Below are 52,689 nucleotides of genomic sequence, written 5' to 3' on the forward strand. Positions count from 1 at the left end.
GAGCCAATTCAACAACGTTACGCTGCTTTGCGGGATGACCGCACAGAGCTGGATCGAATCATGCGCATTGGCGCTGAAAAAGCCCGTGAAAAGGCAGCAACAACCTTGGCAAAAGTATATGAAGCAGTGGGGTTTGTTGCCCGTCCTTACTAAATACTCTTAATGTAATGGCTGCCGCCCAAGTAAGAACTCATCTTTTTTGCTTGGGGGGGTATTAAAAGCTTTCATTGACATGCACTAGGGCCACTTAGCAATGCTACTGTTAATCGATAACTATGATTCGTTTACGCATAACCTAGCCCGTTACTTTGTTGAGTTAGGGCAACATGTGACGGTTGTACGAAACGACGAAATAAGCTGTTCAGATATCGCGAAATTAAATCCCAACTATTTAGTTATTTCTCCCGGGCCGTGCACCCCTGATGAAGCCGGAATTAGCCTAACAGCAATTGAGCAATTTGCCGGCAAAATACCTCTGTTGGGGGTGTGTTTAGGGCATCAAGCCATTGGTCAAGTATTTGGCTGCCATGTCACTCGCGCGCAAAATATTAAACACGGTAAAACTTCGCTGGTTCAGCATGGTAACAGTCCCATGTTTAAGGGGATTCCTACCACGTTTACGGCCACACGCTACCATTCACTGATCCTAGATCAGGCCAGCATTAGCCAAGAATTTGCGGTAAGTGCGTGGTGCGAAGAACAGGCTAATCTGCAAGAAGTGATGGCGATTGAACACCGGTCTATGCCCCTAGCGGGTGTGCAATTTCACCCAGAATCCTTGCTGACTGAATTTGGTCATGAAATTTTAGCGAATTTTCTGGCATTCAGTGCCACTAAAAGCTTTTAGTTGGTGCTTTTTTCTAGCACAATGCCTAGTAACAAAAAATTTACAGACATAAACCCTAACATTTACCAGTAAAAAAATAACAATAAAATGACTGACTCCACCAGCATACAAGCGCTAGTAAACCAACGATACCACATGCTTTTTTTAGATGTTAAGGCAGCGCAAGCAAGTTTACTCAATATAGACAAACCGACTTTAAGTGTTATCGAAATTGAGCAAAGTAAGACAGCGCGAAGTTTATTAAGAGTTGAAAAGCAAGCTATCCGAGAAAAAGATCTCAATCAAAAACAAACACTCAATTTTTTAAAAGAAAATTTAGATCGTCTGAACCTTAAAATTGAACAGCGGCTGGTAGAAGAATTAAAGAACACTGAAAATCTGTATCAAAAAATAGTGGGCGTTGATGCGTCAATACCCGAGCTCTTAGACTTTCTCAGTGCAAAAGCCGCTACGATTTCTCGGGTAGAAACCTTGGCCGGTCAAATTCCCTGGTTTTATCAAGAATTACTGAAAGTAGCTAATCAACCTAAATACCGCCGCACAGATAGCAAAGGTAAAACGATTTTAATCGATAGCTTGCGTGTGGCATTAAATATGTTCGGTATCGAAAACTTAAATCCTGTGGTGTTGTCCTTAGCCATACGTCGCTGGTTACCACAGATCACGGATCCCTATCCAAAAATCAAAAATAGAATTTGGGAGGAGGCCTTAGCAACAGCACTAAGTGCTAAAAGGCTCGCCCCACTGTATGACGTCAATGAAGACAATGCCTTCAGTTTAGGAATGTTACACGTTATCGGTACTATTGTTGTGGTAAGACTCTACTTTAGACTATTCGATACGGTACAAAGAGAAGCTCTTGTGGATGCACAAAACCAGCAGCTACATGAGCAACACAATGCCATCTCTCGTCTAGAACCATCTGGCGAATTTTTAAATCAGTTAATTGATAAGTATGCTTTAGCAGTTAGTGCTGATCTAATTAAGATGATGGATTTAAAACGGATTTTCATTGCTGACGCCATGCAAGAAGTCGCGAATAACGCGCCTTTAGCGGAAATCACGCCATTGGCACTCATACTCACACAAGCGATGGGCTACAGTCGTTATCGCTTACTTAAAATGAACAGTTTAATTAACGTTGATGAAGCTAAGACCTACGTAGCCAGCCTCGGCTTACCCAAAGGCGCGCTGGCATTATTAAAAACAACCGACATCAGAACCTTGAATTTAGTCGTATTAAATAAATAATTTTTTTCAGCATAATCATTCATCCCCTTCAATTTTATTACCAAAGCGCTGATTCACTTAACGAATCGGGCTTAGCTAATGGCAAATGTCAGACATTCTATGCAGCTTATTAAATAGTTATTCACTATTAGTGCAAAATTACATGAAAGCCTTTAAATATAAGGATTTGGTCTTTGCTGAGGTGCAGACAAGCGTTGTTTTTCCTGTAATACTACAGCACTTTTTTTAGCCAATTGGCCGCAATTTTAAAGGTAGCACTATGAATGTCACACGCGATTTATTTAATGAAGTGATGGTACCCAACTACAATCCAGCAGCAATGATCCCAGTCAAAGGGCTTGGCTCTCGAGTGTGGGATCAAGAAGGCAAAGAGTATATTGATTTTGCTGGCGGTATTGCAGTAAATGCCTTGGGTCATTGTCATCCAGAATTAGTTGCCGCGCTGACTGAACAAGGCAATAAGTTGTGGCACCTAAGCAACGTATTGACTAACGAGCCAGCCTTACGGTTAGCCAAAAAACTCACTGATGCCACCTTTGCCGAGCGAGTATACTTCGCCAACTCAGGCGCAGAAGCCAACGAAGCCGCGTTAAAGTTAGCTCGTCGGTATGCCCTTGATGTTTATGGTGAACACAAACAACAAATCATCGCGTTTAAACAAGGTTTTCACGGCCGTACATTTTTTACTGTTACAGTGGGCGGCCAAGCGGCCTATTCAGATGGTTTTGGACCAAAACCCGGTGGCATTGATCATGTCGATTACAATGATTTAGCGGCGCTTGAAGCCTTAATGTCAGACAATACCTGTGCAGTCATGATGGAGCCCTTACAAGGCGAAGGCGGTATTATCAGCCCATCTGACGAGTTTGCTAAAGGTGTCAAAGCCTTATGTGAAAAGTATCACGCCTTGTTGATATATGACGAAGTGCAATCTGGTGTAGGTCGTACTGGCGAACTTTATGCGTATATGGGCTTGGGTATCGAACCGGATATTCTAACCACAGCTAAAGCCTTGGGTGGTGGTTTTCCCATTGGTGCGATGCTCACCACTGCTCGTATTGCCGAGCATCTCAAAGTAGGTACGCATGGCAGCACCTATGGTGGAAACCCCTTGGCCTGTGCAGTAGCTGAACGGGTGCTTGACGTGGTTAATACGCCGGAAGTACTTAACGGTGTAAAACACAAAGAACAAATATTCCGTCAAGGCCTTGAAATTATCAACCAAAAATACGCTTGTTTCACTGAAGTTCGTGGCCAAGGTTTACTGCTTGGTTGCGCATTAAATGAAAAATATGCAGGTCGTTCACGAGACTTTCTTGTTGCCGCTGCTGATGAACAGCTAATGTGCTTAATTGCAGGTGCTAATGTTATTCGTTTTGCACCTTCTTTAATTATCCCAGATGAAGACATCAAAGAAGGCTTAGCTCGATTCGAACGTGCTGTCGCGAAAGTTGTTAATGCTTAAGTAACAATGAAGTGAGTAAGCGAACATGAAAGTTATTCGTCCAATCAAAAGCAGTGACTATGATGCATTGTTTGATATTGCCAATGAGTCTGGAATAGGGTTTACCTCATTACCAGTCAATGAAGCGCTGTTAAAGCGTAAAATTGAACAGTCGCAACTCTCATTTGCCAAAGACATCAATGAGCCTTGCGACGAAAGTTACTTGTTTGTAATGGAAGAAACAGACACTGAAGAAGTGGTTGGAACAAGTGCAATTGCGTCAACCGTAGGTTTAGATGATGCCTTTTATCACTATCATTTGAGCAAAGTGGTTCATGCGTCTCGCGAGCTGAACATTTACAACACGGTCGATATTTTGACCTTGTGTAATGACTACACCGGTGTATCTGAAATATGCACCCTGTTTTTACGTCAGTCAGCCCGCGAAGGAAGTAACGGCAGACTACTGTCTAAATTTCGCTTTTTATTCATGATGGAACACGCACAGCGTTTCTCTGATACCGTGATCGCTGAAATGCGTGGCATCAGTGATGAAAATGGCCAGTCGCCTTTTTGGCAGTGGCTTGAAGAGCACTTTTTCTCAATGGACTTTCCTACCGCTGACTACCTTACCGGAATTGGTCAAAAGCAATTTATCGCTGAATTAATGCCCAAGTATCCCATCTACGTAAGCTTACTGAGTAAACAGGCGCAAGCCGTTATCGGTAAAGTGCATGAAAAAACCAAACCTGCCCTGCAGATGCTTGAAAAAGAAGGGTTTATCTGTCGAGGTTACGTGGATATTTTTGATGCAGGCCCGACTGTTGAAGCTAATTTAAAGCACATACGCACAGCACAAACTAGTTGCAAGATGGCCATTAAAATTAATGACAAATTAGCCACTCAAGGCCGGGAGTATTTCGCGATTAATACCAAAGTTGCCGATTTTAGAGGTGTATGCACACGACTCAGTATTGATGAAGAGCATGACATTGTGTTCATCAATCAAGCGGCAGCTGATGCGCTTGGTTTAGAAAATGGCCAACAAATCCGCTTCGCCCCAACCACATTCAGGACATAATAATGAATAACCATACCCATTTTATCGATGGACAGTGGCTTGCAGGCCAAGGTCATCCAATCCAATCTGTCGATCCTGCAAAAAAAACCGTTATTTGGCAGGCCGTCAGTGCAGATAAACAACAAGTTGAGTTGGCAGTAACATCAGCTCGAGCCGCGTTTATTGGCTGGAGCCAACTCAGTTTTGAGGCTCGTTTGACCATTGTCAAAAAGTTTGGCGAGTTACTGGGTACCAACAAAGATGCCTTAGCCCTGGCGATAGCGCAAGAAACTGGTAAACCCTTGTGGGAAACCGCAACAGAGGTTGCTTCTATGATAGGCAAAATTGCCCTATCTGAAAAAGCTTATCAACAACGCACCGGTGTTACTGAAAACCCAATGCCACTGGGCAAGGCCTTTATACGCCATAAGCCTCATGGCGTTGTTGCAGTGTTTGGCCCCTATAATTTTCCCGGCCATCTGCCTAACGGTCATATCGTGCCCGCGTTGTTAGCAGGCAATACCGTGGTATTTAAACCCAGTGATCTGACGCCCTTAGTGGCAGAACTAACGGTTGAACTATGGCAACAAGCCGGTTTACCTAATGGGGTATTAAATCTTGTGCAAGGTGAAGTTGAAACAGGTAAAGCCTTAGCGGCCCATCCGGGTCTTGACGGCTTATTTTTTACCGGTAGTTCACGCACAGGAAAAATATTGCATGAACAATTTGCCGGTCACCCGGGTAAAATTTTGGCGTTAGAAATGGGCGGTAATAATCCGCTTGTGGTGAAAGACGTAGCTGACATTGACGCGGCCGTGCATGATATTATTCAATCAGCGTTTATTACCTCTGGACAACGCTGCACTTGCGCTCGACGTCTATTTTTGGCTGATAACGCCCAAGGTGATGCCATACTTGCCAAGCTTATTACGGTAACTAAAACCCTAACAGTTGGCCAATACGACGCACAACCTCAGCCATTTATGGGGGCGATGATTTCAAGTCATGCAGCTGCCTCTATGCATAAGGCACAACAACAATTGTTGTCGTTGGGTGCCGTCAGCCTAGTTGAACTCACACACTCAGATACCGAATCAGGTTTTGTTACCCCGGGCATTATTGATGTAACTGAAATACTTGATAGCCTGCCCGACGAAGAACACTTTGGCCCCTTACTTAAAGTCATTCGATATAATGACTTTGATGCTGCCATTAGCGAAGCAAACAACACGAATTTTGGTTTATCTGCCGGTTTATTGGCTGATGATAAAGCCGATTACGAGTATTTTTATCAACGTATTCGTGCCGGTATCGTTAATTGGAATCGGCCTATCACCGGTGCAAGTGGGGCCGCGCCATTTGGTGGTATAGGCGAAAGCGGTAATCACCGCGCTAGCGCATTTTATGCAGCAGATTATTGCGCGTACCCCGTGGCATCCGTTGAGTTGGACAAGGTTGCTTTACCCAGTAGTTTAAGCCCTGGTTTACATATTTAATTTTCAGTTGGGATTTCATTATTATGCATAGCAAGGTTAAAGATTTATTCGCTAATTTGTGGGAAAACTATGTGGCTATTACGCCCTCGGCTGAAAAAATTCATGCTTTGTTAAACACCTTTGAAAAAAGCCATAGCAGTAGTGAAGCGCCGATCATTAATGATCACATTGCGCTTCGAACGTTTAACATTGACAAAATTAGTCTAGATAAACTGGCTCAGCACTTTTTAGCGCTAGGTTATACCGAGCAGGGCCAATATGAGTTTAAACAGAAAAAACTCGTCGCTAAACACTTTGAGCACCCAGATGATACCCTACCTAAAGTATTCATCAGCGAATTGTTAGTTGAAGAAATGCCCGAACATATTCAGCATATCATTTATTCGTTAGTGGACTCAGTAGCGAATAATGCCGCTGACAAACCAGAATTTTTATACTCAGGTGCGCATTGGCAAATATCAGCGGCTGACTACGCTAGTTTGGTAGCTGAATCAGAATATGCTGCCTGGATGTCAGTTTGGGGATTTAGAGCTAACCACTTCACGGTAAGTGTTAACCATCTTTCTCATTTCACGGAGCTAGCAGCGTTGAACGCTAAACTTATCGAAGCGGGGTTCGTATTGAATCAATCAGGAGGCGAGATTAAAGGGGGTCCAGAAGTTTTACTGGCACAATCTTCCACCATGGCAGATAAAATAACCGTTAAGCTCAGTGATGCAGAATTGAGTGTACCAAGCTGTTTTTATGAATTTGCCCAACGCTACCCCATGGATAACGGCAAGCTGTATCAAGGATTTGTTGCTGCGTCAGCTGATAAAATATTTGAAAGCACAAACGCTACCACTACCATGTAGTGATACGTTAGTGATAAAAAAACCCGCTTTAAATGAGCGGGTTTTTGCTTTTAGGGATTATAAAGGAATTAAACCGTAAAAGAAGAGCCACAGCCACAGGTCGTAGTGGCATTGGGGTTATTCACTAAAAAGCGGGAACCTTCTAGACCTTCTGTGTAATCGACTTTACCCCCTACAAGATATTGTAGGCTCATAGGGTCAACCACCAAAGTCACCTCATCATTGTCGATAGTAGTGTCACCTTCATTGACTTTCTCATCGAAAGTAAAACCATATTGAAAGCCTGAACATCCACCACCAGTAACGTACACCCGTAGCTTTAGATTCGGATTTTCTTCTTCTTCAACTAAGGCCTTTACTTTTTTGGCAGCAGCGTCGGAAAATTCAATTGGAAAAGCGGTTTGCGCCGACATAACTAGCCTCAACTTTCATTAACAAAAAACTGGGGAGTATTATCCAGTACTTGAGTAATATGGTCAACTATTCACTGATATTAGACACCACCCAATTAAAGGTAGAGTGCAACTCACCTTTTTTACTGTTGAATTGATATATTTCAGACAAAATCGTGACTCTTTCTACCTGAAAATTTTCAGGTAATTGCAACTCGCCATCTACCACCTGAAAATATTTAAAACTAAATACTAGCTGCTGTTCCGGATTAACCAACACCTCTTTTAAGGCATATTGTTTAGACTGCCCTGCTTCACTCCCCACTAAAGTAACTTCTAGATTACCTTTGATAGTGCTTTTAATCTTTTCTCGCTGCAGCATCACAATTTCAAAACGATAAGAGCGTTCACTTAAAGACTTTTCAACATTAAAAGCTTCGATCGCGAATCCCTCTTGGGTCAATTCTGGCGCCATAATTTGCTGATAAAAGGCAAGGTCTTTCTGCAAAACGCTTTCTCGCTCTATGCCCTGCTTAATTTCAGTAAAGTTTTTTTGCTGGGCTAAATTGAGTACATCGAGCTCAACCCGAAGGATATTAAGCTGCTTCACCACTTTTTCATTTTCTGTTTTTAGGTTTTGCAGACTTTGATGCAAGCTCGAAATTTCGTTTTGCTGCTCGTTATACGCATAATTTCCTAGGTAAAACCCTAAATAGAGTAAGCCGCTACAGCCTAGTACTAAAAAAACATAGGTTCGAAAGGCTCCCCATTTTTGTTTCAAACGTGACAATCTCAAAAATTCATTTCCTTTTTACCTTGTTAACTACCGACAGTGTTAGATGATGTTTAAAAGTACTATCGACTATCAGACAAAATTTACATAAGCTCAAGTATTACAATAAGTTGTGATAAAATCACTGCTTCATACTCGCCAAATGGTAACAGCATGATAACGCTAGCTGCGTTTAGACAAGAATTAGCGTACCCCCGCACCTCAATTCAGTTATGTATACTGGGTATTGTTGGTGGGGTCAGTGCCGCTACATTAATCATTTTGTTTCGCCTGTGCATAGAATGGTTACAATTACAGTACTTGTCTGAAGTTGATCACTTTGCAGAGTTGTCCCCTATTTATCGCTTAGCCATGCCTATCATTGCCGCTGTGGCCATTATCTTTATTGCTTACCTCACCGGCTTTAAACATTACCGAATGGGTATCCCCTTTGTTATCCATCGTATTAAATATTATTTTGGCCAAATACCAAGCCGCACCACCATAAACCAATTTTTGGGCGGCACAATCGCCTTAGCCTCTGGATTTTCAGTTGGCCGTGAAGGGCCTTCCGTGCATCTAGGCGCCGCAGGAAGTAGCTTTTTTGGTCAGTGGTTAAAGCTGCCCTACAACAGTATTCGCATTCTCTCAGGTTGTGGTATTGCAGCTGGGATATCAGCATCGTTTAATACACCTTTTGCCGCCGTTATCTTTGTCATGGAAGTCGTACTGCGCGAATACAAAATTCATATTTTTATTCCAATTATGTTAGCAGCAGCCTGTGGCAGTGTTATGACCCGCTTGGTTTTTGGCAGTACCCATGAACTCTCTTTTATTCAGTTTACTGAATTTAGTCATTGGATTTACCTATATCTAATCCTGTGTGGCATCATTTTGGGAGGTTTAGCGAGCGTATTTAATAACCTTTTGATGCAGGTTATCCGTGGATTTAATCGATTTAACATGATTAGACGTTTATTAATTGCTGGGGTCATCACCGGTATTGTAGGTTTTTATCTACCTGAAGCTTTAGGTGCTCATTTTAACTCTGCGGACACGCTCATCTCTAATCAACAGTACTCGGTATTAATCGCCGTGTTAGTTGCCAAATTTATTCTTACTATTGTTGCCATCGGCCTCGGTATACCAGGCGGTATTATGGGCCCCGTGTTTGTCATTGGCATGTTAAGCGGTGCGTTGCTCTCCAGCCCTTTGGGCTTATTTATGGCTGACAGTAGCGAGTTAACCGGCAGTTTTTCACTGTTGGGCATGGCCGGTCTTATGGCTGCAGTGGTACATGCGCCTTTGGCAGCATTATCGGCTGTGATGGAGCTTTCTTTTAGTCCTGAACTTATCTTGCCTGCTATCTTAGTTATTGTGCCCGCTTATGTTACTTCGACCCAATACTTAGGTAATAGCTCTATTTTTATTCGCCAGCTCGACTATCAAAAATTACCTTATACAAGCTCGTCAGTCATTGAATCCTTGCAAAAAACCGGCGTTCTGGCGGTCATGGACAAAGAATTTAAATTATTCAAAGACGCTGAAAAAATGCACATTATGACGTTTTTAGAACAGGCTCCTACCCACCCTGTTATTTATTGCACAGACTCCAGCATTGATGTGCAATACTCACTTGTCCACTTTAACGTTAGCCTAGAAAAAAACTCTGAGGCCTTAATTTATAGCAAAATAAGTGGTGTGGGTGCGCAAGCCACCTTAGCGGAAGTCTATGAGTTATTGCAATCAGCCAGAGATGGCGCAGTGTACGTATATGGCAGAACGCATTCCGACATAATCGGGGTGATAACCTGGCACAAATTACGTAATTATTTGCACCAAGCAAGTTACTAAGAAGGAGTAAAACCACGCTATGTCGATTCTTTGGATAAAAGCGCTGCATGTGTTTTTCATGGTCGCTTGGATGGCCGGAATTTTCTACTTACCGCGTTTGTTTGTTTATCATGCGCAAACTGACAATCAAAATGTCAAAGATCAATTTAAGATCATGGAGCGGCGTTTATGGATGTTTGTCACCCCCTTTGCCGCTTTGACCTTATTCTTTGGAATCTGGCTAATTTATAGCTACGGTTTGGCATGGTTTAAAGTCTCTACGTGGTTACACATAAAATTGATATTTGTATTCGCTTTATATATTTACCACTTTTATCTCTTAAAACTACTGAAGCAATTTGCGCAAGACAATAACCAACACTCAAGTCGTTTTTATCGTTTTTTGAACGAAGCACCGGTATTGGCTCTATTAGCGATTATTTGTCTTGCAGTAGTCAAACCAATTTAGAAATTTTTGGTATAACACAATGATTTACTTATTGTTGTATTAATAATTCCTTGTGCTAAGTTTGCTGTAAGACAACACGTTAAGTTGAGAATAGATATGGATATCTCCCAGCACCACTTAAGATTATTGTTAAAAAACACTGATACCGCCTTCGAGTTACTCAAAGAGCATCCTCAATCTCAAGAGTGTGCGCTTAACTATGAACAAGCTAAATTTGAATTAGATAATTATTTAGTGGATATGCGCCTATCTTTAGGCAATAAAATCAAACACCGTTAAGCCTAATTAATCTGCTAAACAAACATGATACTAGGGCGTGTTGACGTTTGCGGTTTGAAGTTTGGCCGTAATGGATGTAAAGCGTTTGTGCTGCATTGCTACAGCTTCATTACTCTCTCATGCTTTATCCTACGAATTCCGCCAAATTCGCTGTAAAAACAAATACTAAATCTTAGCATGCTCTTATATCTCAGCTTCCGCTACGCCAGATAACGATGGCATTTGTGAGAATTGGCGACGCCATTCTCTAGACGCTGAAAAGTTGGCATGTATTTATCATACTCACATTAATCTTAGGTATTTCGCCATAAAAACTGACCAAATAGTCAAGGTTTTGTACAAATACATGCACTAAGTCAGCCCAATGCCCTAAAACAGAGCAATTTAATCGCCATGATGAGATGAAAAAACGATGAACGTACCGCTAATAAAAATCCTAGCTCCCTTTGTATTGTTGATAGTCACTTTGAGCGCGCCAGGCCATGCTGAAAACTATGCGCAATACGGACCTAAAACCTTCACTACCACCAACAAGTGGACGGCTATTGTTGCTGCTTATGAGCCTGAAATTCAGGCGATAGATGAGGCCTTCGCCCAACTTACCGATGCTAAAATCGAACAAACCCTAACTATCAAGGGCGTCAAATATCAGGTAGGACAGTATAAGGGTGAACCAATCGTCATTTTCACTACTGGGATCAGTGTACCCAATGCGGCAATGACCATTCAAATGGCGCTTGATTATTTTCCTATTGAAAGGGTGGTGATGATGGGGATTGCTGGCGCGGTTAACCCTGAATTTCATCCTGGCGATATCGCTATTCCCGAGAGATGGTACTTTCATGATGAGTCGGTGTACGTTAATCCTGATCCAAAAAAACAGGGCGAGTTTGTTTTACCGGATTATTATGAAGCCGCTTTAAACCGCTATAAAGCGCGAAGAAAACAAGATCCTCACTCTCCCGCTTATGAAAATTTTGGTTACATTCACCCTGAAGAAATGGCAGTTATTAAAGAAGGTTGGGACGAACCAAAGCAAATGCCCTACTTCAGTGCCACCCCCAAATTAATTGAATTAACCAAACAAGCGATTGCTAAAATTGAGCCGATCAAAATGCCCTCTGGTCATCCAATTAACATTAAAGTAGGTGGTAATGGCGTGACAGGTTCAGTATTTTTAGATAACGCGGAATACCGCCAATGGTTACAACGCGTATATAACGCGCAAGTTACAGAAATGGAGTCAGCGGCAGTGGGGCAAGTCTGTTTTGTGAATGACGTAGACTGGGTCATCATTCGTTCAATCAGTGATTTAGCAGGTGGTCAACAAGGTAAAAATGTTGAAAACGTATTTGATGGCATCGCCTCAGGAACGGGCACAAAATTACTCTTAGGTTTACTCGACCAAATTATTCTGGCTTATCCTAACTAAGTTGCCACAGTGTAGGCTAAGTAATATTAAGACGAAAAAAAACCGAGCTCAAAATGACTCGGTCTTTTTTTAAGGTCTAAGCTACTAAGTGCTTATTATTCTGGACGCTCTACGGTGGCGTTATGATAAACATCTTGAACGTCATCACAGTCTTGTAACATGTCCATGAACTTATCAAATACCGGCACATCGTCGCCACTAACGATAGTTTCTGTTTGAGGTAAAAAGGTGATCTCTTCTACATCAAACTCAATGTCAGGATTATTGTTGGTCAATGCCGTTCTGGTATTGTTATATTCAGTGTGCGGTGCATAAACCGTGATAACACCGTCTTCACATTCCACTTCAGTGACATCCACATCCGCTTCCATTAAAATTTCAAGCACGGCGTCTTCATCATCACCCTTAAAGGCAAAAATGGCTTGGTGATCAAACATGTGGCCAACTGTACCGGCAACACCTAGTTTTGAATTAGTTTTAGTAAAGCAGTTACGCACGTCAGTGATGGTGCGGTTATTATTGTCAGTCAAACAATCAACAATTACCATGCATCCACCGGGTCCAAACCCTTCATAGCGAGCTGGCACATAATCTTCACCAGCGCCGCCAGCGGCTTTGTCTATGGCTTTTTCAATAACGTGACTGGGTACTTGATCTTTTTTTGCTTTATCCATCAACCGTCGCAGAGCAAGGTTTGCTTGTGGGTCGGTACCACCATTTTTAGCACATACGTAAATTTCTTTACCGTATTTGGAATAGACTTTGGTTTTAGCACCCGCCGTTTTGGCCATGGCCACTTTACGAACTTCGAATTTTCTTCCCATAAGATTCTCTTCTAATTAACTATTAGATTTCAATTGGCGCGGATTTTACCCACTTTCAGTCAAGAGTACAAAAGCTAAACCGCATAGTTTGCAATTAAGGAATATGCTGAGTCGCTAAATATTCATGAGACTGCATTTCTTTTAAACGACTCAAACACCGCCTAAATTCAAAGTTCAATCTGCCTTCTGAGTACAACGAGGTCAACTCAACAGCACCTGACATAATGAGTTTTACATTTCGCTCGTAAAACTCATCCACCATTGCAATAAAACGTCGAGCTACATCATCACTCGCTTGGCCCATTTGCTCTACATTAGCAACCAGTACGGTGTGATAACAGCGGCTGATTTCAATGTAATCCGATTGGCTTCTGGGGCCATCGCAAATCGCTCTAAACTCAAACATCACCACACCATCAGCAAATTGAATTGTAGGGATAAGACGCCCTTCGATTTCAATGCTTTGTCTTTCGACACCTTGCTCTGGTGCCAATTGTCTGAAATATAAATGCAAATTTTCCATGGCTTGAGCATCAGCCGGGAAATGATAAATTTCTGCCTGTTTCAATGTTCGTAAGCGGTAATCTATACCGCTGTCAACATTCACAATGCGAGTATTTTGATTGATAAGCTCAATAGCAGGCAGAAAACGAGCCCGTTGCAAACCATTGCGGTACAGTTCATCAGGAACGATATTTGACGTAGCCACTAATACAATACCATGACTAAACAGCTCTTCCATTAAGGTACCAAGTATCATTGCATCGGTAATATCCGATACAAAAAACTCATCAAAACAAATAACACGGGTTTCTAATGCCAGTTTTTTAGCGATGATTTTTAAGGGGTCTGACTGACCGTGCAAACCTTTTAATTCTTGATGTACACGATGCATAAAACGGTGAAAGTGAATGCGCAGTTTACGACCAAAGGGCAAACATTCATAAAACGTATCAACTAAATACGTTTTGCCGCGGCCCACTCCTCCCCAAAAATATAGCCCTTGGATACTTGGCCGTTTTAAGCTTTTGCCAAACGCAGTTTGTAACTTAACCCGCCACGTGAGTTTTTTTTCAGGTTGAGTAAGCTCTTCATATAATCGTTGTAACTCTTTAACCGCATACTCCTGCGCGGGATCGTAATGAAACCCTTCGTCTTTTAGATCGTTTTGATATTTTTGCCAGGGACTCATACTTAACATAGAGCGATTTACTTCCTTTGAACTTTTATTAATAGCGAACAGTGCATACTTGATAACAAATAAAATGACCGCATTAAAACGGCAGAGCGTATAATATACCTAAACCACTAGGTTAGTTAAAAAACTAAGTGATTTGTGCCCTTGGAAATAATACCCAGAGTTAAGCTCTGGTATTGCACTAAGTTGTGCCGAATCTTTTTATTATTAAGGAGTTAAGATGGATTGGTTGATTGGTATTTTGTTGCTTTTGGTAGGTGGGATCATAGGCTATTTTGTTGCAAAGTTTGTCAATGAGAGAAAATTATTAACCAAAGCTGACGCAGCTTCTGAGCAAACGGCCAAAGAATTAATGGTTCAACAGGCCAATAACCATATTCAAGAGTCGAAACAAATAGCGCAGCAATTGGTGCAACAAGCCCAAACTATGAATGAACAAATTAATGCTTATGAACAGCTCATTATTAACATGAACACCGCAGAAGACGGGACTTCACTCAGTTATTTTGGTGAACATGCTGCGGCCTACTTACGTCACAATTCAACTAAACAAAGCAGAGATAAAGCCGTGACCGAATTTCAACCTTTGGATTTTGCCTCTCAGGGCTCTGGCCTGTTTTCGGGCACAGAAGAGAAAAAAGCCAAATAATTAGGTTATGAACTTTTTTATCTGTCGGATAGTCACTGTAGTGTTTATAAATTAAGGCTAAATTGGAGATTCAAATCGATGAATAAAGTAGTTAATCGTTTTTTTGCTGCCTGCTTGGTTGTAACGTCAACGGTTTCAATTCAAACGTCAGCCAATGCTGCATTACCGTTCTTTTCAGATGATAAAACAGAGGTGCCTAGTTTAGCGCCTATGATAGAAAAGGCGACGCCAGCAATCGTGACAATATCTGTAGAAGGCACGCAAGTTTCTCGCCAGCGAGTACCAGAGGTATTTAAACACTTTTTTGGTGCACCTGATGAGCAAGTGCAAGAACGTCCGTTCAAAGGCTTGGGGTCTGGAGTGATTATTGACGCTGACAAAGGCTATATTGTTACCAATAACCACGTCGTAGATAACGCCAGTGAAATTACTGTTACTCTTACCGATGGCCGTGAATTTAAAGCCAAAAAGATGGGCGCTGATGCTCAAAGCGATATTGCCCTCCTCAAAATAGAACCTGAAAAACTCATTGCCCTGCCTTTAGCAGATTCAGACAAAGTGCGAGTAGGAGACTTTGTTGTGGCGATTGGTAATCCGTTCGGCCTCAGTCAAACGGTAACGTCGGGCATTGTAAGTGCTTTAGGTCGTTCGGGCCTGAACATCGGCGGTTTAGAAAATTTTATTCAAACCGATGCGGCGATTAATAGAGGTAACTCAGGTGGCGCACTAGTCAGCCTTCGTGGTGAGCTTGTGGGTATTAATACCGCGATCTTTGGACCTAACGGTGGAAACGTCGGTATAGGTTTCGCCATTCCTTCTAACATGATGAAAAGCTTAGTTGACCAGATTATTGAATTTGGTGAAGTACGCCGCGGATTATTAGGGATCTTAGGTCAGGATGTTGACTCTGGTTTAGCTGAAGCAATGAACCTGAATGTGAGCAAAGGAGCCTTTGTTAGCGAAGTATCTCCAGATTCTCCCGCTGAAAAAGGTGGCATTCAAGCTGGCGATATCATCACTGATTTAAACGGTATTGCAGTAACTAGTTTTCAGGAGTTACGCGCCAAAGTAGGCAGCAAAGGAGCCGGCAGCAAAATAAGACTGGGTTTATTACGTAAAGGTAAAAAAGTAAACGTTGACGTAGTGCTAGGTGATGCAACTCAAACGGTGGTTGCAGCTAAAGAAATTCACCCTGCCCTCGAAGGCGCAACCTTAACGAATGGCAAAACCAAACAAGGCGATGAAGGCGTGATTATCTCTGAAGTAGTCGCTCGCTCTCCCGCCGCTATGATTGGTTTACAAGACGATGACGTTATCATTGGGGTAAATCGTCAAAAGATTGATAATGTAGTGGCTTTACGCGGGGCACTAGACAGTGCCAAGGGTGTTATTGCTCTGAGTGTGATACGCGGCAATTCGTCTCTGTATTTAGTCATTAGGTAAATTAAAATTGAGTTGATAGTAATCAGTTGATTGCTATCAACTCACTGATTTCAGTGCTATTCTTGCCAGTATCTCTGTGAAGAAAAAAATTATCAGTCCGTGCTTAAAACAATCTCCTTTATTTTTAAATCAATTCTCATCGGTGTAGTTGTCTCAAGCATCATTCTATTGTTAGTCCCTGATCTGCGTAAAGGCAGTGACATTTCTTGGGCTTTATTTAGTAAACAAAAAGTCACCCAAGAAAAACTCTCATTTAATCATGCGGTTAATGCGGCTGGACCTGCAGTAGTTAATATCTACAGTATCGACAGTACTGTAAGCTTTAACCGCCGTCAGCCGGTAGAACGTATCAGCATTGGTTCTGGTGTGATCATGACCGAATCAGGTTATATCTTGACCTGCCAACATGTTATCGAAAATGCCAACAGTATTTTGGTTGGCCTGCAGGATGGTAGACGAGTAGAAGCACAAATTATCGGTAAAGATCCTATTACAGATTTAGCCGTGTTAAGAATTAATGCCGACAACCTGCACGTTATTCCACAGCAAGACAACCCTGACATGCGAGTGGGCGATGTGGTGCTTGCAATAGGTAACCCTTACGATTTAGGACAAACCATCACTCAAGGTATTGTCAGCCGCTTTAGTCAGAGCTTATTAGCCAATTATTTTGACTATATTCAAACTGACGCGGTATTGAACGAAGGCAATTCTGGCGGCGCATTGGTTGACAGCAATGGCTATCTAGTGGGGATCAATAACGCGAATTATAAAACCCTAGACAGTCGGCGCAGAGTAAAAGAGGTAGAGGGCGTATCCTTTGCGATTCCTTACGATCTCGCTAAAAAAGTCATGGATGAAATGATCACTAATGGCAAAGTTACCCGTGGCGTATTAGGGTTTGGTGGACAAGAAAATCCACTTGGTGATGGCATTTTAGTCACATCGGTGACACCTAGCTCGCCTGCAGAAGTCTCTGGTTTGCACGTTGGCGACATCGTGGTTTCTGTCGACACTTTAGCGGCCAATGATCTGAGAAAAACGCTAGATTTTATTAGCAATACTCTGCCAGGTAAAACTATGGAGCTGAAGGTTAATCGCAATAAAACGCTACTGACAATACCCATTGTGGTGGCAGAACTTAAATAAACACGAACCTGCACAAGAAATAGCCATTAAACTAATATTCTCTTTTTATAACAGAATATTACCTCACATTTTATATTCAAATTTAGGTCACTGATGCTCAATAAAGATGTTTTAACAGAGCAATGCGCGTATCTAATTGCAGAGCAATACCAGCGCATCTCATTACACTAATAGGCTCATCGAAAGGTTTAGCTACTCTATAGTTGAAGTTAAACAGTAGCCACTGGGCTCAGTGACCACTATTTAGTTGAACGTCTTAATAATTGACGCGTTTGATATTCGCCCCTAAGCCATTTAGCTTGGATTCAATATGTTCGTAACCTCTGTCTAAATGGTAGATACGATCAACAATCGTTTGGCCTTGGGCAACTAAGCCGGCAATTACTAAGCTCGCTGAAGCACGCAAATCTGTTGCCATTACCTGTGCACCTTTTAATTTAGATGCCCCTTCACATACGGCGCTATTTCCTTCTAAGGTAATGTGCGCCCCCATGCGCTGTAGTTCAGGTACATGCATAAAACGATTTTCAAAGATATTTTCAGTGATAACCCCTACGCCTTGCGCAATACAATTTAACGCAACAAACTGTGCTTGCATGTCTGTAGGAAAACCAGGATGCGGTGAGGTCTTGATATTGACACTTTTGAGTTGTCTGTCACGCATATCCAGTTCAATCCAATTATCGCCCGTTGTAACTAAGGCCCCTGCTTTGGTGAGCTTATCCAATACGGCATCAAGTGTGTGAGGCGCGGCATTTTCACAGCGCACCTTACCGCCAGTCATGGCTGCTGCCACCAAAAAGGTCCCTGTTTCAATACGATCAGGTAAGACGCCGTAACGACACCCAGAGAGCTGCTCAACGCCTTGAATAACAATTCTATCACTACCAGCATGTGTCACTTTAGCGCCCATGGCGTTTAAGCAATTTGCTAAGTCGACGATTTCTGGCTCGCGAGCTGCATTTTCCAGAATGGTTTCACCCTCTGCCAAACTTGCTGCCATCATCAAATTTTCAGTGGCGCCAACACTTACAATATCCATAACGATATGAGCGCCTTTCAGTCTTCCATCCACCGATGCTCGAATAAATCCTGAATCAACATCAATTTTAGCGCCCATTTGCTCCAAGCCGCTTAGATGCAAATTAACCGGCCGTGCGCCTATGGCACATCCGCCAGGTAAAGAAACATTAGCTTGTCCAAATCTCGCCAACAAAGGTCCCAACACAAGGATAGAGGCGCGCATGGTTTTAACTAATTCATAGGACGCAGTGAAGTTATTAATGTTACTGGGATCTATGACCACCGATTGACCATCGGTGCGTTTTGCAATTGCGCCCATTTCATTTAATAAGGCCAAACTAGTTTGGATGTCTCGCAGTTCTGGGACATTATCAAAGTAACAGGTAGTGTCAGCTAAAATACTGGCCATCAATATCGGAAGGGCGGCATTCTTCGCCCCAGAAATGTTTACGCTACCACTCAAGGGTGGGCTCGTTTCTATAATTAATTTATCCATAAACAGACTCTAAGTTGACGGAGGAAATACAGCGAAAGAGGAGAGAAAACTAAAAACGGCTTACTGCGGCATATTAAATAATTTTTCACGTTTCCATTGAGACTCAGTAAAGGTCTTAATCGATACGGCGTGCATGCTTCCCTCTGCAATAATACTGGCAAGTGGGGCATAAACAAATTGCTGTTTTTTCACTCGACTCATATCAGCGAACTGATCGCTTATTGCGATGATTTGAAAATGCGAACCATCACCAGTAACGTGAACTTCACTAAGATCAAGTGAGTCTTTCAGTAATGCCGCTATTTGTTGGTTTTCCATATTAACTCTCAAACGCAAAAATGGCGCTTATTGTAGCGGTATTAAACCTTCTACGTCGCTTATTTTTGCTAAATTTATTAAAGTTTGTGGGACATTTTTTAAGGTGAAGCTGACGTTTTGCGCCTTACAATCGCGAAGTAAGTTAATAATCCACGCTAAACCTGCGGTGTCCACCTGTTCAATCTGTCGTAAATCCAGAATCACAGGCTGCTGTTTTGCCGCTTTTTTAATTTCCTCAACTCGATGCGGCCAACCATCATTGACCGTTATCCGATTGAGTTCACCACTGAGTAAGAATACGTTGGGAGCGTCATTAGAAACCTTTAAAAGCTGCACAGCTTATCCTTTCGCTTCTGGGTTTAAATTAATTGGACGGCTAATCGTATTATTCATTGCGTCAATCACAGCTTGGATGCCATCTTGACGTAAAATACCTTCAAATTCGCTTTGCTTGCTTGATAGTAAACTGATCCCTTCGGCGACCATATCATAAGCCTTCCATTCATCGGTTTTACTGCTTTTACGCAACTTAAACGCAATATTGATATCAGGACGACCTGGCTCTTTCACTATGGCGCGCACAGTTACTGTGCTGTCGTCACCTACATCTTTACTCGGTTGAAAAATGACTTCCTGACCATTGTAATACGATAAGGCAAGCGCATATGTCGTAATTAAATAAGAACGAAAGACTTTGATGAACTCTGGGATTTTCTCCTTTGGTACGGTTCTAAAATATTTGCCAAGTACCTTCAGTGCCGCAAAGTTGTAATCAACGTAAGGCAGTAATTCTTCTTCCATTACTGTACGCAATAATTCGGGATTAGCTTGAATATCGGCGTGTTCAGTTTTAATACGAGTAAATGTCTTAGTCGCAACTTGTTCGAGCATATCGTAAGGGTTGACTTCTTCAGCTCGTACAACGTGACTCACTAATAGAGAAACACTGATAGCCACCGCTTGTAACAATTTAATTTTCACTTTACGTCCTCGCCAACGTTTGGCTTATTGCCCTTTACTAAATAAAAACTGCCCAATCAAATCTTCTAATACTAAAGCGGACTTTGTATCTTCGATAAAATCACCGTCAGACAGATTTTCAATTCCTTCAATTTCAAAACCAGGTTGAAAGCCAACATATTGTTCGCCCAATAAACCAGAGGTTAGAATCGACACTGAACTGGTTTCTGGAAACTTGTCGTATTCTTTAGAAATACTCATGCTGACCACAGGGGTAAAATCCTTCGGACTCAGCGTGATACTGTCTACACGACCAACGGTAACACCCCCCACTTTGACCGCTGAACGGACTTTAAGGCCACCGATATTGTCAAATTTGGCATTCAATGTGTATGTTTCTGCCTGACCAGCCATATTTTGGTTAACCACTTTTAAGGCCAACATCAAGCCTGCGGCAAAGGCCAAGACTACAAAACCACCCACTAGAATTTCTGCTTTCCTAGAATTCATATTTCCTCCTACTCAATTCCAAACATAAGTGCTGTTAACACAAAATCCAAACCTAAAACGGCCAGAGATGAATAGACCACTGTTTCAGTCGTCGCCTTACTTATCCCTTCCGATGTTGGAATAGAGTCGTAACCTTTGTACGTTGCAATCCACACAATGACGAAGGCAAACACCGCACTTTTTATAATGCCATTGACGACGTCTTTGTCCCAATCCACGGTAGATTGCATAATTGACCAATAACTGCCCGAATCAACGCCCAGCCAGTCCACACCAACAACATGTCCGCCCAATATACCCACCGCACTAAAAATGAGGGCGAGCATGGGCATTGAAATCATTCCCGCCCAAAAACGTGGTGCAATAATTCGGCGTAGAGGGTCAACAGCCATCATTTCTAAGCTGCTTAACTGTTCGGTTGCCTTCATCAAACCAATCTCTGCGGTTAGCGCAGAGCCAGCTCGACCGGCAAAAAGTAAGGCGGTTACCACGGGTCCAAGTTCACGCAGTAACGACAAGGCCACCATGGGTCCTAAGCTACCTTCAGCGCCATAACCCACCAATATGGTATAACCTTGTAAGGCCATTACCATACCGATGAACAAGCCTGACACAACAATTATGAGCAGAGACTGAACGCCAACTGCATAAATTTGTTTAATGGTTAAAGGCACGTTTTTAATAAATTGCGGCTTAGCGATAATTGCCCCAAATAACATTAGGGTTGCCCGGCCAAACGAACTCAATTTACCAATGGTGACTGCACCGATACCTGCTAGCCAATTCATGAGTTACTGCCTAGTAAGGCTTGTTTTATATCACCTGCTGGATAATGGAAAGGAACTGGGCCGTCAGCTAAACCTTGCAAAAATTGTTGTACCAAGGGTGAATCACTGTTTTTGATTTCTTCAGGCGTACCGCTACCGATCACTTTTTTCTCTGCCAATATGTAAATGTAGTCAGCAATGGTCAGGACTTCAGTTACATCGTGAGTTACCACCACACTAGTCAACTTAAGGGCGTCATTTAAGGCTTTAATCAGTTTGACCAAAACGCCCATTGATATTGGGTCCTGCCCAGCAAAAGGTTCGTCGTACATAATAAGTTCAGGATCTAAGGCTATAGCACGAGCAAGCGCCGCGCGGCGCGCCATACCACCAGATAATTCAGCGGGCATCAAATGAGCGGCACCACGCAGTCCTACTGCTTGTAATTTAAGTTGCACCACTGTTTTGATAAGGTCTTCTGACAAAGACGTATGCTCACGTAAAGGAAAAGCTATATTGTCGTACACCGTCATATCGGTAAACATCGCTCCACTTTGAAACAACATGCTCATTTGCCTGCGCACTTCAAACAATCGTTTGCGACGCATTTGCGGAATCGACTCACCTTTAAACCGAATGTCACCACTGTCTGGTGTTAGCTGACCGCCCATTAAGCGCAACATGGTCGTTTTACCGATACCACTTGGGCCCATTATGGCTGTCGTTTTACCCTTTTGAATGCGCAACGAAATATCGTCGTAAATTAAACGACCACTGCGACTAAAGCTCAAATTGTCGATCTCTATCAAATTTTCCATTTAATGGACAAGATTCCTATAGATTCAGAGAATTGGAAAAATACCAAGTCACGCTAAGTTGTGCCTATTTTACGTTTTTTCAAGGCCTAATAACAAAGAGAAAAAGTAACAAGTTATATTCGATTTTATCGAATCAAATACAAATTCAATTTTCACCCACAAATAAGCTTTATATACATACGCTTAGGCTTAAAAGAAGATTACAATATCGATGCATTACCTCTAGACCTGAGGAATAGCAAAAAGTTGCCAATTAATTAATATAGTCAGATCGTAGGAATTAAGCGTGGTTTTTGCGACAATCTGACCAAGTGACATTGATAAGTGAGTGTTCGTGTTTTTTGAAGTTTTCCTCTTTCTCGTTTGGTTAGCTGTACTCAGTTTTGCTGCAGATCGATTTGTTTATGGTGCAGCCGCCATGGCCAAAAACTTTGGAATATCGCCTATGGTGATCGGTTTAACTATTGTTGCCATGGGCTCGTCTGCACCCGAGATAGTCGTATCAGCAACCGCCTCTTTAAATGGCAATATTAATACCGCAATCGGCAATGCTATTGGCTCTAACATTACCAATATCGCTTTAGTTTTAGGTTTAACCGCTTTGTTAAAACCTTTACTCATTTCTTCTTCTACGTTAAAACGCGAAATGCCAGTACTGCTGTTTTTTTCACTACTGGCCACTTATATGCTGTCAGATTTATTTTTAAGCCGCACCGAAGGGCTGATTTTAATCGTGTTTTTCTTTGCCGTAATCGGCGCACTTGTTTGGATGTCGTTTAACTTAGAAAGCAACGACCCCCTTATTGCTGAAACGGAAAGTGAAATTCCAACTAACGTCCCCACTTTTAAGGCCATATTTTGGTTAATCATGGGGTTAATATTATTGCCATTAAGCGCAAATTTTATGGTTGACTCCGCCGTAGTTATTGCTAAAGCCTTTGGCCTTAGTGATCTTGTTATTGGGTTAACTATTATAGCCATTGGCACCAGCTTACCAGAACTGGCTGCAAGTATTGCCGGCGTACTTAAAAACGAAGACGACATGGCCTTAGGCAATATTATCGGCTCAAACATTTTTAATATCTTGGCGGTGATGGCAATGCCAGGATTAATTGCTCCTGGCCTTATCGATGAATTTGCAGCTCATCGTGACGTCTACATTATGCTTGGACTAAACATCTTACTCATTTTAATGAGTTTCAACCTCAGAGGCATACGCCGAATTAATCGAATTGAGGGCTTAGCCTTAATTGCCTGTTTTGCTGCCTATCAATTCGTTCTGTTCGGTTAAAACGACATGCAAAAAACTAATTTGAATTTTAAACAATCAGCCTTAAGGGTTATCAACATTGAGCAACAAGCCATTGCTGATCTTAGTCAATATATTGATGAAAACTTTGTGGCTGCCTGTGAACGTATTTTAGCGTGTAAAGGCAAAGTCGTGGTGTGTGGCATGGGTAAATCTGGCCATATTGGTCATAAGATATCAGCCACCTTGGCCAGCACTGGCACACCCGCTTTTTTTATGCACCCCGCTGAAGCAAATCACGGTGATTTGGGCATGTTAACTGAACAAGATATCTTGTTAGCGATATCAAATTCGGGCGAAACAGCAGAGCTATTAGCCCTACTACCGGTAGTAAAACGCTTAGGCGTGCCTATTATTGCGATGTCTAACAGCACCACGAATACCCTCGCAAGCTACGCTGAAGTAAATCTTTGCATCAAGGTGCAACAAGAAGCATGCTCTTTAGGTTTAGCGCCAACATCAAGTACCACTGCAACGCTGGTCATGGGTGATGCTTTAGCGGTAGCATTGTTAAATGCGCGAGGCTTTACCAGTGATGATTTTGCCTTGTCTCATCCGGGTGGCTCCTTGGGTAGAAAATTACTACTTACGCTAAACGAAATTATGCTGACCAATGAGCGTTTGCCTTTGGTTACCCCTGAGCAATCTCTCAGCCAAGTCTTACTCGAAATATCCCGCAAGGGACTGGGTATGGCAGGCATCATTGATAAAGACAGTAAACTAATGGGTATTTTTACTGATGGGGATTTACGTCGTGTTTTGGACGCTCGAATTGACGTGCACAGTGTTGCCATAAAAAAGGTGATGACGGTAAATAGTGTTACCGCTCCAGCAGCGATGCTCGCCGCCGAGGTATTAAAAATTATGGAAAAAAGAAAAATTAATTCTTTGTTTGTAGTTAACGAACTCGGACAGCCCATTGGCGCAATTAACATGCAAATATTATTACAGGCTGGAATTATCTGATGGCAATGATTGATACTATTTATGGCCCACAGTCAGCAAATACACTGAAATTGTTTTCTCGCGTAAAACTTTTAGCTTGTGATGTGGATGGTATTTTTTCCGATGGCCGTATTTATATGGGGCAACAGGGAGAAGAACTAAAAGCCTTTCATACCAGGGACGGGTATGGCGTAAAAGCCTTGCAAAGTATTGGAGTCCATTTAGCGGTTATCACCGGACGGCGTTCCAAGATTGTAGAGCAACGCATGACCTCACTTGGCGTGCACCATATTATTCAGGGCTGCGAAGACAAACAAACGGCCTTAGCCGAATTACAAAAACAATTGGGTATTTCAATCAAAAGTACCGCCTCAATGGGTGACGATATTCCAGATTTAGGCATGTTTGAAGTAAGTGATCTGTGTTTTAGTGTGACTGACGGGCACCCAAGTGTTAAACAAAAAGCCCATTACATTACGCAAAATAGAGGTGGCTTCGGCGCGGTGAGGGAAATTTGCGATTTAATCCTACTGGCAAAAGGCAAGTTAAGCGGCAACTATGGTGCTAGCATATGAATAGAGTAACGCTCTGTATCAGTTTACTTTTTCTATTGGCCTTGGGCTTAAGTTTACCCGGTTGGTTAGACGAAGACGTAGTACTCCCTAAATCAGAAACTGAAGAAGCATGGGTGCCCAACTATCAGGCAACAACCATGTTAAGCACTGTATATAACAAAGAGGGAGAAATAACCCATCAAGTGTACGCTGAAAAAATGGAGCATTTTGACTTATTGGGTTTTACCCTTTTTAAGCGTCCTCAGTACACTTTATTTTCCCAGTCAGGCACCCCTTGGAAAATTAGCGCAAATGAGGGCACACTGTATGATGATCAACGTTTACAGTTTGAAACCGATGTCGAAATTTCAGGGCGAGACAAAGATAATTTGATGCAAAGAGTCAATTCGCAGTTTGTTGAGGTAAATTTGAGTGACAAAACCATGCACTCGGATCAATATGTCAACATAAGCGGCCCAAATTATGTAATTAACAGCAACGGTTTCAAGGCTAATCTTGAAACCCAACAATATGAGTTATTTGATCATGTTAAAACCGTATTCCAACCTTCTACTGGGCATTAGTCTCAGCCTCGCGGTTGCTTATTCACCGCAGAGTTATGCGGGTAAAGATGATTTTTCTAAGACAATCGAAATCGCCTCGCAACAGTCTTTTTTAGATAGAATTGCCAAGAAGTCGATTTACAAGGGTAATGTGCTTATCACCCAAGGCACTCTAGTCCTTAAAGCCGATGAAATGGAAATCGATGCAGGGGCAGGCCAAGATAAAGAAGTATTTATCGCCACCGGCTCGCCTGCAGAATACTCGCAAATGCAAGAAAATGGCAAGCTGGTCCGTGCCACTGCCAATAAAATTGAATACCATCGCCAAACTCGTACTCTCTCGTTAGAAGGCAATGCAGAGGTCGAACAAAATAGTAGCAGCGTAAAAGGCAATTCCATTGTGTTCAACATGGAACTCGAACAAATTATGGCCCAAGGTCAGGATCAAAATAGTGGCCGTGTTATTACGATTTTGCAGCCTGAATCAAAAAATACTAAAAATCAAACCAGCCCTGAACAGGATCAACAACCCTAATGGCCATTTTAAAAGCGAGCCATTTGGCAAAATCTTATAAATCTAGGCAAGTTGTGCGTGATGTCAGCTTAGAAGTCTCATCAGGTCAAATAGTGGGGTTACTTGGCCCAAATGGCGCGGGTAAAACCACCACCTTTTACATGATTGTTGGTTTAGTGCCACTGGATAAGGGCGAGATTTTTATCGATCAACAAGCTTTGACGCTTGAACCCATGCATGTCAGAGCGAGACAAGGCATCGGTTACTTGCCTCAAGAGGCATCGATTTTTCGTAAACTAACGGTTTATCAAAATTTAATGGCCATACTGCAAACGCGAAAAGAACTCTCTACTGAACAAAGGGAAATGCAAGCTGACGCTTTATTAGATGAATTTAATATTAATCATATTCGCAACAGCTTAGGCATGAGCTTATCTGGCGGTGAACGTCGACGTGTTGAAATAGCTAGAGCATTAGCCGCAGAACCTAAATTTATATTATTAGATGAGCCTTTTGCTGGCGTTGACCCTATCTCTGTTAACGATATCAAGAAGATTATTCAACATTTACGTGATCGCGGCATTGGGGTTTTGATAACTGACCACAATGTAAGGGAGACGCTCGATGTGTGTGAAAAAGCCTATATTGTTAGCCATGGCGAATTAATTGCGGCTGGCACATCTCAAGAAGTTTTAAGTGATCAACGTGTAAGAGATGTATACCTAGGTGAGCAATTCAGGCTATAGTAAAGCTCTGGCTCAACATGATATTTCGCACGGTTAAACTAACCACAACGGACTAAGCATAAGAAGTAAATGAAACCCTCTTTACAGTTAAAATTTAGCCAACAACTCACAATGACGCCTCAATTGCAGCAAGCGATTAGGTTATTGCAGCTTTCTACCTTGGATTTACAACAAGAGATTCAAGAAGCCTTAGATTCAAACCCATTATTAGAAATCGCCGACCCCTTTGAAAACCCAACGGGTGATAGTGCCTTAGAAACCAATTTTAGTTCTGATGGCTCAAACGATAAAATTGAAGTGGATGCGGCCACCGTTGAAACAGGCGATGCACTGCAAAATAATGATATTCCGCAGGACTTACCTTTAGACAGCACTTGGGATGAATACATAAGTGCGTCATCAGCACCTTCAATGTCCTCTAGTAGTTTTAGCGTTGAAGATGACCAAGTGTTTCAGGGTGAGACTACCGACAATATCCAAGAGCACTTATTGTGGCAGATGCGCCTGACTCACTTCAGTGATACGGATATGTCTATCGCAACGGCCATCATCGATTCTATCGATGAATCAGGTTATTTAACCATCAGTGCTGAAGAAGTGCTTGCCAGTTTGAATGATGAAGAGATCGAGATAGACGAAGTTGAATGTGTACTCAAGCGCATTCAAATGTTTGATCCAATTGGTTCTGGCTCGCGCAGCCCGCAAGAATGTTTGCTGATTCAATTAAACCAATTCGCACCAGAAACCCCTTGGTTAGCCGAAGCCAAAATGCTGATCACCGATTATTGTGACCTTATTGGCAGCAAGGATTATCGGACTTTAATGCGCAAAACCCGCTTAAAGGAAGATGAATTACGCGAAGCGATGCGACTTTTACAAACGCTAAATCCTCGCCCAGGTAGTGCTTTAATCGTAGGGGAGCCTGAATATGTTATCCCTGATGTGTCAGTAACCAAGAAAAACGGCCGTTGGATGGTTGAACTCAATCCCGATAGCTTACCTAAACTCAATGTCAATCAGCAGTACGCTGCCATGAGCAAAAGCATCAAAAGTAGCACCGACAGCCAGTTTATTCGTTCACATTTACAAGAAGCCAAGTGGTTTATAAAAAGCGTCGAAAGTCGCAATGAGACCTTACTTAAAGTATCCAATTGTATCGTTCAACAGCAAATTGGTTTTTTTGAGCATGGTCCTGAAATGATGAAGCCCATGGTTTTAAATGATGTTGCAGAAATGGTGGATATGCACGAATCCACGATATCTCGTGTGACAACACAAAAATACATGCATACACCTAGAGGTATATTTGAGCTGAAATACTTCTTTTCGAGTCATGTTGCGACTGATGCAGGTGGAGAATGTTCTTCTACTGCAATTAGAGCATTGATTAAAAAGTTAGTCGCGGCAGAGAAACCTAGTAAACCTTTAAGTGATAGTAAGATTGCTCAATTGTTGGCTGACCAAGGCATAGTCGTGGCCCGGCGGACAATAGCAAAATATAGGGAGTCGTTGTTGATCCCTCCGTCTAACCAACGTAAGAGCCTGTTATAGGCAATTTAGAAAAGGAAGAGGCGATATGCAAATTAACTTAACCGGTCATCATTTAGAAATTACAGATTCACTTCGCGATTATGTTGATTCAAAATTTACCAAACTTGAACGACATTACGATCATATTAACAACGTTCATGTCATTTTAAATGTAGAGAAACTCAATCAAAAAGCTGAAGCCACTTTACACCTCAGCGGAGCAGAAGTTTTTGCTAATGCTGAACATTTAGACATGTACGCCGCCATTGATGCTTTAATCGATAAACTTGATAGACAAGTGATTAAGCACAAGGAAAAAGCCAAACGCCATTAAGTGACTCTGTAAATAATGGAAATTAAAGACGTTCTTCACCCTGACTGCACATTATGTGCAGTGCAGGGTACCAGTAAAAAACGCATTCTCGAGTTAATCAGCAATGTGGCCACCAAGCACATTGTTGACATTGATCAAGCCACTATTTTAGCCAGTTTGATGAACCGTGAGAAAATGGGTAGCACCGGTATCGGTAATGGTATAGCACTGCCTCATGGTCGTTTGAAAGACCTTAAAAAGGTCGTCGCGGTTGTTATTACTAATGACAAACCCATTGAATATGATGCGATAGATAAACAACCCGTAGACATATTTTTCGCGATTTTAGTTCCTGAAGAACAAGCCTGCGAACACCTCGGCACCTTGTCTGCTATTGCCGCTAAGCTAACCGACAAAGATACCCTAAAACGCATGCGCGACGCGCAAACTGACGAAGAATTGTTCAAGGTAATGAACTGACATGAAGTTAATCATCATTAGTGGCCGCTCTGGCTCAGGCAAGTCAATTGTATTAAGAGCCCTAGAAGATCTTGGTTACTATTGTGTTGACAACATCCCAGTTAATTTATTGCCAACTCTCACCCATACGGTAGTCGATGAATATGATCAAGTCGCAGTCAGCATTGATGTGCGCAACCTGCCTAAAGATCCAAATGAATTAGTTGAAATACTCGATTATTTACCTTCAACTTGGCATATGACTATTTTGTACTTGGATGCCAGTGATGACATCTTAGTTAAGCGCTTCAGCGAGACGCGCCGCCTGCACCCTCTTTCGCGGCAAAATAAGTCCTTGGCTGAAGCGATTCATGCAGAGTCAGTTTTACTTGCACCTATTGCAGAACGAGCTGATTTATATCTCGATACTGACCAACTATCCGTCCACCAGCTCGCTGAATTAGTACGCGAACGGATATTGGGTAAAAAAAGCTCAAGATTAGTTTTAGTATTTGAGTCCTTTGGCTTTAAATATGGCATCCCCAAGGATGCTGATTACGTATTTGACGCCCGTTTTTTACCTAACCCACATTGGGAGCCTGATTTAAAACATTTAACGGGATTAGACAATCCAGTGCAGATATTTCTTGGCTCTCAGCCTATTGTGACTAAGTTTATTTGGCAAATCCAAAACTTAATATCCACATGGTTGCCCCATTTAGAACGTAATAATCGCAGTTACGTTACAGTCGCTATTGGCTGTACGGGTGGCCAACACCGTTCTGTTTATGTTGCTGAAGCCTTGGCAAAAACGTTTGGCGATTCTCATCCTGACGTGCAAATTAGGCACAGAACATTAAATCAATAATACGTTTATTCTTTCTAACACGAGTTACTTTGCGAGCCGACTATGCCAAAAATTGAGAAAAACATTGTCATTGTTAACAAGCTTGGATTGCATGCAAGAGCCGCCACTCAGTTAGTGCAGTTAGCAAATAAGTTTTCCGCGTCTGTAACCCTGCAGCTTGGTGAGAAACAAGCTTGTGCGAATAGCGTATTAGGTCTGATGATGTTGGAAGGAAACCAAGGAAAAGAATTAACCGTTACCAGTGAAGGCGACGATGCCGCAGAAGCCATGGACGCCGTTGAAGCCCTGATCGCTGGTCGTTTTAACGAACAAGAATAGTTTTACCATTCAGTAACAAGCACTTACTTTTGCCAACAATTGTTGCTCAGCATACTAAAATTTGTACTGACCGTATCTGGTTAATTCTTTAAACTATGTACAATATTCATCACAAACCTGTATTCAAATAGTACACCCATTAAAGGACTGACTGCCTCATTCTATGCCTGATAAATTCGAAGCAAAAACTACAAACTCGCAATTACAAGCCATAAATTCTGCCTTGGACAGTGGTGACTTTGTAAAAGTGCAAGCTATGTTGCGTAGCGTTGCACCCTGTGATGTTGCTTTGCTTTTAGAGTCCAGCCATAACCGAATACGAACTGAAATATGGCAATTAATCGAACCCGATTTATACAGTGATGTATTAGAAGAACTCTCTGAAGATGTACGTAATGGCATAATTCGTCACATGCTGCCCGATAAGCTGGCAGATGCTCTTGAAGAAATGGATACCGATGACTTAGTTGAAACCCTCAGTAGTTTACCTGAAGCGGTATCACAAGACCTATTGGCATCCATGGACGAGCAAGACCGTTTGCGTGCGCAGCAAGGTCTGTCATACGGTGAAGAAACTGCCGGTTTCATCATGAACACCGACACCATTACCATGCGTCCTGAAATCACCGTAGAGGTATTTTTACGTTACCTGCGTCTTAAAGGTCAGATCCCTGAAAACACTGACACTTTATACGTAGTGGACCGTGAAGATAAATTAATCGGTGGTGTATCATTAACAAGCCTAGTGACCGCGGCGTCTGATACCAAAGTTCATACACTCATCAAAAGCTCCGAAGCGATCCCTGTCAATATGCCAGACGATGAAGTGGCAAGTTTGTTTGAGCGCTATGACTGGCTTTCTGCCCCAGTTGTGGATGAAAATAATCATCTTGTAGGCCGCATTACTATCGATGATGTGGTGGATATCATTCGCGAAGACGCTGAGCACTCAATGATGAGTATGGCAGGTTTAGACGATGAAGAGGATACCTTTGCTCCCGTTATTAAAAGCACCCAAAGACGCACTATATGGTTAGGCGTAAACTTATTTACGGCTTTAATGGCGGCCGCTGTTAGTGATCTATTTGAAGCGGCCTTAAGTCAACTGGCAGTGTTAGCTATCTTAAATACTATTGTACCCAGTATGGGCGGGGTCGCAGGTAATCAAACTTTGACATTGGTTATTCGAGGCATGGCACTGGGCCATGTGAGAGCCGCAAATGCCAGATGGTTAATCAGTAAAGAACTCGCCATTGGTTTTTTAAACGGCATTATATGGTCGGTGTTAATCGCCTCAGTCATTGCGCTATGGAAGCAAGACTTAATGCTTGGTGCTGTTATTGCCTTCGCGATGTTAATTAATATGGTGGCGGCTGGTCTTGCCGGTGCGACTCTACCGATGATCATGAAAAAATTACGTATTGACCCTGCCTTAGCAGGCAGTGTTATTCTCACCACGATCACCGATGTAGTCGGTATTTTTGCCTTTTTAGGTACTGCCAGCTGGTTATTAATATAGTGCCATTTTCAACAGGGCGGCTCTTTGGATTTACTTTCATTGCCCTACTCGCTTTTGCGGCTAACTCCATTTTATGTCGCTTAGCGCTTAGAGTAGAAGAAGTCGCTCCTTTAGATTTTTCCCTTATTCGTATTTTATCCGCTTCGCTAATTTTATGGCTGCTGCTAATAAGCAAAGGTGCCCATAGGCCTAGACTAATTTTGCAACACGGAAGTCATAAAGAGGCGCTTTACTTACTGGTGTATATTCTAGGTTTTTCTTATGCCTATATCGGGTTAAATACCGCAACAGGTGCCTTAATTTTATTTGCGGCCGTGCAATTTACTATGCTTGCCGCCTCTTTGATGAGTGGCAAACGACTATCGATTATTGAAAGTATTGGCATTTTGATCTCGTTTTTTGGTTTGTGTTATTTCGTGTACCCCGAATTAGATAACCCCAGTGGCTTAAATCTGTTGTTCATGGTCATTGCGGGCATCGCTTGGGGTTTATACAGTTTGGTTGGGAGTCAGTCTTCATCGCCATTATTGGACACAAGTAGCAACTTTATACGTCTATTTCCATTTGCCGTTGCTGGACTTATGGCAGTTCTGCTATGGAGTAACGGTCCTCTCACTGGACTCGGGATTTTTTATAGTATTGCATCAGGCGCACTTGCCTCCGGCCTTGGTTATGCGTTGTGGTATTTGGTTTTGCCTAAACTGGCCAAAAGTGTTGCGGCCGTGTGTCAACTTTCGGTGCCCGTATGGGCGGCTATTGGCGGAGTATTATTTGTGAATGAAGCCATTACCTGGCATTTGGTAATTTCAGCGGGTTTTATTTTAGGTGGTATAACCTTAGTACTGCTTTCGCAAATGAAACCTCAATAGTCGATGACAAAAGTTTGTCATCGACGTCTTCGAATTAAATCTCACCGGCACCATTACTGGCTTTGCAAATATAAATGTCTTCTTTAATACCCGTTTTAGCTTGATATTTTTCTGCCACGAGTTGCTTTGCACCATCAACAAGTTCGTGCGGCATAAGGGCAACGATACAGCCACCGAAACCTCCACCGGTCATTCTCACGCCGCCTTTATCTCCTAGATAGTCTGATAATATTTCAACAATATAGTCGATAGGTGCAACCGTAATTTCAAAATCGTCACGCATTGATGCATGAGACTCTGCCATAAGCCCAGACAACACCTTAAGGTCATTATTGCGTAAGGCTTCGGCAGCTAAAAGTGTTCGCTCACTATCTGAAACGACATGATGTGCCCGTTGGTACACTGCGGCGGGTAACTTCCCTTTTTGTTGTTGTAAGTCATGTAGGCTGATATCGCGTAAGGCCTTTATACCTAAAATCTGAGCGGCTTCTTCACACTGCTCACGACGGGTATTGTACTCGCTATCAACCAAACCACGTTTTACGTTTGAATTAATGATCATGACCGACAACGATTCTGGCATCGAAATTAATTGCGTATCAAGTGAACGGCAATCTAGCAGTAAGGCATGATGCTCAGCGCCACACGCGCTCACCATTTGATCCATGATGCCGCAGTTACACCCAACAAATTGGTTTTCCGCCTCCTGCCCATTTAATGCCACGTCAGCGTTACTCATCGCTAGTTGATAGAGCTGCCGGAAGGTTTCGCCAATCACCACTTCTAGAGAAGCAGATGAACTGAGACCGGCTCCTTGTGGCACATTACCCGTGATGGCTAAATCAGCTCCTCCGATTACCAAGCCGCGTAGTTGCAAATGTTTAACCACGCCACGCACATAATTACTCCACATTTGTGAAGAGTGAGAGGTGATCTCGCTATCAAGACTAAATTCATCTTGCTGGTTTTCATAATCCAGCGCCACAACTCGAACGGTGTTATCAGTGCGAGGTGTGACCGCAACCAAGGTCTGATAATCGATGGCACAAGGTAAAACAAAGCCATCATTGTAATCAGTATGTTCGCCAATTAGATTAACGCGGCCTGGGGCTTGAAAGTGACGACTTGGCGCATAACCAAAGCAGTCAGTAAATACCGCATCAAGCGCTCTTATTCTTGTTTGTAAATTGCTTATCATGATGCTTAGTTTCCTGCCTGTTCGTTGTAATGGGTTTTACTCACTTGTTGTAATTTCTCAGCCGCTTGCTCGGGAGTTAAATCCCGTTGTGGCTCAGCCATCATTTCATAACCCACCATAAACTTACGCACAGTCGCCGAGCGCAACAGCGGCGGATAAAAGTGCGCATGTAACTGCCAATGATCTGTTTCAGTGAGGGTATTAGGTGCCCAATGCCATCCCATTGAGTAAGGAAAAGAGCATTGGAACAAATTATCATAACGACTGGTTAATTCTTTGATGGCGAGGGCCAAATCGGCGCGCTGTTCACTGGTCACATCCACTAAGCGAGCACACTTAAACTTGGGCATGAGCAAGGTTTCAAATGGCCATGCTGCCCAATAAGGCACAACCGCAATCCAATGTTCGGTTTCTACCACTGTCCGGCTGCCATCGGTGGATTCTTTCTGAGCGTAATCCAGTAATAATGAAGTGTGATGTTTATCAAAATAGGCTTTTTGATTCAATTCGGCCTTAGCTACTTCATTTGGAATAAAATCATTGGCCCAAATTTGTCCATGAGGATGGGGATTTGAACAGCCCATCGCGGCACCTTTATTTTCAAATACCTGAACCCATGCATAGTCTTTCGATAATTCAGCCACTTGCTCTTGCCAAGTTTGAATAAGTCCTTCGATCGCTCTGACTGGTAGCTCTGGTAAGGTTAAGTTGTGAGCAGGAGAGAAACAAATAACGCGACTGGTTCCCCGTGCGGCCTGCAAGGTAAACAAATCATCGTTATTTTGTTCAGCCTTTGGCGTGTCTTGCATCAAGGCAGCAAAGTCGTTTGTAAAAACAAAGGTGCCGGTATAGTTAGGATTGATTTCACCATTGATACGCGTATTTCCTGCACATAAAAAACATTCAGGATCATGAGCCTGGCTTTGCGAGACTTGCGGTTTTTCAACCTGCCCCTGCCAAGGACGCTTTGCTCGGTGAGGAGATACCAGCACCCAATCCCCAGTAAGGGGATTACGGCGGCGGTGAGAATGGTCAATTGGATCAAATTTAGACATAAGCACAACTTTAATTTTAGATGATAGGACGCTATAAATAATATTATAGTATTTATATACAAAGTCTAAAATCAAAATAGTAACTTGTCATTATTTTATTTTTTAATAGACAGGCTAGATCTTAGTCATCTATTGCTTGCTGACTAAGCCAATTGACTAATTTTTGTAGATCTTGATTGGCAGCTTGATTCAGCTCTTCAGCCCAGTCATGCACATTTTGCCACCAAGCCGGATGGTCACCTTGCTGAATTTGATTGGCAATTTTCTGTACGCGAGCCAAGCCCACTGAACCCGCTGCACCCTTTATTTTGTGCGCTTGTGAGCACACCTCATCTTTTTCATTCGCACTTAAGCTCAGTTGCAAGATTTCTAAGTATTCAGGCATGTTCTCTTGGAATACTTTAACGCTGGTTTTAACCATTTCGTGGCCGATGGTATCCACCAGCATTTGCAGCAAATCCAAATCTAGGATGGCCTCTAACTTATCACCTTTGACTTCATCTACAGGCTGTGCCACTTTCACAGGCTCATCGGTGAAGAGGTTATTAAATACTTCGATAATACGACTCTTCTTGACCGGTTTGGCGATGACATCGTCCATGCCATTATCTAAATATTCTTGACGGGTTTTAATGACGTTAGCAGTTAGTGCAACGATACTGGTTTGCTCAACCAAACTTTCATCGTGTAAGACACTCGCCACTTCAAAACCATTCATATCAGGTAATTGAATGTCTAACAAAATCAAGTCGTATTGTTTATTACGGGCCATATCAATGGCTTCTTTGCCCGTCATAGCAACGTCCACAAACTGGTCGAGTTTTTCTAGCAATGCCTTGGCGACCATCACGTTAAGTTCAATATCTTCAACCAACAGAATTTGCAAACCGCGGACTTTAAGCTCTTCTACCTGAATCGGACGTCGGCTGATAGCCAATGGAAGTTTTACAGTAAAACAGGTACCTTCGCCCACCACACTGCTAACTGATATTTCGCCATTCATTAACGACACCATCTGCTGACAAATAGCCAAGCCAATCCCCGTACCGGTGGCACTTTGATGTTCTGGCAAGTTGACCTGATAGTACATAGCAAATATTTTAGAAAGCTCATCTTGCGGAATACCCACTCCGGTATCGCACACTTTGAAGGAAACCATGCTGGTATTGCTATCAATGGTTTGCGCCTCCACATGCAAAGACACCTTACCTTTTTGCGTAAACTTGACCGCGTTGAACAATAGATTCCAGAGAATTTGACGTAAACGTGTGCCGTCTGCCTCAACTAAAGCGGGCAAAGGTTCGGTAAGTTTGGCTTCGAACTGCAAGCCTTTGTCATCTGTCAGCAGCTCGATAATACTACCAAGCTCGCTGGTGAAGTCTTTTAACGAGATAGTTTTTAAAGACAACTCTAAACGATCGCGGTCGAGTCTGTCTAAATCAATAATATCGTTAAAAATATTACCTAAAGTAATGCCGCTGGCGTAAATAGTGCTGACCCAAGCAAATTGCTCGCTGTCTAATTTGGTGTCACGTAGCATACGACTTAAACCTACAATACCATTAAGCGGTGTACGCAACTCATGACTGATAGTGGCTATAAAGGCGGTTTTATCTTTACTGGCTTTGGCTACCGCGTTTTCTGCTTGTTTACGCTCGGTAATGTCTCGTCCAAAGGCCAACAAACCCAAACGTTTATTGTCTGCGCCAAAAAAAGGGACCTTGCGCATTTCAAAATTACGGCGTTTGCCATCAGCAAATCGTAGCCACAACTCTTCTGTTGTACTGATATTTTTTTCTAATACTTCGTGATCACTGGCAACCACTTGGCGCGCTAATTCTTCTTCAAATACTTGGTGTGGCGTTAAACCTATCAATTCTTGTTCAGTCATGCCGGTCATCTGCTCAGCAACGCGGTTACAGCCAGCAAATTGTCCTTCCTCATTACGGTAGTAAATTAAATCTGGAGAGGCGTCGATGATTGAGCGCAATAAAGTAGACAAACGAGAGGCTTGTTGCTCTTTTTCAGATTTATCTTTAATTTCTCGTTCAAGCACAGTAAAGACACTCTCACGTTCAAGCTGGGCATTTTTACGTTGTTCTATTTCGTGATTTAGTTGCTTAATATTATTTTGCAACGTTTGATTAAGTAAGACGTCTTCGGCCCGCAAACGCTCTAACTGCGCAACCACATCTTTAAGGTGCTCTCGGGATTGCTCTAGTTGCTTAACTAGCTCACTGAAAAAGAACAACACCCATGGCGCACTTAACATCGTGAGAAAAATAGCGCTGATAAAATCGTTTATATCTACTCTGTCATTAATCGCTAGCCGCAATAAATACGAGCCCAACAAGGTAAACACAAGGGTAAAAAAAACAAATAAAATACTGGCTTTCATTGCACCGAAACGATGAATTTTTTGCGCTAATTTGATGGCCCAAGGTTCGGGGGACTGATTTACAGGCATGAATGGCTCTCTATCAAGCGGGTGAGGTTAACGTTGCTGGCTGACATGCTAGCAAGTTTATCTGTTGGGTCAACTAAGCAATGCCACGAAATGCAGGATATCCCCTGAATAAAATGTGTAAATCACAAGGCCTAGCTCACATTTAAGATTTTATGCAAATTAATTGCATTATTATTCTACCTAAGCTTTGCGGTTTTTAATGAAAGCGCCGTATATTTAACGAATATTTTACAAATGACGCGCTAATTTCAAATTTATTTATACCTTATAACCAAGACACCAAAAAAACTTATTTCATTGTTTTTTATAAGGTTATTTCAGTATGTCGCTTGTACAAAAATAAATTTATGGTGAATGGTTCACTTGGCAATTGATTTATAAAACGAGACTCGGTATTTTGTAAGGCCTGCTTAATATAAATATTCGATACTCGACTGGTATCTCCAATAATAATTACGAACGAAAAACAGGCATTTGGGTTGGCTTTTTCAAGACATCCCACGTATTAACGTGCATCAAATGCCACCTGAATAGCAGTTAACAAAATAAGTAACATCCAGTCGGTAGTTGAAGGAGTTAAGGTAATGAGTTTATATCATCCCAATGATTCAAAAGATAACTGTGGATTTGGTCTTATCGCCCATACAACGGGTGAAGCAAGTCACAAAATAGTGAGTACGGCTATTCAAGCACTCGACCGCATGCAACATCGTGGTGGTATTGCTGCGGATGGAAAAACCGGCGACGGCTGTGGCTTATTAATGCAAAAGCCGAATAGTTTTTTCCAAGACATTGCCTCTGAGAATGGTTGGAAGTTAAGCAAAAAATATGCAGTCGGGATGATATTTTTATCTCAAGATGTCAAGTTAGCAGATTCTGCTCGTTTGGTATTAACCGAAGAACTTGAACGTGAAACCATGAGTATCGTAGGTTGGCGCGTCGTCCCTACTGATCATTCCGTGTTGGGCGATTTAGCGGCCACTGGTGTGCCACAAATTGAACAGATTTTCGTTAACGCACCGTCAGGCTGGCGTAAACGTGATGTAGAGCGCCGTCTTTACATGGCTCGTCGCCGGGCAGAAAAACGATTAAGCACCGATCCTGATTTTTACGTTGCTTGCTTATCAGGTTTAGTGTCGATCTATAAAGGTTTGGTTATGCCTCGTGATCTGCCTAAATTTTACTTAGATTTAGCCGACGAACGTTTGCAATCAGCCATTTGCGTATTCCACCAACGTTTCTCCACCAATACCCTACCACGCTGGCCCTTGGCTCAGCCTTTCCGCTTTTTAGCGCACAATGGTGAAATTAATACGATTCGTGGTAACCGTGATTGGTCGCGTGCGCGGTCGAACAAGTTTGTCACGCCCCTTTTACCTGACTTACAAGATGCAGCGCCCTTCGTTAATTTAGAAGGCTCTGATTCGTCGTCATTAGACAACATGCTTGAGCTATTCTTAGCGGGCGGTATGGATATCTTCCGTGCCATGCGTTTACTTGTGCCACCCGCATATCAAAACAACAAGACCATGGACGATGATTTACGTGCCTTCTATGAGTTTAACTCGATGCACATGGAACCTTGGGATGGCCCTGCGGGCATCGTTTTAACTAACGGTCGTCACGTAGCGTGCAACTTAGATCGCAATGGCTTACGCCCTGCTCGTTATGTATTAACGAAAGACGGTTTGATTACCCTCGCGTCTGAAGTAGGCATTTGGGACTATGAACCACAAGACGTCATAGAGAAAGGGCGTGTCGGACCAGGCGAAATGCTAGCGGTAGACACCTACACCGGTAAAATTTGGCGCTCGAATGAGATTGACGATGAATTAAAAGAACGTCACCCTTATCGTGAGTGGATCAATAAACACATCAAGCGTTTAGCGCCCATTGAGCAGTGCGACGCCAGCAGTATCGGCAAACGTGCCTTTTCTGACGATATGATGGCCACCTACCATAAGTTGTTTAATTACTCTTATGAAGAAATGCAGCAAATCATTAAAGTTCTCGCCAAAGATGGACAAGAAGCCGTTGGCTCAATGGGTGATGATACCCCCATGGCGGTACTATCTTCTAAGCAACGAGTGATTTACGACTATTTCCGTCAGCAATTTGCTCAGGTAACTAACCCACCTATTGACTCGCTTCGTGAAAATCACGTTATGTCATTGGCCACTTGTATAGGCCGCGAGCAAAACGTCTTTAGCGAAACCTCAGGCTATGCGCAGCGCGTCTTGTTTGATTCGCCTATTCTGGTATATACCGATTTAAAACAACTGCGTGAGTTTGATTCTGAGTATTATTACTCTGAAAAAGTGGACCTAAACTACTTGCCAGAAGAAGGGTTGAAAAAAGCCATTGAGCGGATTTGTAATGAAGTGGAATACTTAGTTAAAACTAAGCGCGCCACCTTCGTTATCCTGTCTGATCGCGAAGTAAAGGCCAACAAGATCCCTATCCCTGCAGCAATGGCAGTCGGTGCGGTGCAAAAACGTTTAATCGACAAAGCCTTACGTTGTGATGCCAACATAGTAGTAGAAACTGCCTCTGCTCGTGATCCGCACCATTTTGCGGTGCTTATCGGCCTAGGTGCGACCGCTATTTATCCCTTCTTAGCTTATGAAACTATTGAACAAATGGTTGAAAAAGGAGAGATAGAAACAGATGCAATGCAGGCAACCTTAAATTACCGCAAGGGAATTAATAAAGGCTTGTACAAAATCATGTCTAAAATGGGCATCAGTACAGTTGCAAGCTACAGAAGCTCGAAGTTGTTTGAAGCAGTTGGTATTAACAAAGATGTGGTTAAGCTGTGTTTTGCTGGCATTCCAAGTCGTATTCAAGGTGCTGGTTTTGATGACTTTGAACAAGACCAAATTAATTTGCAACGTATAGCATGGCTGAAGCGTAAAACGATTTCTCATGGTGGACTACTTAAGTACGTGCACGGTGGTGAGTACCACGCTTACAACCCTGATGTCGTCACTACACTACAAAAAGCGGTAGTCAGTGGAAAATACGAAGACTACAAAGCGTTTTCAAGTCTAGTGAACGATCGTGCACCCGCTCACTTCCGTGACTTATTAGGCTTAAATCCAGAAAATGCGCCAATCGATATTAGCTTGGTGGAACCTGCAGAGAACCTGTTTCCAAGGTTTGATACTGCGGCGATGTCAATCGGTGCCTTAAGCCCTGAAGCCCATGAGGCCTTAGCGGTTGCCATGAACCGCTTGGGTGGACGCTCTAACTCAGGTGAAGGCGGTGAAGATCCCGCTCGTTTCAATACTGAGAAAAACTCTAAGATTAAACAAGTCGCCTCAGGGCGTTTTGGTGTAACACCCCATTATTTGGTTAATGCTGAAGTGATTCAGATCAAAGTGGCCCAAGGTGCTAAACCCGGTGAAGGCGGTCAGTTACCCGGTGATAAAGTGACTAACTATATCGCTGAGCTGCGTTTTTCTGTACCAGGTGTAACCTTGATATCGCCACCGCCGCATCACGACATTTATTCAATTGAAGATTTAGCTCAGCTTATTTTCGATTTGAAACAGGTGAATCCTAAAGCATTGATCTCAGTGAAATTAGTATCAGAGCCTGGCGTGGGTACCATTGCCACTGGTGTTGCGAAAGCCTACGCTGATTTGATTACCATTTCTGGTTACGACGGTGGTACTGGCGCAAGCCCTCTGACCTCTGTGAAATACGCCGGTAGTCCATTTGAGTTAGGTCTAGCAGAAACACAACAAGCTTTAGTTGAAAACGGCTTACGCCATAAGGTCAGAGTGCAAACTGACGGTGGTCTTAAAACCGGTTTAGATGTGGTAAAAGCGGCTATTTTAGGTGCTGAAAGTTTTGGTTTTGGTACTGGCCCCATGGTTGCCTTAGGATGTAAATACTTACGTATTTGCCACTTGAACAATTGTGCAACAGGCGTTGCAACTCAAGACGAAAAACTGCGTGAAAACTACTTCATTGGCCTACCAGAGATGGTCATGAACTACTTCAAGTTTGTTGCGCAAGAAGTGCGTGAAATTCTTGCCAGTATGGGCGTTGAAAAACTCGATGATATTATTGGTCGCACTGAATTGCTTAAAACCTTAAACGGTTTAACGGCAAAACAGAATAAATTGGATTTAAGCCCTTTGTTAGCCAAATTCAAAGCTGGCTCTCATACCAGTTTGTTTTGTTCAGAAACCACCAATGCGCCATTGGATAAAGGTGACTTAAACCAACAAATATTAGCAGATGCAAAAGAAGCGATTACCTCAGGTAAAGGGGCACATTTGCGTTATACCATTCGTAACACTGACCGGTCAGTCGGAGCGACCTTGTCCGGTGAAATCGCCAAGGTTCATGGTAACCATGCCATGCATGACGCTCCCATTCAAATCCACTTAACGGGTACCGCTGGGCAAAGTTTTGGCGTGTGGAATGCCGGTGGGTTAGAAATGCGTTTAGTGGGTGATGCCAACGATTATGTTGGTAAAGGCATGACGGGTGGTCAGTTAGTCATCCACCCACCACGCAATATCACCTTTGACCCCCACGTCAGTGCCATTATGGGGAATACCTGTTTATATGGTGCTACGGGCGGTAAATTATTTGCTGCAGGTCGTGCAGGTGAACGTTTTGCCGTACGTAACTCTGGCGCCATTGCTGTCGTTGAAGGAACGGGTGATAACGCATGTGAATACATGACCGGTGGTATCGTGGCCATACTTGGTTCAACTGGTGTTAACTTTGGCGCAGGCATGACAGGGGGTTTTGCTTACATTCTTGATGAGCTTAACGACTTAGATAATCGCGTTAACAAAGAGTTAGTTGAAATCCTAGAAATCGGCGACAAGGTTATTTTGTCAGAACATTTACGCGGTTTAATTAATCAACATTACGAGTTAACTGGCAGTGAGCATGCATTAAATCTACTCACCCACTTTGCCGAAGAATTACCACGCTTTAGGCTGGTAAAACCCAAAACAAGTGATGTTAAGAATTTGCTGGGCCACATCAGTCGCTCAACCGCTGAGTTGCGTTTGCAAGCTCAATAAGCAGTAGGATTAAATTAAATGGCTAAGAATGTTTATCAATTTGTAGATGTGGAGCGTATCGATCCGCCTAAAAAGCCGATCATGGTGCGTAAAGAAGAGTTTGCCGAAATCTATCAGCCCTTGACCCAAAGTCAAACTGAAGGGCAGGCCGATCGATGTTTAGATTGTGGTAACCCCTATTGTGAATGGAAATGCCCTGTGCATAACTTTATTCCCCAGTGGTTAGCCCTTGCCAATGAAGGCAAGATATTAGAGGCGGCCGAGTTATCACACAAAACAAATAGTTTGCCAGAAGTCTGCGGCCGCGTGTGTCCGCAAGACCGATTGTGTGAAGGTGCATGTACCTTAAATGACGATTTTGGTGCGGTGACAATCGGTAGTATTGAGAAATACATCACGGATACCGCCTTCAAAATGGGCTGGCGCCCAGATATGTCGGGTGTGGTAAAAACCAATAAGAAAGTTGCCATAGTAGGTGCCGGTCCCGCAGGCTTAGCGTGTGCTGACATACTCGTCCGTAACGGCGTAAAACCTGTGGTTTATGACAAGTATCCTGAAATAGGCGGTTTACTGACCTTTGGTATTCCTGCATTTAAATTAGAAAAAGATGTCATCAAGTTGCGTAAACAAATCTTCACTGAGATGGGCGTTGAATTTGTGCTAAATACTGAAATAGGCAAAGATATTCCGTTTCAGAAGTTGCTTGACCAGTACGATGCCGTATTTTTAGGTATGGGTACCTATAAACCCATGTTAGGCGGTTTTGAACATGAAAAGGCCCCCGGTGTTCACGAAGCGTTACCCTTCTTGATTGCCAACATCAATCGACATATGGGCCTTGAAAAAGATCCTTCTGAATTTATCGATATGCAAGGTAAAAAGGTGGTGGTGCTTGGCGGTGGTGATACCACCATGGACTGTGTCAGAACCTCAATTCGTCAAGGCGCAACAAGCGTAACCTGTGCCTATCGACGTGATGAAGAAAGCATGCCAGGATCACGTAAAGAAGTCGTTAATGCCAAAGAAGAGGGCGTTGAATTTAAATTTAACCTACAACCTCTTGATATAGCTGTTGATGAAAACGGTAAAGCCATAGGTGTGCGGTTGGTTAAAACGGAAATGGGTGCCCCCGATGCTCAAGGTCGCCGTAGTCCTGTTATTGTCGAAGGCTCTGAGCACATACTTGAAGCAGATGCAGTGATTATTGCTTTTGGTTTCCAACCGAGTCCTGCTGGCTGGTTTGGTGAATTTGGTATCATGCTGGACGAAAAAGGCCGCGTGAGAGCACCCGCAAAAGGCAAATTTGCTTTTCAGACCTCTAATCCTAAGATCTTCTCAGGTGGTGATATGGTCAGAGGCTCTGACTTAGTGGTAACGGCGATTTTTGAAGGTCGTGAAGCTGCTGAGGGCATATTGGATTATATCGGCGTATAAGACGTTTCAAAGGGTTTTAGACAAAATAAAAGGGAGCTAATCGCTCCCTTTTTTATTTAGGCTGTTTCGCTCGCAATTTGTTTTAACGCTTGAGCAAAAACAGCGGCAGGTTGGCCACCACTAATCAAATGTTTGTCATTAATAATAACCGCTGGTACTGACTGAATGCCCGCCCGTTGAAAGTGCTGTTGGGCCGCTCTAACCTCTTGTACAAAGTGGTCAGATGCTAAGACGTTTTTTGCTTCAGAAGTGTTTAAGCCCACTTTTTTAACCACTCCAAGCAGTTGCTCATGATCACTCGGATCACCACTGTCTTTAAAATATAAATCAAATAAGGCCAGCTTCAATGCTGTTTGTTTACCCTGCGACTCAGCCCAGTGCAACAATCGGTGAGCATCAAATGTATTGTAGATCCTTCCGCCCCCCCTATTGCCAAAAGCATAACCTACGTCCAAACCGCGCTGTTTAATCATGTTTCTGTTTTGTTCGGCTTGCGTCTCACTGATGCCGTATTTTTGGGTAATATGTTCTGTAATTTCTTGACCTTCTTGGGGCATCTGTGGATTAAGTTCAAAGGGCTGCCAGGTAATATCAGCGTGAATCTCTCCTTGTAACTCACTTAACGCTTGTTCTAAAGCTTTGTAGCCGATGATGCACCAAGGACATGAAACATCAGACACAATGTCAATTTTTAAGTTTTTCATTTAAGGTTCTCTTTTATTTATTAGCGAATACTCTGGCACGACCGCCTCGTCGAAATAGTTATAGGAACAAAGTATTAAACTTGCTTAGGCCGCTTGAACTGCCTTTGTACGCCCACTAAGGCTGACAATAAAGCTTCGATTAGTAGACTTAACAATAAGGCTATTGCGAGCCCCCATAATAAGGCGCTGGGTTGTAAAATAAGTACGTAAGTATATTGCGCCATAGTCTGTTGCATAATGGTTTGGTCGTGCGCAAACACCACATGAAACGTGCGTTGAATCTGACCTTGCTGCAACACCATCATTTCGTCTTTAAGCAAGGCAACACGTGTAACAATATACTCAATATTACCCGCATCTTGCTTAAATACGGCATCGTCACTGGCTTTGTAATGATTTAACAATTTTTGTATGTCACCAGCAAAAAAACGGTCAGCTGTTTGTTGAAAACCGACAAGGTTTTGTCTAGCTTCTGACAACATAGCATCAACTCGCTTGGCATATTGATCAACCATTGCTGGTAGCTGAACACCAACCAACATACCCATTGAAAATAAGATAAGTCGTAAATAATCCCTAAGCATTTTCATCATTAACTTATACCCTAGCGTTGAGCTTAATACCTTTTGACCGCGCTTAAAGCTTGCTGCACTTTCTGTGAACTTCTATAGTAAAGCTTACCATTCATCATTGAGTACATGGCTTTGCTAAACATCCGTGCCAGTTACATTCATCTAAGCTTGTTTTTTTCTGTTATGGCTCTAATTGGCTTTAGCAGTGCGGCTTACTCTACGCCAATGTCCTGCCCAACTCAATTTCATCAGCTCCCCTTAACGCCTTCAGCAGGCTTTTGTCAGGCCTTTGATCAAGAATTTCCGGTGAGTCTGTCTTACTTTAGCGCGCTTAAACAAGAGGCGGTCAGAGCCTTTTATGTGCAAGAATTAGGCTTACCTAAATCAGACTCGATTACCAAAGGCCGCTACCTATTAAACTACCATGACCGCCAACTCACCATTGTTATTTCGGCTGATGGTCAGGGCAGTCAAATCGATATCTTACTTAAGGATCAGTAACTTCCACTGAAGCACCCTGCTAGCTTATTGGCACTGTCTTTGCTATCTCAACAGCATACTAAACAATGTTGTCAATAAAGTGGCAAAGCAGGAGAAATAATGGAACTCGTCATCATTTTAATGATTTTACTGATCATTGTGGCAGTGGCAGCTATCAAGTTAAATGAGCCTGCGCTGGCCTTTCCCTTTAAAAAGAAAGCAAGCTTATTCACTCCGGTTGAGCGCAGCTTTTTGATGTTAATTGAAGAAGCAGTAGGGCGAGACTATCGCATTTTGTGTCGGGTTAAATTAGTCGATATTTTGGCAGTGCGTCAAAGTACTGACAAAAAAACCAGCAAAAATGCTATAAGCCGTGCTAACTCACGCTATTTAGACTTTGTCTTGTGCTCTAAAGATGATCTGACCCCAATTATTGCCGTCGATCTTGTGCACGGTAATGGCAAAGAGGGTTATAAAAAGCAAAAAGACTGGTTTGTAACAGGATCGCTTGATGCTGCGAATATTCCTCATGTCAGAATTAAGGTACGTTCGGGCTATAAAGCATCTGAAATTAGAGAGTGCATCGAAGCAAAACTCCCCAATAGACGCCCTAGCCAACTAAAAGCACCCATCATGCAGGGGACCTTGAATATTCCTGATGAGCTTAAACAAAAAGCCAAACCCACACGCCCTGTTGGACGTAATCCGATAGCCGCATAATCGTCGTTAAACACAAAATATATAAACAAAAAAACCAGCTTAAGCTGGTTTTTTTATGACAAACAGCAAACGTATTATTTACCGTTTACGAACTCAACACCTAATTGAATATCACCGCGTAATCCGTCTAACATCGATTCTTTCGCGTTTTGCTCAAAGGCACTTAGTTCGCCGTAAGATAAAATTTCTTCGACACCATTTTTGCCTAAGCGTACAGGGTGAGAGAAAAAGACTGCGTCATCGCTGTTGGTTTCAACATAGGTATATTCAACTACGTTGTCACCACGCATTGCTGCAACTAGAGACAAACAAAAACGTGCTGCTGCTTGACCCATAGATAAAGTAGCAGATCCGCCGCCAGCTTTTGCTTCAACAACTTCAGTGCCTGCGTTTTGAATGCGAGTGGTTAAACTGGCAACTTCTTCATCAGTAAAATCAACACCTTCAACTTGTGATAACAAAGGTAGGATAGTGGTACCAGAGTGGCCACCAATGACTGGCACATGCACGTTGGCAGGATTTAATCCTTTTAAGTTTCCAACGAAGGTTTCAGCACGGATAACATCTAGGGTTGTCACGCCGAACAATTTATTTTTGTTATACACGCCTTTCGCTTTTAGCGCTTCAGCAGCAATCGCTACAGTGGTATTCACTGGGTTAGTGATAACGCAAATACAAGCTTCAGGGCATGTGTCAGCAATCGCATCAATTAGGTTTCTCACGATACCGGCATTGATATTGAACAAGTCTGAGCGATCCATACCTGGCTTACGTGGCACGCCAGCAGGGATCAACACGATATCACAGCCTGTTAGCGCGTCAGCTAGGTTGTCTTTACCAAAACCTTCAACTTTTACGTCTGTGGGTATGTGGCTTAAGTCAACAGCAACGCCAGGCACCACTGGAGCAACATCATACAATGACAATTCAGAACCAGCCGGTAATTGAGTCTTCAATAACAAAGACAACGCCTGACCTATACCACCCGCAGCACCAAGTACAGCTACTTTCATAATTCTCTCCTGTGTAAAGCGATTTGCTAAGTAATTAACCTCAATTATAAAAAACTTACAACCAAGGCTTTGGGAAAACGCCTATCATACTACCTCATTGTTTTTTTTGTCACTCGATTACTCACTGAAACTATAGGCAAATTGCTTAAAGCGCAGCAATGCGGCAAAATAGCCGTTAAAAATCGAGGAAGCTATGGCCACTATCAAACAAGAAGCGTTAATTAGAGCATTCAAAGATATACTCAATACTGAAAATTTCGGTTCACAGGGTGATATTGTTGAAGCACTAAAAGAGCAAAAATTCGATAATATTAGTCAATCGAAGGTATCCAGAATGCTCAGCAAGTTTGGCGCGGTACGGACCCGTAATGCTCGCGGTGATATGGTTTATTGCCTTCCCCCCGAACTTGGTATGCCTACTGCTAAAAGCCCTTTAAAGCAATTGGTATTAGATATTGTGCATAACAATGTGATGGTGATCATTCGTACCAGCCCTGGTGCAGCACAACTGATTGCCAGATTGCTAGACTCATTAGGGAAAAAAGACGGCGTACTGGGCACCATCGCCGGTGACGACACGATTTTTATCGCCCCTTCAGATATTACCCAAATTGAAACCATCAGGAATAAAGTCGAAGCTTTGTTTGAGAATGTCTAGGGCACCTTGAATAAGCCCAGTGAATAAAGCTCTGGGCTCCTAAAGAATAAGAAATACTTATCAAGGTAGATGAATATCCACCCACACCAGTCGATGATCTGACGATGCCTGTCTATCCTTTATGAGGCGAAATGTAAGCTCGGTGCTCACGGGCCAAAACACCCCAGAATCAATTATTTTAAGGTTAGCCGATGGCAATACATAATCAGCGCGCATGCCCCATTCAGCTGTGTGACTTTCCCCATGGCCATTCTGTGGTCTCAGCTGCGCTGCACCTTCACTTTTGGGAATAGTTGACGAATTTATCAGCTCAGATGCCAGCAATGACCCTATTCCACTTTTGATCCCATCACCTTCCACCGCAGAAGCATTCAGATCCCCGACAATCACAAACGAAGTAGCATCTAAACCGCCACTACGACCAACATCATCATAGATATAAGCCGCTCGCTCATCACCATTGATATAATCAAACCAAAATCGAATTTCATCATGATTCCGTTTACCATTCCTATCCTCGAACCCATCGAAAACCGGTGGCGTTGGATGGCTAGCCAGCACATGCAATGTTTGTCCATCAACTGATACAGGCACATCCCAATGAGACTTAGATGAGAGCCGAAGAACTTGCTGTGCTTCATCAGAAAACCACGCCTTTCCCTGCTCGTCTTTTATGCTAGCCAAAAGACTATTAGGCATGTCTTTCCATAAAAAATGTTGGAAGGTGCGAATACGTTTGGTCTCAATGGGGAAACGACTCAATATCAACATACCATATTGGCCCGGATATAAGCCGAACCCGAAGGCATCACTACCTAATCCGCTGGCTATACCGTCTTTGTCTAAATCTAATCCAGAGTCCACGCCGGTATTTACCGGCGCAGTGTAATAATACGGATAATCTATTGCTTGGTTATTTTGCTGAGCAACATTCAGATAATTTTTTATAAAGGCCTCAACGCCTATATCAGCAGCTTGGGTGTAGTCAAACTCATTCAGTAAAATAATGTCAGCCCGAATTATTTGAATAATTTCAGCAATATTTTTTATCTGCGAATTATCGCCGGATGCGAGACGCTCAAATAACTCATTACCAACGGGACGCGTTCCCTTAGGTAAATAGTTACTTGCTTCCATACTGACATTGAAAGTGGCAATTCGTAAAGTTTGACTCATTGCGAAACTCGAAAAAAGTAAGATGAAAAAACAGTAAACAAAACGATTCATAACATTCTCAATTTTCAATAAAAAAAGCCGACTTTAAAAGTCGGCTTTAACGTTTTTAAAAAGCTTTATTTAGAAGCTATATTTAACACCTACACGCACTTCCCACAATGAACCGGCCACGTAGGGTGATTCATCAGCTTGACTTGGGTTAACACGGTTAATTAAATATGTTCCATCATCATTCATCGAAGCATCAACTACAGAAGCAACGTTGAATGGTCCTCTGCGTTGAATACCCCAGTCATCATTTAAGAAATTACCGAGGTTCTTCATAACGAAGAAAGCATTAGCTCTATGACCTTCAGCAAAGGCTGGCAACTGTTGATCGATACGGAAGTCGAAACGAGTAGACCAGCTAGATTCGCCAGAGTTACGTGGAACGATTTGACCACGATACTTTTCTAAGCCCGCATCAGAAATAAATGCGTCGAAATCAGCCATAACTGCATCAGAAGCAAACATGACATCAGTACCATATTGATCAGTGGTAGGTACGTACATCAATGAACGGTAGTCAGCCAAGTCTACGCCCGGGTTAAAGTTGTCAAACGAGTATGAGAAGTTACGACCCGCTTTACGGTTACCAAACAACGAGAAGCTTGTTTTATACCCTTCCATGAACTCAGTTGAGTAGCGTAAGCTCATAGTAAAGTTATGAGGAATTTCGTAATTCGAAGTGCCAACACCAGGATCGTTCTGATCAGAAGTTGCAATGTTAGTAAAGTTAGAGAATGCAACCGAACTCGTCATTGGGTTGTAATCTTTAGCTTTGTTGAATGCATAACCGAAATTAACATCTAAACCAAAATCATATTCTTTCTTCATAGCAAACGAGATAGTGGTCGCACTGCCGTCGCTTTTTGCATTAGTTAACAGAAGATCACTGTAACGAGAATTACGATACACTGGATTTCCACTACTGTTTGTACCGATTGCTATACCTTCGTAGATTGGACGGCCGTCAATTGTAACCTCACCTGATGGCTGAACTGCCAAGTTAACAATGGTTGCTGAATCTTGTTTCTTGGTATACAGCAAGTCCGCTGAAAATATGTAGTCATCTTCAGTAACAAAGGTTGCACCAATGTTGTATTTCCATTCGCCAGGCATGTCAAAATCAGGATCTACGGCGTTTGTAGATGGCTCTTGACCCAATGTAGGCTCATTAATCGCAACTTGGTCAAACATGGTTTGCAAAGGTGAATAGATTGCTTGACCATTACCCACTTTAGCATTGTCGAAAATACTTATATCATTTCTGTAAGCATCGATATTTGTTACACCATCGTTAGAATAGCTATTTGATAGGTAAACGTTTGGATTGCCACCCGAGTACAAGCCTAAGCCACCACGGACTTCTAAGTTATCACTGGCTGACCAATTAAAACCAAAGCGCGGTTGTAACAAACTAACACCGTCAAAGGTCGCTTGGTTAGTAATACCGTAACGAGATTCAAATAACGCATTTTCATTAGGCTTGTCACTACTTGATATCCAGTCATAACGTAAACCAAACATCAAAGTAACGTCATCCATTACCCACTCATCTTGTAAATAAACGGCTTGAGTTTTATAAGAGAAGTTCGCTGCTGCATCATCAGGATTATTCGTGCCTGCTGAGTTGTTGTAATAAACATCATCAGCAAAACCTAATTCAAAATCATCTAAGCCACTTGCCCCACCCAGAGTGTTACGGTTGAAATCACCACCAAAACGGTATTCACCGATGGTATGTTGCATGAACAAGTTGAAAACATCTAAGCTTTCAAGCTCATAGCCACCAGTGATGGTATGGTCATCTAAATAATACGTACCTGCGATTTTAACCGTAGTGTTTTCCCAGTTTAAATCATTTGATTGACGTGAATCATCTGGACCTAAGAAGATTTGACCACCGTTCTCTAAAGAACTGATCTGAACTTCACCAAATCCACTAGCCGCATCAGTTGAACGTTGTTCATTATCTAATTTGGTGTGCCCTACTCTAATTTCAGTAGAAAAGTTGTCTGACCAATCTGAATACAAAGAACCAACAACAGCGTCTAAAGTTGCACCTTTCTTATAATAGTGATTAGACAAAGTGAGAGTACTGCTACTTTCATCTGACTGATCAATTACGAATCCGTCATTATAGTTATAAACTAATGAAGCACGGTGAGAGTCATTGATATTCCAATCTAATTTAACTAATAGTTTTTCATCTTCAACTGGTGCAGAAGCTGGCATACCACCTGCGTCATAGCCATATACGTCTTGAGCAATTTGAATCGCACGATTGACTTCGTCCATGGTCACTGAACCATTAGTCAATGCGTCGTAAGTGAAAATCTGGGCACCTTCAAGTTTTTCGTAAGAAACGAAACCAAATAAAGTATCAGCAATTAATGGGAAGCCTACGTTAACGCCGTAACGCTTAGTAGTATAATCTCCACGGTCAACTGTTGAGCCTTCGATTTTGTCACCAGACAAAGAGTCACTAGAGTAATCGAAGAACGCACTTCCGTGAACTTCGTTAGTACCTGACTTAGTTACCGCATTGATGTTACAGCCAGTGAAACCACCGTATTGAACGTCAAAAGGGGCAATCTCAACTGCAACTTGATCAATAGCGTCAAAGGAGAAAGGCATACGAACAGTCGGGTAACCGTTGTTGTTCAAACCAAAACTGTCGTTCATGCGAACACCATCAACAGTTAAGCTGCTGAAGCGAGGATGGCTACCACCACAGATGATTGATTCTTCACCATTGTCTTCTGAAATACTGATACGTGGATCAACACGCACGATATCTTTAATATCACGGTCAGCAGAAGGCGCGGCATTGAGGTCCTCTAAATTAAAGGTAGAGCCAGGGCCAATTTGACCGAATTCCACACTGCTTATTTGAGAAGCTGTAACTGCGATACGTTCAATGTTCTGTTCATTTTCCAAAGCTACGTCAAAAGGTAAAGTTTCACCTAGTGTTAAATATACGTCGCTGACTGTTGTGTCTTGAAATTTATCTGAATCAATTTGAACGCTATAAGGACCACCAACACGAAGACCTTTGGCTGAGAATTGGCCAGCTTCGTTTACAGTTGCGGTTTTAGTCGAGCCAGAAGGAATGTGGATGATAGTAACAACTGTACCAGCTGCGGGCGATCCTTGAGGACCTACAATCTTACCACTTATTCCCGATGAAGTTTCTTGAGCCATCGCTGCGGTAGACATGCCGATTGACATGGCCACTGCAATCGCGATGCGATTGAGTTTAGTAGTTCTTAGCATTGTGTGCTTCCTAAGTGTTGTGGTTATCTTATTAGTTTAAGTGCTGCGTATT

General features: G+C 42.6%; 51 protein-coding genes (1 of these 51 cut by a window edge). 32 read left to right on the top strand and 19 right to left on the bottom strand.

Annotated features, from left to right (window positions below; genetic code table 11):
• From trpS to NWQ57_RS09070, 7 genes are all read left to right on the top strand, one after another.
• A protein-coding gene (trpS, locus tag NWQ57_RS09040) for a tryptophan--tRNA ligase (RefSeq protein WP_306021820.1) crosses the window boundary here: on the top strand, positions 1 to 153 show its 3' portion. It extends 855 nt beyond the left edge of the window; the window shows 153 of its 1,008 coding nt (coding positions 856-1,008); its start codon lies beyond the left edge, outside the window; the stop codon is at positions 151 to 153.
• Positions 154 to 253: 100 nt separating this feature from the next.
• Positions 254 to 847 (top strand): aminodeoxychorismate/anthranilate synthase component II, encoded by a 594-nt coding sequence (locus NWQ57_RS09045; RefSeq protein ID WP_306021821.1) that lies wholly within the window; start codon positions 254 to 256, stop codon positions 845 to 847.
• A 135-nt stretch (positions 848 to 982) separates the two neighbouring features.
• A complete protein-coding gene (locus NWQ57_RS09050) occupies positions 983 to 2,098 on the top strand; it encodes an HDOD domain-containing protein (protein ID WP_306021822.1) in 1,116 nt (371 codons plus the stop codon).
• Positions 2,099 to 2,357: 259 nt separating this feature from the next.
• Positions 2,358 to 3,563: an aspartate aminotransferase family protein gene (locus tag NWQ57_RS09055; RefSeq protein ID WP_306021823.1), complete on the top strand. Its 1,206-nt coding sequence runs from the start codon at positions 2,358 to 2,360 to the stop codon at positions 3,561 to 3,563.
• A 25-nt stretch (positions 3,564 to 3,588) separates the two neighbouring features.
• Positions 3,589 to 4,623 carry an arginine N-succinyltransferase gene (astA, locus tag NWQ57_RS09060; RefSeq protein ID WP_306021824.1) on the top strand — a complete coding sequence of 345 codons (1,035 nt, stop codon included), beginning with the start codon at positions 3,589 to 3,591 and terminating at the stop codon, positions 4,621 to 4,623.
• A gap of 2 nt (positions 4,624 to 4,625) precedes the next feature.
• Complete coding sequence (gene astD / locus NWQ57_RS09065) at positions 4,626 to 6,098, top strand: succinylglutamate-semialdehyde dehydrogenase (RefSeq protein ID WP_306021825.1); 1,473 nt, start codon at positions 4,626 to 4,628, stop codon at positions 6,096 to 6,098.
• Positions 6,099 to 6,121: 23 nt separating this feature from the next.
• Positions 6,122 to 6,952, top strand: a complete 831-nt coding sequence (locus tag NWQ57_RS09070; RefSeq protein ID WP_306021826.1) for a DUF1338 domain-containing protein — start codon at positions 6,122 to 6,124, stop codon at positions 6,950 to 6,952.
• 68 nt (positions 6,953 to 7,020) lie between these two features.
• Here NWQ57_RS09070 and erpA read toward each other — a convergent pair whose 3' ends face one another.
• Together erpA and NWQ57_RS09080 are read right to left on the bottom strand one after the other, a co-directional pair.
• Positions 7,021 to 7,365 (bottom strand): iron-sulfur cluster insertion protein ErpA, encoded by a 345-nt coding sequence (erpA, locus tag NWQ57_RS09075; RefSeq protein WP_306021827.1) that lies wholly within the window; start codon positions 7,363 to 7,365, stop codon positions 7,021 to 7,023.
• Positions 7,366 to 7,432: 67 nt separating this feature from the next.
• Complete coding sequence (locus NWQ57_RS09080) at positions 7,433 to 8,140, bottom strand: DUF6776 family protein (protein WP_306021828.1); 708 nt, start codon at positions 8,138 to 8,140, stop codon at positions 7,433 to 7,435.
• A 153-nt stretch (positions 8,141 to 8,293) separates the two neighbouring features.
• On the opposite strand from NWQ57_RS09080, the gene NWQ57_RS09085 reads away from it, so the two are divergent.
• The 4 genes from NWQ57_RS09085 to NWQ57_RS09100 all read left to right on the top strand — a co-directional run bounded on the left by NWQ57_RS09085 (position 8,294) and on the right by NWQ57_RS09100 (position 12,129).
• The gene (locus NWQ57_RS09085; RefSeq protein ID WP_306021873.1) at positions 8,294 to 9,970 is read left to right on the top strand and encodes a chloride channel protein; all 1,677 of its coding nucleotides are present in this window, start codon (positions 8,294 to 8,296) and stop codon (positions 9,968 to 9,970) included.
• A gap of 19 nt (positions 9,971 to 9,989) precedes the next feature.
• On the top strand, positions 9,990 to 10,418 hold the full coding sequence (hemJ, locus tag NWQ57_RS09090; protein WP_306021829.1) for a protoporphyrinogen oxidase HemJ: 429 nt from the start codon (positions 9,990 to 9,992) through the stop codon (positions 10,416 to 10,418).
• A gap of 96 nt (positions 10,419 to 10,514) precedes the next feature.
• Complete coding sequence (locus NWQ57_RS09095; protein WP_306021830.1) at positions 10,515 to 10,697, top strand: hypothetical protein; 183 nt, start codon at positions 10,515 to 10,517, stop codon at positions 10,695 to 10,697.
• Between the two features lie 412 nt (positions 10,698 to 11,109).
• A complete protein-coding gene (locus NWQ57_RS09100; RefSeq protein WP_306021831.1) occupies positions 11,110 to 12,129 on the top strand; it encodes a 5'-methylthioadenosine/S-adenosylhomocysteine nucleosidase in 1,020 nt (339 codons plus the stop codon).
• A 95-nt stretch (positions 12,130 to 12,224) separates the two neighbouring features.
• Here the strand turns inward: NWQ57_RS09100 and NWQ57_RS09105 are convergent, their stop codons facing one another.
• Together NWQ57_RS09105 and zapE are read right to left on the bottom strand one after the other, a co-directional pair.
• Positions 12,225 to 12,953 carry a YebC/PmpR family DNA-binding transcriptional regulator gene (locus NWQ57_RS09105; protein ID WP_306021832.1) on the bottom strand — a complete coding sequence of 243 codons (729 nt, stop codon included), beginning with the start codon at positions 12,951 to 12,953 and terminating at the stop codon, positions 12,225 to 12,227.
• Between the two features lie 94 nt (positions 12,954 to 13,047).
• Positions 13,048 to 14,145 carry a cell division protein ZapE gene (gene zapE, locus NWQ57_RS09110; RefSeq protein WP_306021874.1) on the bottom strand — a complete coding sequence of 366 codons (1,098 nt, stop codon included), beginning with the start codon at positions 14,143 to 14,145 and terminating at the stop codon, positions 13,048 to 13,050.
• A 226-nt stretch (positions 14,146 to 14,371) separates the two neighbouring features.
• Between zapE and NWQ57_RS09115 the strand changes: the two genes are divergently transcribed.
• The 3 genes from NWQ57_RS09115 to NWQ57_RS09125 all read left to right on the top strand — a co-directional run bounded on the left by NWQ57_RS09115 (position 14,372) and on the right by NWQ57_RS09125 (position 17,392).
• The gene (locus NWQ57_RS09115) at positions 14,372 to 14,800 is read left to right on the top strand and encodes a ZapG family protein (protein ID WP_306021833.1); all 429 of its coding nucleotides are present in this window, start codon (positions 14,372 to 14,374) and stop codon (positions 14,798 to 14,800) included.
• Between the two features lie 78 nt (positions 14,801 to 14,878).
• Complete coding sequence (locus NWQ57_RS09120) at positions 14,879 to 16,243, top strand: DegQ family serine endoprotease (RefSeq protein ID WP_306021834.1); 1,365 nt, start codon at positions 14,879 to 14,881, stop codon at positions 16,241 to 16,243.
• A gap of 99 nt (positions 16,244 to 16,342) precedes the next feature.
• On the top strand, positions 16,343 to 17,392 hold the full coding sequence (locus NWQ57_RS09125) for a trypsin-like peptidase domain-containing protein (protein WP_306021835.1): 1,050 nt from the start codon (positions 16,343 to 16,345) through the stop codon (positions 17,390 to 17,392).
• A 256-nt stretch (positions 17,393 to 17,648) separates the two neighbouring features.
• Here NWQ57_RS09125 and murA read toward each other — a convergent pair whose 3' ends face one another.
• The 7 genes from murA to NWQ57_RS09160 are packed head-to-tail and all read right to left on the bottom strand — an operon-like array spanning position 17,649 to position 22,284.
• Positions 17,649 to 18,911 carry a UDP-N-acetylglucosamine 1-carboxyvinyltransferase gene (murA, locus tag NWQ57_RS09130; RefSeq protein ID WP_306021836.1) on the bottom strand — a complete coding sequence of 421 codons (1,263 nt, stop codon included), beginning with the start codon at positions 18,909 to 18,911 and terminating at the stop codon, positions 17,649 to 17,651.
• Positions 18,912 to 18,971: 60 nt separating this feature from the next.
• Entirely contained in the window at positions 18,972 to 19,229 is a 258-nt protein-coding gene (locus NWQ57_RS09135; protein WP_306021837.1) for a BolA family protein, read from the bottom strand.
• Positions 19,230 to 19,256: 27 nt separating this feature from the next.
• Positions 19,257 to 19,565 carry a lipid asymmetry maintenance protein MlaB gene (locus NWQ57_RS09140; RefSeq protein WP_306021838.1) on the bottom strand — a complete coding sequence of 103 codons (309 nt, stop codon included), beginning with the start codon at positions 19,563 to 19,565 and terminating at the stop codon, positions 19,257 to 19,259.
• 3 nt (positions 19,566 to 19,568) lie between these two features.
• On the bottom strand, positions 19,569 to 20,204 hold the full coding sequence (locus tag NWQ57_RS09145) for a phospholipid-binding protein MlaC (protein ID WP_306021875.1): 636 nt from the start codon (positions 20,202 to 20,204) through the stop codon (positions 19,569 to 19,571).
• Between the two features lie 30 nt (positions 20,205 to 20,234).
• Positions 20,235 to 20,699 (bottom strand): outer membrane lipid asymmetry maintenance protein MlaD, encoded by a 465-nt coding sequence (gene mlaD, locus NWQ57_RS09150; protein WP_306021839.1) that lies wholly within the window; start codon positions 20,697 to 20,699, stop codon positions 20,235 to 20,237.
• A gap of 8 nt (positions 20,700 to 20,707) precedes the next feature.
• Complete coding sequence (gene mlaE, locus NWQ57_RS09155; protein WP_306021840.1) at positions 20,708 to 21,487, bottom strand: lipid asymmetry maintenance ABC transporter permease subunit MlaE; 780 nt, start codon at positions 21,485 to 21,487, stop codon at positions 20,708 to 20,710.
• Positions 21,484 to 22,284: an ATP-binding cassette domain-containing protein gene (locus NWQ57_RS09160; RefSeq protein ID WP_306021841.1), complete on the bottom strand. Its 801-nt coding sequence runs from the start codon at positions 22,282 to 22,284 to the stop codon at positions 21,484 to 21,486. Before NWQ57_RS09160 ends, mlaE begins: the two co-directional genes overlap by 4 nt.
• Before the next feature lie 334 nt (positions 22,285 to 22,618).
• On the opposite strand from NWQ57_RS09160, the gene NWQ57_RS09165 reads away from it, so the two are divergent.
• From NWQ57_RS09165 to NWQ57_RS09225, 13 genes are all read left to right on the top strand, one after another.
• Positions 22,619 to 23,575 (top strand): calcium/sodium antiporter, encoded by a 957-nt coding sequence (locus NWQ57_RS09165; RefSeq protein WP_306021842.1) that lies wholly within the window; start codon positions 22,619 to 22,621, stop codon positions 23,573 to 23,575.
• 6 nt (positions 23,576 to 23,581) lie between these two features.
• Entirely contained in the window at positions 23,582 to 24,559 is a 978-nt protein-coding gene (locus tag NWQ57_RS09170; protein ID WP_306021843.1) for a KpsF/GutQ family sugar-phosphate isomerase, read from the top strand.
• A complete protein-coding gene (gene kdsC / locus NWQ57_RS09175; protein ID WP_306021844.1) occupies positions 24,559 to 25,113 on the top strand; it encodes a 3-deoxy-manno-octulosonate-8-phosphatase KdsC in 555 nt (184 codons plus the stop codon). The genes NWQ57_RS09170 and kdsC overlap by 1 nt, the downstream gene beginning before the upstream one ends.
• Positions 25,110 to 25,676 (top strand): LPS export ABC transporter periplasmic protein LptC, encoded by a 567-nt coding sequence (gene lptC, locus NWQ57_RS09180; RefSeq protein ID WP_306021845.1) that lies wholly within the window; start codon positions 25,110 to 25,112, stop codon positions 25,674 to 25,676. The genes kdsC and lptC overlap by 4 nt, the downstream gene beginning before the upstream one ends.
• Entirely contained in the window at positions 25,639 to 26,190 is a 552-nt protein-coding gene (gene lptA, locus NWQ57_RS09185) for a lipopolysaccharide transport periplasmic protein LptA (RefSeq protein WP_306021846.1), read from the top strand. The genes lptC and lptA overlap by 38 nt, the downstream gene beginning before the upstream one ends.
• On the top strand, positions 26,190 to 26,915 hold the full coding sequence (lptB, locus tag NWQ57_RS09190; RefSeq protein WP_306021847.1) for an LPS export ABC transporter ATP-binding protein: 726 nt from the start codon (positions 26,190 to 26,192) through the stop codon (positions 26,913 to 26,915). Before lptA ends, lptB begins: the two co-directional genes overlap by 1 nt.
• A 69-nt stretch (positions 26,916 to 26,984) precedes the next feature.
• Positions 26,985 to 28,466: an RNA polymerase factor sigma-54 gene (locus NWQ57_RS09195; protein WP_306021848.1), complete on the top strand. Its 1,482-nt coding sequence runs from the start codon at positions 26,985 to 26,987 to the stop codon at positions 28,464 to 28,466.
• A gap of 25 nt (positions 28,467 to 28,491) precedes the next feature.
• Positions 28,492 to 28,779: a ribosome hibernation promoting factor gene (gene hpf / locus NWQ57_RS09200; RefSeq protein WP_306021849.1), complete on the top strand. Its 288-nt coding sequence runs from the start codon at positions 28,492 to 28,494 to the stop codon at positions 28,777 to 28,779.
• Positions 28,780 to 28,794: 15 nt separating this feature from the next.
• A complete protein-coding gene (ptsN, locus tag NWQ57_RS09205) occupies positions 28,795 to 29,238 on the top strand; it encodes a PTS IIA-like nitrogen regulatory protein PtsN (protein ID WP_306021850.1) in 444 nt (147 codons plus the stop codon).
• A 1-nt stretch (position 29,239) separates the two neighbouring features.
• Positions 29,240 to 30,085, top strand: a complete 846-nt coding sequence (rapZ, locus tag NWQ57_RS09210; RefSeq protein ID WP_306021851.1) for an RNase adapter RapZ — start codon at positions 29,240 to 29,242, stop codon at positions 30,083 to 30,085.
• Between the two features lie 42 nt (positions 30,086 to 30,127).
• Positions 30,128 to 30,403: an HPr family phosphocarrier protein gene (locus NWQ57_RS09215; RefSeq protein ID WP_306021852.1), complete on the top strand. Its 276-nt coding sequence runs from the start codon at positions 30,128 to 30,130 to the stop codon at positions 30,401 to 30,403.
• Positions 30,404 to 30,566: 163 nt separating this feature from the next.
• The gene (mgtE, locus tag NWQ57_RS09220; protein ID WP_306021853.1) at positions 30,567 to 31,922 is read left to right on the top strand and encodes a magnesium transporter; all 1,356 of its coding nucleotides are present in this window, start codon (positions 30,567 to 30,569) and stop codon (positions 31,920 to 31,922) included.
• On the top strand, positions 31,922 to 32,791 hold the full coding sequence (locus NWQ57_RS09225; protein WP_306021854.1) for a DMT family transporter: 870 nt from the start codon (positions 31,922 to 31,924) through the stop codon (positions 32,789 to 32,791). The genes mgtE and NWQ57_RS09225 overlap by 1 nt, the downstream gene beginning before the upstream one ends.
• 34 nt (positions 32,792 to 32,825) lie before the next feature.
• On the opposite strand, the gene galK is transcribed toward NWQ57_RS09225, so the two are convergent.
• The 3 genes from galK to arcB form a co-directional block, all read right to left on the bottom strand.
• Positions 32,826 to 33,989 carry a galactokinase gene (galK, locus tag NWQ57_RS09230; RefSeq protein ID WP_306021855.1) on the bottom strand — a complete coding sequence of 388 codons (1,164 nt, stop codon included), beginning with the start codon at positions 33,987 to 33,989 and terminating at the stop codon, positions 32,826 to 32,828.
• A gap of 5 nt (positions 33,990 to 33,994) precedes the next feature.
• Positions 33,995 to 35,044 carry a UDP-glucose--hexose-1-phosphate uridylyltransferase gene (locus tag NWQ57_RS09235; RefSeq protein ID WP_306021856.1) on the bottom strand — a complete coding sequence of 350 codons (1,050 nt, stop codon included), beginning with the start codon at positions 35,042 to 35,044 and terminating at the stop codon, positions 33,995 to 33,997.
• A 121-nt stretch (positions 35,045 to 35,165) separates the two neighbouring features.
• A complete protein-coding gene (arcB, locus tag NWQ57_RS09240; RefSeq protein WP_306021857.1) occupies positions 35,166 to 37,511 on the bottom strand; it encodes an aerobic respiration two-component sensor histidine kinase ArcB in 2,346 nt (781 codons plus the stop codon).
• Positions 37,512 to 38,095: 584 nt separating this feature from the next.
• On the opposite strand from arcB, the gene gltB reads away from it, so the two are divergent.
• Both gltB and NWQ57_RS09250 read left to right on the top strand, forming a co-directional pair.
• Positions 38,096 to 42,562 carry a glutamate synthase large subunit gene (gltB, locus tag NWQ57_RS09245; RefSeq protein ID WP_306021858.1) on the top strand — a complete coding sequence of 1,489 codons (4,467 nt, stop codon included), beginning with the start codon at positions 38,096 to 38,098 and terminating at the stop codon, positions 42,560 to 42,562.
• An 18-nt stretch (positions 42,563 to 42,580) separates the two neighbouring features.
• Complete coding sequence (locus NWQ57_RS09250) at positions 42,581 to 43,996, top strand: FAD-dependent oxidoreductase (protein ID WP_306021859.1); 1,416 nt, start codon at positions 42,581 to 42,583, stop codon at positions 43,994 to 43,996.
• Positions 43,997 to 44,052: 56 nt separating this feature from the next.
• On the opposite strand, the gene NWQ57_RS09255 is transcribed toward NWQ57_RS09250, so the two are convergent.
• Positions 44,053 to 44,700, bottom strand: a complete 648-nt coding sequence (locus NWQ57_RS09255) for a DsbA family oxidoreductase (RefSeq protein ID WP_306021860.1) — start codon at positions 44,698 to 44,700, stop codon at positions 44,053 to 44,055.
• A gap of 74 nt (positions 44,701 to 44,774) precedes the next feature.
• Positions 44,775 to 45,293, bottom strand: coding sequence for a DUF2937 family protein (locus NWQ57_RS09260; RefSeq protein ID WP_306021861.1), 519 nt, complete (start codon positions 45,291 to 45,293; stop codon positions 44,775 to 44,777).
• A 105-nt stretch (positions 45,294 to 45,398) separates the two neighbouring features.
• Here NWQ57_RS09260 and NWQ57_RS09265 point away from each other — a divergent pair, with 105 nt between their 5' ends.
• Positions 45,399 to 45,773 carry a hypothetical protein gene (locus NWQ57_RS09265; protein WP_306021862.1) on the top strand — a complete coding sequence of 125 codons (375 nt, stop codon included), beginning with the start codon at positions 45,399 to 45,401 and terminating at the stop codon, positions 45,771 to 45,773.
• Between the two features lie 99 nt (positions 45,774 to 45,872).
• Positions 45,873 to 46,472 carry a DUF2726 domain-containing protein gene (locus tag NWQ57_RS09270; RefSeq protein ID WP_306021863.1) on the top strand — a complete coding sequence of 200 codons (600 nt, stop codon included), beginning with the start codon at positions 45,873 to 45,875 and terminating at the stop codon, positions 46,470 to 46,472.
• A 74-nt stretch (positions 46,473 to 46,546) separates the two neighbouring features.
• On the opposite strand, the gene mdh is transcribed toward NWQ57_RS09270, so the two are convergent.
• Positions 46,547 to 47,485, bottom strand: a complete 939-nt coding sequence (gene mdh, locus NWQ57_RS09275) for a malate dehydrogenase (RefSeq protein ID WP_306021864.1) — start codon at positions 47,483 to 47,485, stop codon at positions 46,547 to 46,549.
• Between the two features lie 193 nt (positions 47,486 to 47,678).
• On the opposite strand from mdh, the gene argR reads away from it, so the two are divergent.
• Complete coding sequence (gene argR / locus NWQ57_RS09280; protein WP_306021865.1) at positions 47,679 to 48,143, top strand: transcriptional regulator ArgR; 465 nt, start codon at positions 47,679 to 47,681, stop codon at positions 48,141 to 48,143.
• 60 nt (positions 48,144 to 48,203) lie between these two features.
• Here the strand turns inward: argR and NWQ57_RS09285 are convergent, their stop codons facing one another.
• A complete protein-coding gene (locus NWQ57_RS09285; protein WP_306021866.1) occupies positions 48,204 to 49,319 on the bottom strand; it encodes an endonuclease/exonuclease/phosphatase family protein in 1,116 nt (371 codons plus the stop codon).
• A gap of 120 nt (positions 49,320 to 49,439) precedes the next feature.
• Positions 49,440 to 52,637, bottom strand: a complete 3,198-nt coding sequence (locus NWQ57_RS09290; RefSeq protein ID WP_306021867.1) for a TonB-dependent receptor — start codon at positions 52,635 to 52,637, stop codon at positions 49,440 to 49,442.
• Between the last annotated feature and the right edge of the window lie 52 nt (positions 52,638 to 52,689).

Origin of the sequence: Paraglaciecola sp., from assembly GCF_030730205.1 — a bacterium.
Classification (GTDB): Bacteria; Pseudomonadota; Gammaproteobacteria; order Enterobacterales; family Alteromonadaceae; genus Paraglaciecola.

Bases quoted from the DNA above. Each gene is read 5' to 3' on its own strand.
- NWQ57_RS09045 (WP_306021821.1), top strand. From the start codon at position 254: ATGCTACTGTTAATCGATAACTATGATTCGTTTACGCATAACCTAGCC.
- NWQ57_RS09050 (WP_306021822.1), top strand. From the start codon at position 983: ATGCTTTTTTTAGATGTTAAGGCAGCGCAAGCAAGTTTACTCAATATA.
- NWQ57_RS09055 (WP_306021823.1), top strand. From the start codon at position 2,358: ATGAATGTCACACGCGATTTATTTAATGAAGTGATGGTACCCAACTAC.
- astA (WP_306021824.1), top strand. From the start codon at position 3,589: ATGAAAGTTATTCGTCCAATCAAAAGCAGTGACTATGATGCATTGTTT.
- astD (WP_306021825.1), top strand. From the start codon at position 4,626: ATGAATAACCATACCCATTTTATCGATGGACAGTGGCTTGCAGGCCAA.
- NWQ57_RS09070 (WP_306021826.1), top strand. From the start codon at position 6,122: ATGCATAGCAAGGTTAAAGATTTATTCGCTAATTTGTGGGAAAACTAT.
- erpA (WP_306021827.1), bottom strand. From the start codon at position 7,365: ATGTCGGCGCAAACCGCTTTTCCAATTGAATTTTCCGACGCTGCTGCC.
- hemJ (WP_306021829.1), top strand. From the start codon at position 9,990: ATGTCGATTCTTTGGATAAAAGCGCTGCATGTGTTTTTCATGGTCGCT.
- NWQ57_RS09095 (WP_306021830.1), top strand. From the start codon at position 10,515: ATGGATATCTCCCAGCACCACTTAAGATTATTGTTAAAAAACACTGAT.
- NWQ57_RS09100 (WP_306021831.1), top strand. From the start codon at position 11,110: ATGAACGTACCGCTAATAAAAATCCTAGCTCCCTTTGTATTGTTGATA.
- NWQ57_RS09105 (WP_306021832.1), bottom strand. From the start codon at position 12,953: ATGGGAAGAAAATTCGAAGTTCGTAAAGTGGCCATGGCCAAAACGGCG.
- zapE (WP_306021874.1), bottom strand. From the start codon at position 14,145: ATGAGTCCCTGGCAAAAATATCAAAACGATCTAAAAGACGAAGGGTTT.
- NWQ57_RS09115 (WP_306021833.1), top strand. From the start codon at position 14,372: ATGGATTGGTTGATTGGTATTTTGTTGCTTTTGGTAGGTGGGATCATA.
- NWQ57_RS09120 (WP_306021834.1), top strand. From the start codon at position 14,879: ATGAATAAAGTAGTTAATCGTTTTTTTGCTGCCTGCTTGGTTGTAACG.
- murA (WP_306021836.1), bottom strand. From the start codon at position 18,911: ATGGATAAATTAATTATAGAAACGAGCCCACCCTTGAGTGGTAGCGTA.
- NWQ57_RS09135 (WP_306021837.1), bottom strand. From the start codon at position 19,229: ATGGAAAACCAACAAATAGCGGCATTACTGAAAGACTCACTTGATCTT.
- mlaD (WP_306021839.1), bottom strand. From the start codon at position 20,699: ATGAATTCTAGGAAAGCAGAAATTCTAGTGGGTGGTTTTGTAGTCTTG.
- mlaE (WP_306021840.1), bottom strand. From the start codon at position 21,487: ATGAATTGGCTAGCAGGTATCGGTGCAGTCACCATTGGTAAATTGAGT.
- NWQ57_RS09160 (WP_306021841.1), bottom strand. From the start codon at position 22,284: ATGGAAAATTTGATAGAGATCGACAATTTGAGCTTTAGTCGCAGTGGT.
- NWQ57_RS09170 (WP_306021843.1), top strand. From the start codon at position 23,582: ATGCAAAAAACTAATTTGAATTTTAAACAATCAGCCTTAAGGGTTATC.
- kdsC (WP_306021844.1), top strand. From the start codon at position 24,559: ATGGCAATGATTGATACTATTTATGGCCCACAGTCAGCAAATACACTG.
- lptC (WP_306021845.1), top strand. From the start codon at position 25,110: ATGAATAGAGTAACGCTCTGTATCAGTTTACTTTTTCTATTGGCCTTG.
- lptA (WP_306021846.1), top strand. From the start codon at position 25,639: ATGTTAAAACCGTATTCCAACCTTCTACTGGGCATTAGTCTCAGCCTC.
- lptB (WP_306021847.1), top strand. From the start codon at position 26,190: ATGGCCATTTTAAAAGCGAGCCATTTGGCAAAATCTTATAAATCTAGG.
- NWQ57_RS09195 (WP_306021848.1), top strand. From the start codon at position 26,985: ATGAAACCCTCTTTACAGTTAAAATTTAGCCAACAACTCACAATGACG.
- hpf (WP_306021849.1), top strand. From the start codon at position 28,492: ATGCAAATTAACTTAACCGGTCATCATTTAGAAATTACAGATTCACTT.
- ptsN (WP_306021850.1), top strand. From the start codon at position 28,795: ATGGAAATTAAAGACGTTCTTCACCCTGACTGCACATTATGTGCAGTG.
- rapZ (WP_306021851.1), top strand. From the start codon at position 29,240: ATGAAGTTAATCATCATTAGTGGCCGCTCTGGCTCAGGCAAGTCAATT.
- NWQ57_RS09215 (WP_306021852.1), top strand. From the start codon at position 30,128: ATGCCAAAAATTGAGAAAAACATTGTCATTGTTAACAAGCTTGGATTG.
- mgtE (WP_306021853.1), top strand. From the start codon at position 30,567: ATGCCTGATAAATTCGAAGCAAAAACTACAAACTCGCAATTACAAGCC.
- galK (WP_306021855.1), bottom strand. From the start codon at position 33,989: ATGATAAGCAATTTACAAACAAGAATAAGAGCGCTTGATGCGGTATTT.
- NWQ57_RS09235 (WP_306021856.1), bottom strand. From the start codon at position 35,044: ATGTCTAAATTTGATCCAATTGACCATTCTCACCGCCGCCGTAATCCC.
- arcB (WP_306021857.1), bottom strand. From the start codon at position 37,511: ATGCCTGTAAATCAGTCCCCCGAACCTTGGGCCATCAAATTAGCGCAA.
- gltB (WP_306021858.1), top strand. From the start codon at position 38,096: ATGAGTTTATATCATCCCAATGATTCAAAAGATAACTGTGGATTTGGT.
- NWQ57_RS09250 (WP_306021859.1), top strand. From the start codon at position 42,581: ATGGCTAAGAATGTTTATCAATTTGTAGATGTGGAGCGTATCGATCCG.
- NWQ57_RS09255 (WP_306021860.1), bottom strand. From the start codon at position 44,700: ATGAAAAACTTAAAAATTGACATTGTGTCTGATGTTTCATGTCCTTGG.
- NWQ57_RS09260 (WP_306021861.1), bottom strand. From the start codon at position 45,293: ATGATGAAAATGCTTAGGGATTATTTACGACTTATCTTATTTTCAATG.
- NWQ57_RS09265 (WP_306021862.1), top strand. From the start codon at position 45,399: ATGGCTTTGCTAAACATCCGTGCCAGTTACATTCATCTAAGCTTGTTT.
- NWQ57_RS09270 (WP_306021863.1), top strand. From the start codon at position 45,873: ATGGAACTCGTCATCATTTTAATGATTTTACTGATCATTGTGGCAGTG.
- mdh (WP_306021864.1), bottom strand. From the start codon at position 47,485: ATGAAAGTAGCTGTACTTGGTGCTGCGGGTGGTATAGGTCAGGCGTTG.
- argR (WP_306021865.1), top strand. From the start codon at position 47,679: ATGGCCACTATCAAACAAGAAGCGTTAATTAGAGCATTCAAAGATATA.
- NWQ57_RS09285 (WP_306021866.1), bottom strand. From the start codon at position 49,319: ATGAGTCAAACTTTACGAATTGCCACTTTCAATGTCAGTATGGAAGCA.
- NWQ57_RS09290 (WP_306021867.1), bottom strand. From the start codon at position 52,637: ATGCTAAGAACTACTAAACTCAATCGCATCGCGATTGCAGTGGCCATG.